Origin of the sequence: Devosia sp. 1635, from assembly GCF_013185955.1 — a bacterium.
Classification (GTDB): domain Bacteria; phylum Pseudomonadota; class Alphaproteobacteria; order Rhizobiales; family Devosiaceae; genus Devosia.
This window is the reverse complement of the sequence record NZ_JABAOM010000001.1, coordinates 1288446-1345839: the sequence shown is the minus strand read 5'-3', so window position 1 is coordinate 1345839 and position 57394 is coordinate 1288446. Positions and strand designations below refer to the sequence as shown.

Below are 57394 nucleotides of genomic sequence, written 5' to 3'. Positions count from 1 at the left end.
CCGTCGTGTGGCAGCCGGTTCATGATCGGGCGCGACCCGCAGGGGCATTGGGTCGTATGTGATGTGAAAGGGCTGGTTGGTGGCGTCTTCTTCGATCGCTCGGCGGCAATCCACTTTGCAGCATCAGAGAGCGACTACACCCCTGGCGCCGTCTGCTGCGCGCCAGAAGACGTGGTGCTAACGATGGACCCGCTGTTCAGGCCGGTGCCGCAGACCGAATGGCCCAAAGGCGTTCACGCTATCTAGGGCGTTATCCAGACAGTTTTGTCGATGGCTGCATCCATTGACAGATAGCCGAACCCGGCGTGCCGCTACCGGCGCGCCGGGCTTGTCGCGTTGAAAGGGCGCCTTACCCGCGCCAGTTATTATATGAGATTCCTATAAAAGAGCCGGCGGCCCAATCTGGCAATCCTATGCACTTCGGGTCCAACTTCGCCCGGTAATGGAGACGTTGCTTACCCTGCGAAAGGCCGGAGGAGTGGCGTCGTGGCACGTGACGCAAGCTAACCATCATGCTGGCCCGCCACTAACAACGAACCCGGAATCAATCATCATGGACTTTGTCGTTCTCGCAATAGGCGTCCTCTTTTTCGCACTGGTGCTCGCCTACACCAACGCCTGCGACAGACTTTAGCGGAGGCCCGAAATGCTTATCGATTACGTGCTCGGCGCAGGTGTGACGTTGTTCCTGCTCGCCTACCTTATCTACGCCCTCGTTCGTCCTGAGCGCTTCTGAGCGCTAACGGCACAGGCCTCGAAAGACCCAAACCATGACTCTGATCGGATGGACTCAGATTGCCGTTTTCTGCGGCATCATAATTTTGCTTGTCAAGCCGCTGGGCGCCTACATGACGTGCGTCTACAACGGCGACCGCACCTGGCTTTCGCCAATGCTAGGTCCGGTCGAGCGGCTGCTGTACCGGATTTCAGGAACAAGCGAGAAAGAAGAGCAACACTGGACCCACTATGCGGTCGCCATGGTGTTGTTCAACCTGGCCGGCTTCTTCCTGTTGTACGGGCTGCAGCGCTTCCAAACCCTGTTGCCGTTCAACCCTGCCGGCATGGGCGAGGTAGGCCCTGAACTTGCGTTCAATACCGCAACCAGCTTCGTAACGAACACCAATTGGCAGAGCTATGGCGGCGAGACCACCATGAGCTACCTAACGCAGATGGCGGGTCTGGCGGTACAGAATTTCGTGTCGGCCGCTACGGGCATGGCGATCGCCATTGCGGTGATCCGAGGCTTCTCGCGCAAATCTGTCAGCACGCTTGGCAATTTCTGGGTCGATATGACCCGCTCGACCTTCTACGTGCTGCTGCCGCTGTGCATCGTGTTGACCCTGGTCTACGTGGCGCTCGGCGTACCGCAGACGCTTGGCGCCTACGTCAATGCCACGACGCTGGAAGGCCAGCAGCAGACCCTCGCTATTGGACCGGTGGCATCGCAATTAGCGATCAAGATGCTGGGCACCAACGGCGGCGGCTTCTTCAATGCCAACTCCGCTCATCCGTTCGAAAACCCGGATGCGCTGTCGAACTTGATCCAGATGGTATCGATCTTTGCCATCGGCGCAGCACTGACCAATGTGTTCGGCCGCATGGTCGGCAATCAGCGGCAAGGCTGGGCGATATTTGCCACCATGGGCGCGCTGTTCCTCGTCGGCGTGGCGGTCTGCTACTGGGCGGAAGCGGCCGGCAACCCGCTGCTTCATGCACTGGGGCTCGAAGGCGGCAACATGGAGGGCAAGGAAGTCCGCTTCGGCATTCCCCTCTCGGCGCTGTTCGCGGTGATCACCACGGCGGCCTCATGTGGCGCAGTCAATGCCATGCATGACAGCTTCATGGCGCTGGGCGGCATGATACCGATGATCAACATGATGCTCGGCGAGATCATCATCGGGGGCGTCGGCGCGGGCTTTTACGGCATCATCCTGTTCGTGGTGCTCGCCATCTTCGTGGCTGGTCTGATGGTTGGCCGCACGCCAGAATATCTCGGCAAGAAGATCGAGGCCAAGGAAGTCAAGATGGCCATGCTCGCCGTCCTCTGCCTGCCGCTGGCCATGCTGGGGTTCACGGCCTTTGCCGCCGTGCTGCCCGCCGGTATCTCCTCGATCTGGAACCCGGGGCCGCGTGGCTTCTCGGAGATCCTCTACGCCTATACCTCCGCGACGGCCAATAATGGATCGGCATTCGGCGGGCTTTCGGCCAACACGCCCTGGTACAATATCACCCTGGGGATCGCGATGCTGATGGGCCGCTTTCTTGTCATCATCCCTGCTCTGGCCATTGCCGGTTCGCTGGTGACCAAGAATGCCGCGCCACCTTCAAGCGGCACGCTGCCGACTGACGGGAAGCTGTTCGTCGGGCTGTTGCTGGGCGTCATCGTCATCGTCGGCGGCCTGACCTTCCTTCCGGCGCTGGCGCTGGGACCGATTGCCGAGCACTTCGCGATGCTGGCAGGGCAGACCTTCTAGCCGATGTTCCCACCACGTGAGCTGAAGCGGCTCATCAATCCCCGCGCCATCTACCTGGCGCGGGGGAAAAGCGAACAGACCAAGCCCATTCAGATCGTGCTGTGCCTGGCCCTGAGCCTGGTCCTGATCGGGCTGTTCGCAGTTCTTCTGACCCAACTTTATGCGGCGATCATCTGATCAGACCGCAATCACCCATGCTGGAGTCTCACATGAGCCAGTCCAAAACCGCGAGTATCCTGGACGCTCGCATCCTCATACCCGCCTTGGGCGGGGCGTTCAGTAAACTGAACCCCCGCAGCCTGATCAAGAGCCCGGTGATGTTCGTCGTTGCCGTGGTCTCGACCTTTGCAACGGTTCTGCTGCTCAAGAGCCTTGTTACCGGCGGCGAGAACATCGGTTTCTCGCTGCAGCTGGTATTCTGGCTGTGGATCACCGTCCTGTTCGCCAACTTCGCTGAGGCGGTGGCGGAAGGGCGAGGCAAGGCGCAGGCCGAGTCGTTGCGCCGGACACGCACCGAAACCGAAGCCAAGCTGCTCGTCGGAGAAGACCGCAGCAAGTTCAAGCTGGTGCCTGGCAACCAACTCAAGGTCGGCGACGTCGTACTGGTGGAAGCCGGCGACATCATCCCCTCGGACGGTGAGGTGATCGAAGGCGTGGCATCGGTGAACGAGGCCGCCATTACCGGCGAGTCTGCTCCGGTGATCCGCGAGTCCGGTGGTGACCGCTCTGCTGTGACCGGCGGCACGCAGGTGCTGTCGGACTGGATCAGGGTGCGCATCACCGCTGCCGCTGGCTCCACCTTCATCGACCGCATGATTTCGCTGGTTGAAGGGGCCGAACGGCAGAAAACGCCGAACGAGATCGCGCTCAATATCCTCCTGGCTGGTCTCACACTGGTATTCGTGCTGGCGACCGTGACCATCCCATCATTTGCCACCTACGCGGGCGGTACCGTGCCGGTGATTGTCCTGGTGGCGCTGTTCGTGACGCTGATACCGACCACCATCGGAGCGCTGCTGTCAGCCATCGGTATCGCCGGCATGGACCGGCTGGTGCGCTTCAACGTGCTGGCTATGTCTGGCCGCGCCGTGGAAGCCGCTGGAGACGTCGATACGCTGCTGCTGGACAAGACTGGAACGATCACACTGGGCAACCGGCAGGCGAGCGAGTTCCGCCCGGTCAAGGGTGTGACCGAACAGGAACTGGCCGACGCCGCACAATTGGCGTCGCTGGCCGACGAAACGCCCGAGGGGCGTTCCATCGTCGTGCTGGCAAAGGAGAAGTACGGCATCCGCGAACGCGACATGGCGAGCTTGCAGGCGAGTTTCGTGCCCTTTACCGCCCAGACGCGGATGAGCGGTGTCGATCTTGACGGCTCCTCCATCCGTAAGGGAGCCGTCGACGCGGTCCTGGCTTACGTCAATTTGGCGACTGTTGCGGGTGCGAGCCCCAAGGCTACCAGCCAGACCATCGCCGACCTGCAGGCTATCGCCGACCAGGTTTCCAAGTCGGGCGGCACGCCCCTGGCAGTGGTGCGCGATGGCAGGCTGCTGGGCGTTGTTCACCTCAAGGACATCGTCAAGGGCGGCATCAAGGAGCGCTTCGCCGAGTTGCGCCGCATGGGTATCCGCACGGTGATGATCACCGGCGACAATCCCATGACCGCAGCAGCCATTGCTGCCGAAGCAGGGGTGGACGATTTCCTCGCCCAGGCAACGCCTGAAATGAAGCTGGCCCTGATCCGAGAAGAACAGGCCAAGGGTAAGCTCGTTGCAATGTGCGGTGACGGTACCAACGACGCGCCGGCCCTTGCGCAGTCTGATGTTGGCGTTGCGATGAACACCGGTACGGTCGCGGCGCGCGAGGCCGGCAACATGGTCGACCTGGACAGCGATCCGACCAAGCTCATCGAGATCGTCGGCATCGGCAAGCAGTTGCTGATGACGCGCGGTGCCCTGACGACATTCTCGATTGCCAACGACATCGCCAAATATTTCGCCATCATCCCGGCGATGTTCCTGGCGTTCTACCCGCAGCTCGGCGTGCTCAACATCATGGGGCTGGAGAGCCCCGAGAGCGCCATCCTGTCGGCGATCATCTTCAATGCCCTGATCATCGTGGCGCTGATCCCGCTATCGCTGCGCGGCGTGAAGTACCGCCCGGTTGGCGCTGCAGCCCTGTTGGGTCGGAACCTGCTGATCTACGGCCTGGGGGGCATTATCGTGCCGTTTATCGGCATCAAGGCCATCGACCTGGCGATCACCTCGCTGGGCCTCATTTAAGGATTGCTGGAAATGACAAAGCAAATCAGACCCGCGATCGTCATGATCGTGATCATGACGATCGTCCTTGGACTGCTCTATCCGCTGGGCATGACGAGCATCTCTCAAGCGGTGTTCCCACATCAGGCCAATGGCAGCCTCATCGAGCAGGACGGGCAGGTGATCGGCTCCGAACTGATCGGCCAGGCGTTCACACAGCCGCAATATTTCCACGGCCGCCCCTCGGCCGCCGGCGACGGCTACAATGCGGCCGGCTCCAGCGGCTCCAACCTCGGACCGACCAATCCCGTATTGATCGACCGGGTGGCCGCTGACACGGCGGCGCTCCGTGCCGAAAATCCAGATGCGGATATTCCGATGGACCTGGTGACCACCTCCGGAAGCGGTCTTGATCCCCATATTTCGCCTGACGCCGCCTATTTCCAGGTCGCTCGCGTCGCCCAGGCGCGTGGTGTCGATGAATCTGCTATCCGCTCGCTTGTTGACCAGCATGTAGAAGGTCGCACGCTGGGTTTCATGGGCGAGCCGGTGGTCAACGTGCTTGCACTGAATCTGGCTCTCAATAGCCAGAACGCCCAGTGACATGATGTGATCCGGGTCCCAACCAATGGGGCCCGGCAACAATTGCAGGACGACGCCCAATGGCCGACGACAACCGCGCTTCCTACGGCCGCCCCTCTCCCGACGCGCTCTTGGAAAGTGCCAAGCGGGAAGCGCGCGGACGGCTCAAGATATTCCTCGGCGCGGCGCCCGGGGTAGGGAAAACCTATGAGATGCTCATGGCCGGTCGGGCCAGGCTTGCAGATGGTCACGACACGATCATCGGCGTGGTGGAGACCCATGGCCGCCGCGAAACCGAAGCGCTGGTAACTGGCTTTGAAATCATCCCCCGGGCGCGGGTTGACTATCGCGGCCAGCAGCTCGAAGAGATGAACATCGATGCCATACTTGCCCGCCGGCCGGCGCTGGTTCTGGTGGATGAGCTGGCTCATTCCAATGCTCCGGCCAGCCGGCATCCCAAGCGCTATCTCGATGTTGAAGAAATTCTGGATGCGGGCATCGACGTCTATACCACGCTCAACATCCAGCACGTTGAAAGCCTCAACGACGTCGTCGCGCAGATTACCCGCATCAGGGTGCGCGAAACGGTGCCCGATTCCATCGTTGACCGGGCCGACGATATCGAGATCATCGACATCACGCCCCAGGATCTGATCAAGCGACTGCATGACGGCAAGGTTTACCTGCCCACGACCGCAAAGCGGGCGGTGGAGAACTACTTCTCTCCCGGCAACCTTACGGCCTTGCGCGAACTTGCGCTGCGACGCACGGCGCAGCGGGTGGACGATCAGCTGCTTTCGCATATGCGCTCGCACGCAATTTCGGGCCCGTGGGGCGCCGGTGAACGCGTCCTGGTGTGCATCGACGAACATCAGCGCGCGCCTTCGCTGGTGCGTTATGCGCGCCGCCAGGCGGAACGACTGCGGGCCCCGTGGATGGCGCTGCACATCGAGACGGCCCGCGTAGCCGCCCTGTCCGAAGAGGCCAAGGACCGTCTGGCCGCCACCCTGCGCCTCGCCGAGCAACTTGGCGGTGAAGCAATTACCCTGCCAGGGCAGGATGTTGCCGCAGAGATCATCCGCTATGCCAGTGCTAACAACGTAACGCACGTCATCATCGGCAAGCCCCGCAAGCCGCGCTGGCGGGAGTATTTCCAAGGTCCGGTCTCATACGAGCTCATCCGGCAAGCCGGCGATATCAGCGTGCACGTGATTGCCGGCAGTGAACAGGATGAAATCGTACAGCCCCGCGGCGTCGTGCATGTTCCGCCGCGGCGCTTTGCTCCTAAAGCCTATTTGTTTGCCACCCTCTATGTCGGGATCGCACTCGGTCTGGGGCTGCTGCTCAATCGTGGGCTGGACATCACCAATGTCGCGCTGTTGTTTCTCGTTCCAGTTCTGGCCTCTGCAGTCACCGCGGGGTTACGTCCGGCATTGGTCGCGTCGGTGCTCGGCGCGCTGGCATTTAACTTTTTCTTTCTGGCCCCGCTCTACACCCTTGACGTCAGTGATCCCGAAAGCGTCATCGCTCTGGGGGTGTTTTTCGGGGTTGCAGTGGTATCCAGCAATCTGGCGGCGCGCGTCCAGCGCCAGGCTGCCGCCGCCCGCAACCGCGCCCGGACCACCGAGGACCTTTATTTGTTCAGCAGGAAACTGGCTGGGACGGGTACGCTCGATGACGTCCTGTGGGCCACCGCGTTCCAGATTGCCTCCATGCTCAAGCTGCGTGTCGTCCTGTTGCTGCCCGAAGCCGGCGTGCTGACGGTAAAGGCCGGCTATCCGCCCGATGATACCCTGGTCGATGCTGATATCGCCGCTGCAAGATGGGCCTGGGACAATAATCATCCGGCGGGCAGGGGGGCCGATACGCTGCCGGGCGCCAGCCGTCTCTATCTTCCCCTCCGCACCGGGCGCACCGCTGTGGGGGTCTTGGGCCTCGACAACGATAAGCAAGGGCCGCTTCTCACGCCAGAACAGCAGCGGCTGGTTGATGCCTTGATTGATCAGGCAGCACTGGCCATCGAACGTATCCAGCTGGTAGCCGACGTGGATCAGGCAAAGCTCGCCGCCGAGGCCGATCGGCTGCGGTCCGCTTTGCTGACCTCGATTTCGCATGACCTCAAGACACCTCTGGCTGCTATCATGGGCGCCGCAGGGACGCTGCGCGAATATTCAAGTTCCATAACCGAAGTCGACCGATCAGACCTTCTGGCTTCGGTGATCGACGAGTCAGAGCGGCTCAATCGCTTTATTGCTAATTTGCTCGACATGACGAAGCTGGAGTCCGGCGCCACCAGACCTAACTTTTCCATGCATTATCTCGGTGACATCGTTGGGACCGCCCTGCGGCGTACCGCAAAGATCACCGCCAACCACAGGACCGAAGTCGAGCTGCAGCCAGATTTGCCCATGCTGCGTGTTGACCCGGTCCTGCTCGAGCAGGTCTTGTTCAACCTGCTCGACAATGCGGCCAAATATGCGCCGGCTGGTTCGACAATTCGCATCAGGGGGTGGGCGGAAGATGGAACTGCGGTGCTGCAAATCATCGACGAGGGAACCGGCATTCCCGACGATGATCTGGAACGCGTTTTCGACAGCTTCTACCGGGTGCGCAAGACCGACCACGTGCGGGCTGGGACGGGGCTGGGGCTATCAATTTGCCGGGGCTTCATTGAGGCAATGGGCGGCACAATCGCGGCTGCCAATCGCCCTGATCGGTCAGGCGCCATTCTCACGGTGCGCCTGCCTGCGCCGGCCGGCACACAAGCTCTGGAAGGTCTCGAATGAGTATCCCGTCAACAAAGATTCTGGTGGTGGATGACGAAACCCCCATCCGCAAGCTGCTCCGGGTCGGCCTGGAAACCGAAGGCTACACCATCCTGGAAGCCGGAAGCGGCCGGGAAGCGGCACAGATTCTGGCGCAGAACAGGCCCGATTTGATCCTGCTGGATCTTGGTCTCCCCGACGTGCAGGGGCATGATCTGCTCGCCAAATGGCGCAGTGAAGGTCTGGACCTGCCGATCCTGATCCTGTCGAGCCGTACGGACGAGGCCGGCATAGTTCGGGCGCTCGAACTGGGAGCTGACGATTATGTAACCAAGCCCTTCGGCACGCGGGAACTGGCCGCGCGTGTTCGGGTTGCCTTGCGCCACCGCCTGCAACAACAAGGCGAACGGGCGCTCTTCCAGACCGGGGATCTTTCGGTGGATCTGGTCAAGCGCATCGTCAAGGTGTCCGGCAAGGTGATCAAATTGTCGCCCAAGGAATACGACATCCTGCGCATATTGGTGCAGCATGCCGGTAAGGTGCTGACGCACCAGCACCTGCTCAATCAGGTCTGGAGCGGATCAACGGACGTGCAATACCTGCGCGTCTACGTTCGCCAACTTCGCCAAAAGATCGAACTGGCGCCTGACCAGCCTCAGTACATCATGACCGAAACCGGCGTTGGCTACAGGCTGCGGGAGGCTGATGAGCCTCAGCTGCCAACTGCCAGTGCCGGCGAATTGTGAGCCCACCTAGACCAATGAACATTACTGATTTTCTGAGCCCCGAGCACATCATCGTGGGATTGCAATCGCCAACCAAACGAGCGGTTCTACAGTCGCTTTCGAGCAAGGCTGCCGCTTCCTTGAGCCTCGATCCAGCCAGCGTGCTCATGGCACTTGAGGGAAGGGAGATGCTGGGTTCAACCGGGGTTGGACGGGGCATAGCCATTCCGCATACCGTAATTCCGGGTCTCAGCCGTCCGTTTGCGCTTCTTGCTGTTCTTGATCGTGCGGTAGCATACGAAGCCATTGACGATGAGCCGGTCGATATCGTGTTTCTCTTGCTCATGCCGCAAGAAGACAGGAGCGCTGGACTAAAGGCACTCGCCGCAGCTTCGAGACTTCTCCGGGTCAGCGCCTGCGCAACGCAGATCAGACGGGCTACTGATCCAAAGGTGCTCTACTCTCATATCGGGGCGTTCAAAGCACAGTGACACTGTGTGCTCCAAGCGTACGAGAGCTTTTCTAGCAAATGTCGAGATCGAAAACGCTTCACCGGCAGCGGAGACGCCGTTGACCCACCTAGGCCCGAACGGACGCTGTCCACCATGCAACGATAACGCGCGCGTTTGATCCTGCTGCGCGGTGCTATGCAGTTGGACCAGGCATATCCATGTAGTCCAATACCGGGACCTCATGTAGCCCGACAGCCGCAGTCGGATCTTCAGCACTGAGGCGCAAGGCTTGCGTGGCAAGCGGAGCTGAACGCTGGAAGGCCACCCCAAAGATGCCGGTCCGGAGCCGACCCCGATTGCGGAGGTTCGCGAAGAACGTCGCTCCTCCTGGAAGCTGCCGTCAAACCTCTCGGCGGCACTACACGACCAGTTGGTGCTCTGATCTCGCACCGGTTAGGTCCGCCTGTCGCTCGAGAGTAAGTACGGCGCGTGGACTATCTGAGCGGCGCCCTAATTTGCGTCTTAGCCAGAGAGGCCACTCTGCACCTGTCCCAAGGGTGGACTGAAGCCAGGGAAATACCGGAGAGCCCCGTTTCCGATGCCAGGGGAGCGGCCTGGAAGGGATGGTCAATCCCAAGGCGAAATTCTCCTTTGCAAGGCATACGGCCCCGCATCACTCGGGCTTGTATTGGCCCTCCGTGAAGGTATTTAGTGCGAAGGACTGACCTGACCCTACTAATTGTTAGCCTTGAGCAACGCCTAGGCAATGGTGAACCGGCAGTCTCCGCACGCTGACCAACGCGGCCGAGCCGGACGTGCTTGGAGGCCCTGCCTCAGTTGCACCACGCCGAGGACACGATCCCGTCAACTTCGAGGCTTCCCCCGTCGCCACTCCGGCACCGGTGAAATCGTCACGATCTTGACTTTGGTCAGCGCGGCAGTGGGTGAGGAAATTAGAATGATCTCAGGCTCCGAAGCGGGGCTTCCAAGGAGATCACGATGCGCCAAAACTCTGAGATTGAACCCCGGTACACTGACGGCATCCAGGCAGACGCTTTCCGCCATGCGATCCAGCAACGGGTAGTAAAGTCGGGACTTCTTGCAGCGCTTACCCTCCCCATGATTTTTGGAATGTCAGGGGCCGCTTTCGCCGCCAAGCTGGAGGTCGGCTCTCTGGCCTGCACGGCCGGAGAGAGCGGCGGCATCATCGTAATGACGGAGCAAGCGCTGGACTGCGTATTCCAGCCGTCCGCCGGCGGTGAACCTCAGCAATACGTTGGCGAGGTCCGTAAGTTCGGACTGGACGTTGGCGTGACGGGCGGGACCCAGATCCAGTGGCTTGTTCTCGCCGACGAGTCCGACTGGGATCCTTCGGCGCTTGGCGGTAACTACCTCGGTGTGTCAGCCGATGCGTCCCTCGGCATCGGCGCGGGCGTCAATGTCCTGCTCGGTGGCACCAACGGCTCCATCGTGCTGCAGCCGGTCAGCGTCCAGGAAGAAGTCGGCCTCGATATCGCCGTCGGCATCACCGACCTTCAGTTGACCCCCGTATAACTGTACCCGACGGCGCCAAAGGGCAGGCATTCTGGTTCCGCACCGCAATCGTCGGGCCATCAGAATGCGGGCGAGCCAAATGGCTCGCCAGACTTTTTCAGGCGCCCCACTGCTGTACCGAGTTGACGACCGTCCCGCACCTCCACTTTGGCACATCGATGCCGCCGGGGGGCGTCCACCCCATTACCTCCACCAGATCGCTACTAAGAGCAGCCGGAGTTGAACTCCGCTTTGTATAAGGAGTGTCACTCCGCTCATCAAGGACCTATCCCGATCCATGGCAGAAATCATTGAGACCCTTCGACGGAAAGCGCGCGCAGATGGTCAGCGCAATCGAGCTCTCCTGCTTGAAGCCGCTAAGCGTGTGCTGAACGAAAAGGGTGCCGCCGTCAGTCTGAACGAGATCGCCCAAGCGGCCGGGGTGGGGAACGGGACGCTCTATCGGCACTTCCCGACAAGAGCCGCCCTAGTGGCGGCAGTGTGTCAGGAGGACGCGCGCGAACTTATCAACGCCGCTACCCATCTGGCTGCCACACGCGCGCCGCTAGAGGCGCTTTCAGCGTGGATGAATGCCTTTATCGGGTGTATTGCGACCAAACAGATCGTTGCGGAAGCCACTACTGCGCTGCTCTCCACATCACTGGACAGCACAAACTCTTCCTGCGTCGATGTCGGCGCGGCCCTCACGATGCTCTTCGATCGCGCTGTCGCCGAAGGACAGATAAGGGGCGATGTTGACCCGTTGGACCTCGTGCGGGCTGTAACTGGCGTCGCGACGATCAACTCGCACCCTGACTGGAAGAACAACGCTAGGAGGCTGATTGGCGTGATTATAGCCGGGCTGAGGCAGAACTCATCCACTTGAGGCGGGCGCGTGAGACTCTCCGCGACCACCTACCATGTTCGCTTTGGTCATTCTGGTCCGCAGAAGCTACCTGACAGGAATCCACCCCGTGGCGGTCGGTCTGCAGCCGACCCAAGTCGGTCGTTCGCAGCGTCGTGCGATGGTCCCGATAGCTGCCATGGGCCCGCTCCTCGAATTCGTGCAGGGACGCCTTCAGCCTCAGCACTCCTGGCTCAAGCCGGATCGAACGCCTGGGATAATGTCGAAGGGTGAAGGTCCGTAAAACTGTGAAGTGTCGCTTGTCCCGAGCATTCGGCTGCGCTCTGGCTGACTTGTGCGGACTGAAGCACCGATCGGGCGCTCCACGTGCTCAGTTCCCGCAAAACCGGCACTAAGTCCAACTTCTGTGGGCCAAAACAAACCAAATCCAGTCAGGGCTTTAACCGCTCGACGGAGGCGATCAGGATCGAGACGACCCCGACACCAGCGTCAGAGGCGGTTTTGGGATGCTGGACAATTAATCGTCTTTGCATGGAATAAGCCTGCCCTCTGTAACGTATACCCCTTATGTCCACCGTACATTTGGCTGATGAACCGACCGCCGCAGCGTTGGCATGCGACCCGGGAGCGCTGCGTTGCAGACGTGTCCGCTTGGGCCCGTCACCTTATGAAAACGGGGCGTTGCATCGGTATCGCTGAACTCGAGCGTAAGATGAGCCGAGGACACCCGCTGTAATCTGACAGCGAGTTTTTCAGCCCGAGAACACTTATGCCTCCCTCAACCTCTGGCGGCCAACAGGCGCCAAACTCACCACGGACCTTATGACACTATCGGAAGTCTCAGTTTCTACACCAGCAGCGGCGGTGCTGTGGTGATCGAGCCCATCTTGATGCTTCTCGTCGGTGTGCTCGTGATCCTCGCGATCATTGCCGCGAACGGCTACTTCGTCGCGCAAGAATTCGCCTATATGTCGGTTGACCGCACCAGGCTGGCTGCGCGCGCTGCTGAAGGTGATGTGGCGGCCAGGAACGCTCTGGCGGTCACCAAACGCACGAGCTTCATGCTCTCGGGAGCGCAACTGGGGATCACCATCACCGGGCTTCTCGTAGGTTATGTCGCTGAGCCACTCGTCGGGGAAGCCTTGGGCGTGCTGCTCGGCGGCGTGGGCGTTCCGAGCGAAGTCGGCATCGCTGTTGGGACTGTGTCGGCTCTGGTGTTCGCGACCATTGTCCAAATGATCTTCGGGGAACTTTATCCCAAGAATCTTGCCATAGCCAATCCAGAGCCGCTAGCACGCGCCCTTGCCAGATCGACCGTCATCTACCTGTCGGTCTTTGGCTGGCTGATCGGCTTTTTCGACAAGGCCGCCAACCTGCTGCTCAAGGCGCTGCGCATCGACCCGGTGCATGACATAGACGTGAGCGCATCCGCCGAGGACCTCCCCCGCATCATCGCTGACTCGCGAGACAGCGGTGACCTTCCGGCCGAGCTTTCCCTCATGATGGATCGCATTCTCGACTTCCCGCAACGCGACGTAGAGCATGCGATGGTGCCTCGCTCGCAGGTCGATTGGGTACACCCCCAGACGACGCTTAGCGAAGTTCGCGAGCTGATGGCGCGAGCGCATACCCGCTATCCGGTTATTGACGATGAGGATGCCCCGGTCGGCGTCGTGCACCTCGCCGATGTGCTGGCGCGCCTGGAAGACGGCGGCGGGGAAGAGCCGGTGTCATTCGTGATGCGCCCGGCAACCGTAGTTCCCACGCTGATGCTGTTGCCCGATGCACTGACGCAGTTGATGGAGAGCGAGAACCAGCTCGCTTGCGTGATCGACGAATATGGCAGTTTCACCGGCGCTCTGACGCTCGAGGACCTCGCTATGGAAATTGTCGGGGAGATTACCGACGAGCACGATGTTGAGCCAGGTGAGGCGGTTGTGCCGGAAGGCGAAGACATCTGGGTGATGCATGGCGATGTTCATCTGGACGAGGTCCAGCGTGCCATCGGGCATGACCTGCCACGCGGAGACGTTGAGACCTTGGCGGGCTTGCTAATCGCCGAATCTGGCGCTTTGCCCAAGGCGGGTGACAGGGTCTTGGTGGATCTGCCGGTCGATCCTGCCGACCTCGTGGATGACAAGCCGCTGCGACGGCGGCTGGAGGTCGATGTCTTGCGCATCGAGCGCCATGTTCCCGCCGAGTTGCGGGTCCGCCTGGTCGAGATTGAGACAGCCGAGGACGAGCAATGAGCCCACTGATTGTCATCCTGGCGACGATAGCCCTGATTGGCTTGAGCGCGTTTTTCGTTATCATCGAGTTCGCCTTGCTTGGGGCGCGACGCCATCGCCTTGAGGAGCTCGCTCCCACCAGCTTGTCTGCCCGCGCCGCTCTGAAAGGCATGAACGATCTGACATTGATGCTGGCGGGCGCTCAGCTCGGCATCACCGTCTGCACCTTTGCGCTCGGCGCCATCACCAAACCCGCGGTAGATTACGCGCTTGGACCGGTTTTCCTGGCTTGGGGCCTGCCCGACTGGGCGGCTGGCGGCGCGGCCTTTGCTTTGTCTATGTTCTTCGTAACCTTCCTGCATCTGGTCGTTGGTGAAATGGCGCCCAAGTCCTGGGCGATAGCGCACCCGGAACGATCGGCGCTCACTATCGGCATCGTCGCGCGCGTGTTTATCTGGCCGCTGCGTCCGCTCCTGGTCTGGATCAACAGCATCGCCAACGCCTTGGTCAGGGCCAGCGGCGTGGAGCCGGTCGAGAGCGCTGCCGTTGGCGGTCAGGACGTTGCCACGATCCGGCAACTTGTCGAGCATTCCGCGAAGGTAGGCGTGCTTGAAACAAGCGTGCAGCAGCAGATTTCGGGGTTGATCGATCTTGGCACGCTTCCTGTCAGCGCCCTCGTGGCCGAGGGTGTCGAGCCAACCCATGTTCCGCCCTCCGCCACTATCGCTGATATACGGGCAGCCGCCATCCAGTCGGGGCATATGCGCATCCTCGTGTTGGGGGCTGGCAAGGGCGCACCATCGGTGGTGCATGTTCGCGATACGCTCCTGCTCGAAGACACTGAGCTTGCGGTCACAACTGCCCGGCCGGCCTTTGTTCTCGAGGCATCAACGCCCGTCTACGAGGCTCTCGCCAGCATGCGGGAATCGAGCGTTCAGTTTGCGGTGGTCGCTGAAAACGGCGGGGTGCGCGGGATTATCACGCTCGCCGACATCCTGCAGCGCGTGCTCCCCGCCACAAGGGCATTGCAGCTCACACCGACAAAGGCCGCCTTCGCATAGATGAACCTGCAGCAAACTATTGTGCCGGAGAAGGAATAAACCGGGTCCGCAGAACGCATACTTGATATGGCACAACGAGCGCCCCGAACCAACGTCATGAGCCAGCTTGCTGGATTGCGACGCTATGCCCTTTCCCTGACGCGGCATGAGGCCGATGCAGAGGACCTCGTGCATGACACGCTGCTGCAGGCCCATCAAAGCCGACGCAGCTTTCGTCCGGATGGAAATCTGCAGGCCTGGCTGATGGGCATCCTGCATAATCGGTTCATCGACAGGAAGCGCTCGGCGGCGGCGGCGGCCCGACGCGATGAAGCTGCGGGGCGGCTGCAGCCGACTTTTGCAGCACCCCAGCAAGAGGACAGCGTCCGACTTGCTCAAGTGCGCCGGGCATTCCTGGAGCTGCCCGAAGAGCAGCGCTCAGTGCTGCATCTGGTCGCGATCGAGGAGCTGTCCTACCAGGAAACGGCCGATGTCCTCGGTGTACCCATAGGCACCGTGATGTCGCGCGTAGCCCGCGCCCGCGAGCGTTTGCGGGAGATCGAGGCCAGCCCCAAGAAGGGGGCTGTTGCTTTCAAGATAGTCGGAGGACGTGATGACGCATATTGATCCGATCTCTGAAGAGGACCTGCACGCCTATATCGACGAGCAGCTCGACGTCGTCAGGCGTGTCGAGGTGGAAGCCTTTCTGGCAGAACGTCCTGAGGCCGCAGCACGCGTCATGGCCGATCTTCGCGCCCGCGATGAATTGCGCCTGGCTCTCGCCCCAATGGCGAGCCTCGTGCGGCCCTCGACCGGGGACGCGGCAAGGCGCATCGATGCAGCGCTTTCGCGCCAGGCCATGGTGCACCGGTTCCGGCCCGCGATGGCGGCAGTTGTGCTCGTTGCAGCCGGCTGGCTGGCTCATGGTGTCTACAGTCCTGGCACTCTTGGAGCCAATGCGGTTCCCGGCTATGTCGAGGCGGCACTGAGCGCCCGGCAGACTAGCCTCTTGCGCGCGGCGATGTTCTCCCAGCCGGAAGCACCTGATTATGACCGCGCCGAACTGCTGTCGGCGACGGCGATTGTCACGCCCGAATTGCCGGCCGATTGGACGGTCACCGATGTACAGGTTTTCCCTTCCCAGTTCGGGCCCAGCATCGAAATGACGATTGATGCCGTGGGCTATGGCACGCTGTCCTTGTTCGCCGCCCGCCCGGGTGGTTTTGCCGTATCCCCTGTCAGCACCCTCGAAATGGACGACTTGTCCGGCGCTCATTGGCAACTGGGCGAGGTTGCCTATGCCTTGCTGGGTGAGAGACGGCCTGAAGGGCTGGGGCAGCCAGCTGTGACTCTAGCCGAAACCTTATATTGAACCTGGAGACGTTCCGATGAGAGCCCCCAATTCCCAGTTCCGCTGGGCCAATCCTTCCAGCACGCTCAGCAACGCCCAGTTTGACGAGGGCCTGCGCAGCCATATGCTGCGGATCTACAACTACATGGCCCTTGGCCTCGTGGTCACCGGTGTGGTGTCCTTTGTCGTGGGCAATACGCCCGCGCTCTATGTCCCCATATTCTCGTCGCCACTTAAATGGGTGGTGATGCTGGCTCCCCTGGCGTTCGTGCTATTCTTTTCGTTCAAGATCAACTCGATCTCGGCTGCGACTGCGCAGGCGCTGTTCTGGGCATTCAGCGCCGTCATGGGGCTGTCGCTGGCCTCCATTTTCCTGGTCTTCACCGACACCAGCATCGTGCGCACGTTCTTTGCTGCTGCCGCGATGTTCGGGGCCACCAGCCTTTATGGCTACACCACCAAGCGCGACCTGACGCAATTCGGCTCATTGCTGATCATGGGTTTGATTGGGGTGATCGTCGCCTCCATCATCAACATCTTTCTGGGCTGGGACACGCTCCAGTTCGCCATCTCGATCATCGGCATCATCGTCTTTGTCGGCCTGACGGCCTGGGACACCCAGTCAATCAAGGAACAATATGCCGAGCATGCCGGTGCCGAGGCCAACCAGAAGCTAGCGGTGATGGGTGCGCTTTCTCTCTACCTGAACTTCATCAACATATTCCAGCTGCTGCTGCAGTTGACCGGCCAACGCGAAGAATAGGATCCTCAGACATGCTCGCACCTGAAGACCGCAAGGCCGTTGAAGGCCTGTTCGAGCGCCTCCAAACCGTAGCCGACCAGAACCCGGATCGTGATCCGGACGCGGTCGCTCTCATCGAGCAGCGTCTGTCCCACGCACCTGCAGCACCCTACTACATGGCCCAGACAGTGCTGGTACAAGAACACGCACTCTCTGTTGCTCAGGATCGGATCGCCGAGCTGGAGCGCGAGTTGGCTCAACGCCCCGCAGGGGGTGGGCTGTTTGGGGGCCTTTTCGGTGGCGGTCAACCGCCGTCGCGCCGTGCGCCTGCAAGGCTCGCTCCAGGCGCCCAAGGAGCGCCAGCAGCAGGCCAGCAGGGTGGCGGCTTTCTCGCGGGCGCTGCCCAGACGGCGCTGGGTGTAACCGGTGGCGTGCTGCTGGGCAGCGCCATTGCCGGCATGTTGTCACCCGGACAGGCGATGGCGGAAGAAGAGCCGACCCCTGAAGAGGATCACGCCGCTGGCGAGAACGACTTCGGGGGGTTGGATGACATGGAGTTCTAAGTCTCCATGGCGGAGTTTAGGCAACCCATAGTCCATGAAGGGAAGGCAGCGCCTGATGATGCCGACCATTGCCTATCGGCAACCCTGTTGCGCATCGCGGCCGAACCCGGCCGCGAGCGCATTTACATTCGCGACTTGCTCGCGGAGCTGAACCACCGCGCCATCGCAGCCATGCTGTTCATTTTTGCGGTGCCCAACACCATTCCTGTGCCCCCCGGAGTGTCCGGTATACTGGGTGCGCCGCTGATCTTTTTAGCTGCGCAACTGATGCTGGGCAGGCCACCCTGGTTACCGCGCTTCATTGCCGATCGATCCTTCCCGAGAGGCGACTTCGCAAAGGTCGTTGGCAGGATCGGCCCGTGGCTGCAAAAGGCGGAAAAGCTGATGCGGCCGCGCCTCGGCCGGCTGGCCAGCCGGCCCGCCGAATATGGGATCGGTGCTCTTGCACTGCTGCTTGCTCTCGTACTGTTCCTGCCTATTCCCCTTGGCAATATGTTGCCCGCCATGGCCATATGCATCCTGGCTTTGGGCCTGATCGAGCGTGACGGGCTCTGGGTGCTGATCGGAACTGCGGTGTCGATCGCCTCCCTCGTTATCGTTTCCGGGGTTGTCGCGGCATTCGCCTTTGCCACTTGGCTTGCTGTCAGCACGGTGTTCATTTGAGCCTGCGGTCTCAGCACCGATAGTCACATGAGCGTCTGCTTACACATGGGTACACTAAACAAGAAGGCCGCCTTTCCACCCCCCTGGCGAAATGGGGCAGGGGCAGCTCTCGACCCCATTCCAGCCGATAAATGGACTTATGCAAATTCCGAAAAGCAGACATGTCTGACAACAGATGTAGCTACGCGGCCGGCCGACGGTGGAAGTTAGTTCACTATCGAATCCAGATTTGAGGTCGCCTGGGGTCCCGCCACGGCGCGGAGCCCAAACTGGGCCGCCGCCTTCCTTGATGTGTCGTGTTTCTTGGTTATATTGAATACACGCCAAGCATGAGGAGCCTTCCATGTCCCGCACTACGACCACGACGACTATGACCGTACGTCTGAGCGGTGCGCTCAGCGATTTCGTCGCGGCCAATGTCGGCGAGAACGGCTCCTACGAGAACATCAGCGAATATGTCCGTGACCTGATCCGGCGAGACAAGGAGCGGGCCGAGCAGGAGGCTTTCGACCGGCTGAAGGCCGAGCTGACCCGCGCATTCGCCGCGCCCGAGACCAGCTACGGGCAGCTGACAGCGGCCGAAGTCATCGCTCGCAACCGGGCCTGACCGGATGGCGATCCGGGTTCAGGAGGCGGCATCACTCCGCCTCGATGACATCTACCGCTATACGCGCGACCGATGGGGCGAGGTTCAGGCCGATCGCTACATTACCGGCATGTTCCAAGCGTTCGAACGGATCGAGGCGCATGGCGTCGCCTCAAAGCCCATCCCGGCAGAGTTCGGCGTCGATGGGTTCTTCTTCCGGTACGAGCACCACTTCGTTTATTGGCGCCGACTGTCCGACGGCGATATCGGTATCGTCGCGATTCTGCATGAGCGCATGCACCAGATCGACAGGTTCAAGGAAGATTTTCGCGACTGAGACGGCAGGCGCCCACGCCCACAGTGCTTGCACGGGCCGTCGGCGGCTTCCGCTGGTGGAGAAGGTTCGACGGTAGGCCCATCCCCTCCGCCACTTTTCATAAGTGGTCGTTGAGAGGTCCGCCTGCCGTCCGGGGCCACGTCCCGTGGAGAATGCCACCTGGTTGTAGATCTTAGGGATGAGCAAGGAAGCGGCCACTCCACACGTAACGATTGACCACGCAGCTCCGAGACCCACATGTTGTTTGGTCGGCAGTCGCTTATCTCGACCATGAAATTTCGCCATTGGCATCCGAAGATGACAGAGGCTTGGCTCTGGAGTGGCTTAGGTTCAACGGCTTGGATAGCGACTATCCGAGTGCCAAGCGATGGGTAGCCAGCTCCTGGTGCTTTGCGCACGACGATCCCGCAGTGCGATCGTGGTGCCGGAGGGTGTTGTCCGCTTAGTCTGAGCATTCCCCATTTGCAGACCGTCCGAAAACCACCCCAAAACGAAGTGGGGTAGGGCGCTGCTAACGACCCCATTCAGACCTTCGATATGACATAGCTAAATCCCAAAAACTGCCGCTCGGCAATTTGACCGTCAAGATCGCTGACGGGGGAATAACGTAAGCGATATCTCAGCAGCGGCATGCTATCGATGAAGCGGAAATGCTGTAGGCTGTGAACATCAATGGCCACTGAACAAGGGCGCGGATGACTGAGAGTTACACCATGCTCTTAGCCTCTACGGGAAGAACGATGTCGTCGACAGAATCGAATTTGACGGATGCCGAAGCCGAGGCAGCGCGCTTAGCCGCCGTGAGGCGCTACGACATACTCGACACGCCGCCGGACGGCTCGTTCGACAGGATCACCGCGCTTGCAGCTAGCCTGTTTAACGTGCCGATCTCGATCATCAGCCTAGTCGATACGGATCGGGTCTGGTTCAAGTCCCATCACGGGCTTGATGGTGTCAAGCAGATCGGCAAAGAGCCGGGACTATGCGCATCGGCGATCGTACAGGATCAGGTCTGGGTTCTCCAGAACGCGGCGACAGACGTTCGTTCCCTGGCCAATCCACTGGTCGCCGGAGAGTTCGGTCTGAGGTTCTACGCAGGCGTTCCGCTAACCACGGCAGATGGATTCAAACTTGGCACGCTCTGCGTAATCGATCGCGAGCCACGCCCGGTCACCGAAGAACAGATCAAGCAACTTCGTCATCTTGCTTCGGTTGTCATGGACCAGATGGAACTGCGCCTGGCTGCACGAAAAGCGGTTGCAGAGCTTTCCGACGCACTCGAGACAGCTCGCATGCTCGGGCAGGAAATCGACCATCGCGTGATGAACAGCCTGCAGCTGGTTTCATCCATGCTGCAGCTCCAGGCAAGGCAGGTAGAGGGCTCGCATGCCGCCGAACAGCTTCGCGTGGCGGCTCTGAGAGTTGCGTCGGTGGCCCGGGTACACCAGCATATCTTCAAGAACCAGAGTGCCGGTTCGGTGAATGCGAAGGGTTACATTGAAAATCTCATGGCAGAGCTGCAAGGTACGTTGAACGCGGATGTGCCCATTCTGGTCGATGTACAGCCTGCCTCATTGGCGGCGGACCTGCTCGTACCTCTGGGCCTGGTCCTGAACGAGCTGGTCATCAATGCGACCAAACACGGGGGCGGTCAGATCAAGGTAAGCTTCGAGGAGCCGTCACCCGGAAGGCATAGGCTTTCGGTTGCCAACTCGGGTGACCGCCTGTCCGCGGACTTCAATCCGGCGAATACGAGTGGGCTGGGCATGAAGGTCGTCGTGGCATTGGCCCGTCAACTAGGCGGGACTCTTCAGTTCGGAACTCGGGAAGACGGAGCCGGTGCCAAGTTCTGGATCGACTTTCCAGGGCTGAAAGACACCGTTCACTGACAGGTGGAACGAGATGGCGGAGTGTAGGTAAGCATCGCTTCCTTAATCCATGCATTGTCCTAAAACGCCTTGCTGGAGCACGTTATGTCAGACGACTACACGCCATTTGCCTTGGTTTCGGATGACAACGTGCTCATCCGTATGGATGCGGCGCGAATTCTCGAAGACGCCGGCTTCCGGGTCTACGAGGCGGGGGAAGTTGGGGAGGCCCTGGCGATCCTCGAGGAGTCCCACGCCAGCATCCAGTTGCTGTTCACCGATGTGGAGATGCCGCCGGGTGAACTTAACGGTTTCGACCTCGCCCGCACCTGCGCGAAGAATTGGCCGGATATCGCCATCGTGGTTTCGTCAGGTCATCTAAAACCGCAGCCCGGGGACATGCCGGACGGCGCCGTCTTCATCGGGAAGCCCTTCTCGGCAGATGTCGTCTACGACCATCTCCAGGAGATTATGCCGGACGACATCATGCCGGAGCAGCTCAAGAAGGCCGCGAAGCGCGAAAGCTGAACGGCGAGGGTGAAAGAGAAAGCCGCCCGCGGTGGGGACACACCGCCTGCGGCTTTCTTAAACCGCGCTGGAGGGGTATCGCGCGCCGTTTGGCCTGATAATGAGCGACCCCGAATTCGGTTCCTAGAGCGCGTTCAAAAGAGGCTTCTTGGTATCCGCACCCTCGTGCCGGCTATTGTTCACCTCGCGGCCGACCCGGAAGAACTCAAGCTGGCTGTCAAGATGGTTGTCGAGCAGGATCGCCTTGGCATCGTCTCCCTTGGCATCGCCCGACAACGAGGCATCGTAGGCGTTCTCCTCGAGGATGACCGGCATGCGGCCATGGATATCGGCGATATGCTCGACCGCCGGCGCCGTGATGATGGTGCAACTGGTGCCATCGGTAGAGAACGGTTTGGCCAACACCGGCGCATTACCGCATTGCGCCAATACGTCGGCAGCGTTGTAGCCCGTGGTGAAAACCACCGGAATCTTTCGTTCTTGGCAGGCGGCCGCGACCTGGAGGCTGGTCGTCAAACCAAGATTGGTATCGAGAAGCGCAAGTGTGGTCGGTTAGCGTCGAGAAAGGTCAGCGCGTCAGCTTCGGAATAGAGGATCCCGTCCACAACCCAGCCGAGGTCGGCCGCCATTTCCTCGATCATCATTGCAATCAAGGGCTGGTCTTCAACAATCATCAGTCCAGCCGTGGCCGTCATTGGTGATCTCCTCAGTGAACCAGCTTAGTTAACCCCGATAAACCGGCGTCTGGATTTTGGTCTTCTACCGTACGCTTGAACGGCCGTGTGAGCGCGCGCTGTGGCTGCTGATATTCCAGCGCGAGGCGGTAACGGGAGCTTTGCCCAGGATGGGAGCACGCTCCTCGACTTCCTGCCTGAACATGGCGCTGCGCCGGGCCAGCCGCGGGAGCCTTCGTCTTCAATGGTACCGGTAGTTCAGCGGTGCACCCGGAACCTCTCCGGACGTGCCGAGGCTTCGCGGTCTCCAGAACGCCATCCCTTGTTTTCACGCGACAGCGGGCGGAATCCAGGCGACCCATGTCAATCATGCTAACTTGAGCTGGAGGATATCGAACGTTACCGCTCGAGTGGAACGCGCCTTTGGGTCAGGGGGCCCTTGAGCGCCAGACCAACGGCCTCGAGAGCGATGAACAACTAACTTGTGAGCCGAAAGGGTAACCTCGACTCACACGGTGCATTTGGGTCTTGCACGTGCCGCTACACGATCAACTCTGCTGCCGGTCACTTCCGACTGCGGGGCCAACAGGGAGGGTCAGGTGAAAATCTGTATTATCGGCGGGGGCTTTGGATCCCCAGAGCCTCAAGGATTATCTGGACGTCATTTTGCGCCATGCACCCCATAGCGACGGCTTAGCGCTGCTGCATGCGCATCGGGCGTGCGGGCGATTACGTGCACGGTCTTCCCGCCCGTTATCAACATCCGCACCGCAGCGGAACGGACCTGCTGCTCCTAGAAAACTGCCAAAGCCCAGCATCCCTTCCTCAACGCTGCGCCAGGCGGATTGGGGGAGCGGCGATCAGGAGCGGACCACAAACAGCCCCACCAGCACGGCTGCCCAGTGCGTCGCGGCCGCTGCCACGACATGGCCGTGCCAGATGGCTTTGGCGAACTGCAGGCGCTTGTTGGTGTAGAAAAAAACACCAGCTGAATAGAGTAGCCCGCCAAATGCCAGGAGCCACAGCACCACCGCGGAGGTTATCTCGGCAAGGGGGACTGCTGCGATGGCGCCGATCCACGCCAGGCCCAGGTAGATAGGCACCCAGACCCTCTGGCTGATCGGCGGCAGGAAGATCTTGCCGGCAATTCCCAAGCCGGCCAGCACCCACAGGCTGGTCGTCAGCGACCAGGCCCAGGCCCCGGACAGCAGATACGCGGTGAACGGCGTATAAGTGGCTGCGATCATCAGGAAGATGCCGACATGGTCGAGCCGGCGCAGCACGGGCTTCCATTCAGCCGGCGCGAAGTTGTACGCGGTGGAGAACCCGAACATGCATACCGCGCCAAGCGAGTAGATCGCGATGACCGCAAGCCTGCCAGGGGCTGGATCCTGGATGCCCATCCAAAGCAGGATGGCGCCGCCAAGGAGGGCCAGGCCGAGACCCAGCAAATGTACAAACAGATCCGCGGCGCGCGCCTGAACGCTGGGATAATGCGGGCGGGCTTCCACAAGGCCTCGGTTCGGGCTTTCCATTTGCCGTATATAGGAAGCGGGGCACGCGGGTGCTACAGAGTGTGTAGCAAAACGATCGCACTTTTTCATCAACTAACCGACGCGGGAAAACACACGTGCTGGTGCCCGTACCTTCTCTAGCCATGCCGCGCTGATTAAGGGGGATGAACGACAACGGCTACAGGGGCAAACGTCACGTCGTGCGTTTCCCATCGTCACATTGCATGCACTGACGCACCAAATGTCCGCTTGCACAACCTTGAAGCTCAAAAGCTGCCGGTCTGAAAACCACCCCCCCCCATCGGCCTTTATCGCGCTGCCCCGCGATGAACGTTTCCGGTGCAGGGCGCAAATAGGCCGGGGGTCTTCCTTAGCCCAGCCATCGCTCCAGCGCACCCAACGTCTGCAGCCCATATTCGACTGCACCGAAGGCCACCACCGCCTGCCGCCGCTCGCGACTAGGATGCAGCTGACGCATCCTCAGCACGGTCTTACCGTCGGCCTGCTCGTCGAACGTGACCACCATGTGGAAGCCGTTTGGGTCGCTGTTCTCCGCGCCATAGTCGATGACAATCCGTTCATTAGGGACGATCTGGATGAACCGCATCAGGTTGGGAAAGCGCTGCTGCTTGCCCTCGAATACCCCCACCATGTCGAAGCGCCAGAACCCGCCCTCGCGCATATCGGCCTCATGGCTCTCGATGCTTAGCCCGTCCGGGCCGTACCATTGACTAAGCGCCGTCGGGTCCATCCACGCCGCAAACACCTTGGGGCGCGGGTGCTTCAGCACTTTCACCAAGACGATCTCGCGGTCCATAGACCAGGTATCGAGCAGGTTCTCGAACAGCATCGTCATCGGGGTTCCCTTCACGTCCGGTCGAGATAGCGTTCAAGCCGATCTAGCCGCTCGGCCGCACGATGGCGCTCTATTTCCATCCAGTCTGCCGCCTCGTCGAACCGCTCCGGCACAAGCCGGCACCAGCGGCTGCGTCCACGCTTCTCACTGATGATCAGGCCGCACTCTTCCAGCACTTTGAGGTGCTGCGAAAACGAGGGCAACGCCATGTCGAACGGCGCGGCCAGCGCACTGACCGGCATTTCTCCCTCGCGCAATCGCGACACCACAGCGCGCCGTGTTGGGTCGCTCAGAGCATGGAAGGCCAGGTCCAGTGGGGTCGAGTGATAAGGCATGTCCAAGGCCTAGCGTGGACCTTCCATCTGGTCAATCTTAAAGAGGCACTTGCCTTACTGTCAGAGTCTTAATAAGAAGGTACCTGCCTTACTGACATTGCACACCTGGAGTTCGCTATGGCTGTACGTGTCGACTTAATGATTTCGCTCGATGGCTTCGCCACCACTACAGATACTACTCCCGAAAAGCCCTTCGGTGAAGATTGGGGGCGCTTGACCGCTTCCTACGTCGCCACGCGCACCTTCCGTGAGCGTGTCTTTCACGACAACTCAGGTGCCGGCACCACTGGTGTAGATGACGCCTACGCCCGCGCCTATTTTGAGAACACGGGTGCTGAAATCATGGGTGCTGAAATCATGGGTGCCGGCAAATTTGGCCTCCATAACTTCCCCGACGATCCGAACTGGAAAGGCTGGTGGGGCGATGAGCCGCCGTTCCACTGCCCTGTCTTCGTCCTCACTCATACTTCGCGTCCCACGCTCACGGTGTCAGACACCACCTTCCACTTTATCGACACCAGCATTGAGGACGCACTCGCACGCGCTACCGCCGCTGCCGCCGGCAAGGATGTCCGCATCGGCGGTGGTCCCACCCTCGTGCGCGCCTACCTTGAGGCCGATCTGGTCGATTACCTCCATGTCGCTATCGCGCCCATTGTCCTCGGCAGCGGCGTTCGCCTGTGGGACAACCAGCGCCGTCTCGAAGCCCGCCTGCCATCGGTCACATCCGAGACCGCCGAAAGCGGCACCATTCACCTGACCTTCGCCCGTTAAGGTCACGGGCCGGCGAGAGCCTCCACATCGACCGGTATGATCATTTAAAACTGCCGGCAGCAGGCAAAATGCCTTGGCTTGGAGCGGAGCTGGAACGTCCGCTTCCATGTCCGGGTGAAGCAATAGCAGACTGTCTGCAACCCACCCCATTTCTGACGGGCGGCCAAGAAAGTTGAAGGGCAGGGTAGGGGCCCGGGAGCGGTGGTCGGAGTTTAGCGGCATCAGCCGGTAAGCTGCCGTTCCGACTGCGTTGATGCCGCGGGCCGGTATGGGGGCCGACAAGTGACCGGCAGCTTATGACCGACCAAACCCGCCGTTCGCATGGCGACGTGGGGCTCGCTTCTGTTGAGTGCTGTTCCTGTTATCCTCATTTATACAGCTGACGTGGCTGGGAGCTGATCTGCAAGCGCAGTGTCACCGTCTCGGAACGAAACAGCCGGAGAGCCAAGTGCCAAGAGAGCGGCAGGCGCCGGCCAAGCCGTTAGGAAAATGTATGAGCAAGCGCGTCGAGCACGATTCGATTGGGGAACTGCCCCTTCCAGCCGATTCCCTATATGGAATCCACACGGCGCGGGCGCTGACCAACTTTCCCATCACGGGCGTCAGGCTGTCGCACTTCCCTGAGCTACCGCGCGCACTGGCCATGGTGAAGAAGGCGGCGGCGCTGGCAAACGCCCAGGTGGGAGCGCTGGCACCCGAGCTCGCCGAAATCATCGCCGCTGTCTGCGACGAGATCATCGACGGGAAGCACCACGAGCACTTCGTCGTCGATATGATCCAGGGCGGGGCCGGTACGTCGACCAACATGAATGCCAATGAGGTGATCGCCAATCTTGGGCTTGACCGGCTCGGACGGCCGCGTGGTGACTATCGGCATCTGCATCCTAATGACCACGTCAACTGTTCGCAGTCGACTAACGACGTTTACCCGACCGCCGCACGGCTTGCCATTCTGCTCGCCTCCCGAGCGCTAATGGGCGTGCAGCGCCACCTCAGCGAGGCTTTCGCCGAGCGGGGCCGTGCCTTCGCCGGGATAGTGAAGGTTGGCCGCACCCAGTTGATGGATGCGGTTCCCATGACTTTGGGAATGGAGTTCTCCGCTTTCGCGGCAACAATCAATGAGGACATCGAGCGCCTGGGTCAGGTTTCGGACCTACTGCGCGAAACCAACCTTGGCGGCACTGCAGTGGGAACTGGCATCAATGCTCCGGCGGGCTACCGGGAGGCCGCAGTGTCTCAACTATCCGCCATATTTGGCATGCCGCTGATTCCGGCAACCGACTTGGTGGAGGCCTCTTCGGACCTCGGTGCTTTCGTTACCTTCTCGGGGGTGCTGAAGCGCATTGCGGTCAAGCTTTCGAAGATCTGCAACGACCTGCGGCTGCTCGGCAGCGGACCTCGAGCCGGGATCGGCGAGATCATCCTCCCGGCAGTGCAGGCCGGATCATCCATCATGCCCGGCAAAGTCAACCCGGTGATCCCCGAGGTCGTGAACCAGACAGCTTACCAGGTGATCGGAAATGACCTCACGGTGACCCTCGCCGCTGAAGCAGGGCAGCTTCAGCTCAACGTGATGGAGCCGGTTGTCATCTTCAACATCCTCCAGTCGATCCGTATGCTGGAAGCCGCCATGACGGTGCTGACAGAGCGATGCGTCACCGGGATCGTCGCCGACGAGACGCGAATTGCGAGCCTCTTGAGCAACAGTCTCGTTGCTGTAACAGCTTTAGTGCCTCGTATCGGCTACGAGAACGCGGTCGCCGTTGCGAAGGCGGCGCAGGGGAGCGGACATTCCGTCGAGGCGACGGTGGTCGCTCTAGGTTTTCTAACGCATGAGGAGTTCGCCGCCCTAATGCAGCTCGAACCTCTCACAGAGTCCGCGGCCAGAGCCGACAACAAGCGAAAGGAGGAGAAAAGCTAGACGGTGTGGTGTTGGGGTTAGTGGCGAGCTTTGTCAGGCAGCCCCGCTCCGAGTGGCACTTTGGGGGCCGGCAGCGGACTGGCTGTTTTCAGAATTTACAGATTGGATAGCTGCCGTTCAGCAGCAGGTTGGTCGATGGCAGCTCCGACCCCTTATCGGCCGTGAGCGTCAGCGCCTCCATTTCCCGGAAGCCGCCGCTCCTTCACGCAGCGGCAACCGTCACAGTGGCAGGCAGGAAGCAGCTCATTATGCAAATGACCTTGATGAGGCGATGCGGAAGTCGGTTTTCGCATGGCCAGCATTCGGTCGACGCATCGGGTCACCCGAACGGCTTGGCGCCTGCCGTGTACAATCAGCGAGCTATCGCGAACCAGCTTACAGGGCGTAGGCTGTCAGGCCATCGACCAAGGCGTCGAAGACGAGACGCACCCGCCGCACCTGCTGCAGGTCCTCATGCGTGACCACCCATGTCTCAAACTCCATCCTGAACGCGTCCGGCAACACCCGGACCAGCTCGGGGTTGCGTTCGCCCAGCCCGACGTGACAAACGCCGATCCCAACGCCCGCGCGGATCGCCGCTAGTTGGGCAAGGTCGCTGTCGGTGCGGAAGATGAAATCCTCGGGCCCGAATGAAAGGCCGCGCTGACGCAAGGTGCGGATGCCAGCCGTCTCGCTTTCAAAGCCGATCAGTCCGGCGGATCTGACCTCTTCAAACGAGGTGGGCGTGCCATGGGCGGCCAGATAGCTGTGGCAGGCGTAAAGACCGAGCCGTATAGCGCCAATGCGCTTGGCCACCAGCGCGTCCTGCACCGGACGCACCATGCGAATGGCAATATCGGCCTCGCGATCGAGCAGATTCTCGGTGCGATTGTTGAGCCCCAATTCGATCACCAGTCCCGGATGCCGGGCCCGCAGCGCCGCCAGCATTGGCGGCAGAACTTCGACCCCCACGACCTCGCTGGCGGTGATCCGCACCGCACCGGCGGGCGACCCGGCCTCGGCAGAGGCGGCACGCGCAAAGGACCGGGCGGCGCTCGACATGGCTTCGACATGCGCGGTCAGCTCATGGGCAATGGCGGTCGGCAGCAGTCCAGTGGGCGACCGGGTGAACAGCACGATGCCGTGCTCGCTCTCCAGATCCTCGATGCGACGCCGAACGGTGGGTTGGGCGACATTGAGGACCCGGGCCGCAGCCGACAGACTGCCCTCGCGCATCACGGCCATGAAGGCCCGCTGCCGCTCCCAGTCGATGCTCGCATTCCGGGCATTTATGCTCATACATTTTATACTAACGGCCTGAATGCTCTTGTCAATTTGCTTGATGGCTGTCCGCATTCATATTGGTGGGACACAACAGGAGCTCACGATGATCCTTCTTACAGGTGCCACCGGGCAGGTCGGCCTTGAACTGGCAAAACAGCTTTCCGCCCAGGGTCTAGCGGCCAGGGCCATGACACGCTCCGCTGCCGCCGCCGACAAGCTCAAAGGCCTTGCGGGGATCACGCCGGTCACTGGTGACTTCGACGACCTGGCCTCGCTTGGGGCGGCTTTGCAGGGCGTTGATCGGGCCTTCCTGCTCACCAATTCCACCGAGCGGGCCGAGCAGCAGCAACTAACCTTTGTCGCTGCGGCCCAGCGGGCGGGGGTCAAGCATATCACCAAGCTGTCGCAACTGCATGCCGCAGCCAGTTCCCCGGTGCGCTTCCTGCGCTATCACGCGGCGGTGGAGCAGGCGATCCGCGACAGCGGCATGACCTTTACCTTCCTGCGGCCCAATCTGTTCATGCAGGGATTTGTGGGTTTCGGCGGCGCCATCGCCGCCACGGGCAAGCTGTTTGCGCCCATCGGCAACGCGAGGGTCAGCCTGATCGATAGCCGTGACATTGCCGCCGTCGCCCTCGCCGTGCTGACCACCTCCGGTCACGAGGGCCAAGTCTATGATCTCACCGGTCCGCAGGCGCTGACCCATGAGGATATGGCAAGGCAGATCGGCATGGCCATAGGCCAAGCCGTCACCTTTGTCGAGATCTCGCCCGATATCATGCGCGATGCCGCGCTCACGGCGGGCTTCCCCCAATGGCAAGCCGATGGCCTGATCGAGGATTACGCCCACTACGCCCGCCATGAGGCCGACGGGGTTGGCCCGGCAGTGTCAGCGGTGACGGGGCGTGAGGCCCGCTCATTCGCGGCTTTCCTCGCCGACTACAAGACTGCTTTCACCATCAAGCCAGGAGCTGAACAATGAAAGGACGTACGATGATGAGTGCCAGCTCTCTTAGAAAAATGCATCGCCGCACCGGTGCTTGATCCTTGACCAGGGATAGGCTGGGCAATGCCTCGGAAGCGCTATGCTCAAGCGCAATTGCGAAATCACATCAGATCGGCGCCTCATCCGGCTCGTTTGCCCAGACGTTCGGTTCGGACTCGACCAGAGGCCGCAGCTTCTGACGATTGTATAACCAAACCTTCATCTCATCCGGCTCGAAAGCTGGGGTAATTCGATGGCGTGAGAGTACCGATTGGACCTGCTTGAAATGCAGGCCGGTGGATTTGACCAAGCCGCCAAGGCAGACATACCGTCGGTTGAAATCGTCGACGCTCGTTCGGAGAACCACTGGAACCTTTCGACGCGCGTTCCGACTAAATTCCGTTGCCGTAATGAGGATGCCAGCAGCAACAAGCGGTTCGATCGCGAGGGGACTGAGACCGGGAATCAGGGAAGGGAGATCCGACCTAAGGCAATTTACAAGGACGGGTTCTGTTCTCACCCGTTCAATCAATTCATCTGCGTCAAGCAGCAAAGCGGAGTAGCCCGAGCGCCCGGCAAGTCGACCTTTCCAAGTCAGGGTGCCATCGAAAACCGAAGTCAACACAGTCTCAAGGCTGGCGCCGGCTACATGTCTGCAATCCATTACCGGCAACTGACGATCCGTTGGAGCGGCAACGTCCTCCGCACCGGCGAACATTCTTTCCAACATGCTGTCGACGTCATTAAGGGAAAACCGGTGTTTGGCGTGCGGCGTATTTTCGGACTGGGTAGCGGTGGGCAACGCACCAACTTTGCGCAAGGCATTAAGGTGAAGCCGCGGAATGGCGAAGCGTCTCGACACCTCCGGACCGCTGATGGCCCCCTTCAACTTATCAAGCATCGCTTTGACGTCGCCAGAGGATACCGTCACTCGATGGTTACGCAAATTATCGTCAAAGGCGGCTGGCGCGAGCCCCTTGCGGTCGAAAATGCGCCTGATGGTCCGATCGTGAACACCGGATTGTTTGGCAGCGGACCGGACAGTGACAACGCCGGGGTCAGCAATGGCTACACCCAGCACATCGGATCCAGGTTCGAGAGGCATGGTCCTGTTAGCAAAATTGCGAACAAGATCGCGGATCCGGCTAAAATCCTCGTCTTCGAGCGTGCGCATCAAAAACTTGTAGGCGTAGCCATATGTGTCGTGGACGCCCCAAAACCCCCGAGTCTCACGTTGCCCTTCGTTCAGGCGCGCGAGCAGTTCTTCAAGTGCCGGCGCTCCCTGAAATGCAATGTTGAAGCCAGCGTTGCCGGCTTCTGCCCAATCGCGTTCGGTAAGTTGCGAGGTTCGCACCTTTGGCGAATGAAGCGCGGAGATACCAAGCGCCTCACACCATTCGGCGGCAACATAAAACGGAAACTGATCCAACCAGTTCGCGGGATCTTTCTGACCACCCAACCTGGCAGCCATCCAGGTCTGGAAAGGTGAAGGGGCCGCTCGTTCAGCGACAGATCGATAGTGCTCGATATCGCTGATAAAGGTCGCGATGGTTTCGCTGAAATCGAACGGTTCGAAGCGTCGCCGAACCGGCGTCGTGTTGGCGAGATACACTTCGTGGGTATCGCACGACCTGAAATGGCCGACAGTCCATTCCAGCCGCAACCATGGACGAGCTCCGACAGGGCCCGGGAAGGTCTTAATGTCCTCGGCAACACAATGAGGGCAGAAGCGGAAGAACGTACGGTTGACCCCGCGATAGCCGACAATCTCATCGCCGAGAGTGTGAAACCCTTTACGCTCCAGCGCTACGGGCGTGAAGCGAAGGAGTTCTGAAGGTTCTGCTCCTCCAAGCTGAGCAAGTTCGACGACTTGCTGACGTTCACCTCGATCAACAGATCTCGGAAGAATTCTCATATCCCGCAGGAAGGTATTCATCGGACGTCCGTTGACCGCAGCGAGGCGAGAGGCGAAACCTGCTGCAGGCTCACGGTTTTGTAGTGAGTGCCGTAGCCCTAGGGCGCTAATGGCCGTCACTTCGCTTTCCCGATCATCTTTTCCTTTTCGATGATGTAGTAACCGGGCCGAAGGCTGGCCCATCCATCCGAGAGGAACGGATTCATATCGTCACGCCCGCGGGCATGCGAATGGTAGAGGTATGCTTTTGCAAAGTGCTCGCGGATCAACTCGCTGGTTGCTGCCATCGCGCACTCCTGGATGCCCGACAGCGTGATCTCGACAGTTCGGCCGAACTGGTAGTTGGCGGCATGTGCGATGCGCTCCGGAACATCCGACGTGATCAGAGCCTCGCAGTTGAATTCAGCTTCTTTACAAAGCTGTCGTATGATCTTTTCAACTAGGAAGCGCTCTTGATTCATGTCGATTGCAGGTAGCTCGACGCTGAAGTTGCGCCTTTCGGCCTGCTCGTCACTCACCAGCAAGTCGTTGGTCTCTGGCATACCGGACAGAATGAAGCGCATGGGCCATTCTGGGTCGTTCATGAGACCCTTTAATGAGCTATCCAGCTTCTCCCTCTCAAATGCGCTCTTGAGCAGATGCTGCGTTTCGTCGATGTGGATAACAAAGATGCCACGCATCGCTAGCTCAGCAGGTAACATCGGCCAAACATCACTTTCGGCAATCTTTCGGCGCGCGGTATAGCCAGCTTTGTGCAGAATGTCGTTTCCCAGATTGGCTAGCGACGAACGACCATCAAGACTGACCGAGACGTAGGGGAGGAAGGTGCCCATTTCCATTTACGTCTTTGTCTGATGACATCCAGCGCAAGTGCTGATCAACCCGATCGTCATGTATATCTGGATAGAGAAGCCGTCGGCGGACGGCTGCGGCGCTCAGATCACGCCACAGCTCCATCGCTTAGCAAAACCACACTGTTAGGTGTGAGCTGGCTGCCGCCGTCGATACTCAGAATGCCCAGAGAGACCATGTGCAGCACCGCCGAGAAGGGCTCCGGATGTTGAATGGCGCATGCACAATCCATGAGCGAACTCTGTCCACCTGCTTCGATCATGTGAACAAGGATTGTCATCCTGTCTTCAATGCTCACTTCGACCCCGAATGCTTCTTCGATTGCGCGAGCTACGCTGAGGCGAGGTTGCCGTTGTATTGCGGCTTCTGGAACGAGGAAACAACTCCTGCCCGCAGCGTTTGCCATCTCCTTGAGCTCGACCAACTCAGATTTCCGGGTGTGCCAAACATGAGACGGAGGGCACACCATTGTGTGTCTCCTGTTTCCGACGGAAATACGAAGGATTGCAAGATCATCCGGCGAAAAGCCCTTCGCGCGAGCGAAGCTTTCGGTCAGATCATCATCGCCCAGGTATTCTGCGCGTGGATGGACCGATACAAGAGTTGCAGCGTTCCGACGCAATCGCCGGACGGTGATGCTGCGATCAACGGACTTGTCAGATGGGCAGACGTGCAGGCCTAGCCCACGGGTGACCGCAAGTGACATTACGAATACTCCTGGTGGGGCGAGCTGTCGCTCGCATTGGCAATGGGTGGTCAAGTCGCACCGGCGGGTCATCGCCCGTCGATACCATTTGCTCCCGGGAGTCTTGGACCCGTCCCCCTGGCGAAGTCGCCGTAAGCTCGCAGTATTACTATGGCACAATTCAACCAAAATTGCAACCACTTTGCCGCTTTTCGGCAAAGTATGGTTAATGGCGACGATTATGAATTCCTTGACCGAATCTGTCGCCCACCAGACAATTGTTTGGTCTAGGAAATATTGCATTGATCACCAGCAGCCAGTGTAGGGCTGCGCGGGCCTTTTTGGATTGGTCTCAAGACGAGCTCGCGCGAAAAGCCAGTGTGACTGTCCGCACCATTCGTTCATTCGAGAGGGGCTCGGCGCCGTATGTCAGCACGCTGGAGGCGATTCATGACGCTCTTGTTAGGGCGGGGATTGCATTTACCAACGACGACACCGGTGTCGGTGTGACCATGCGTCACCCTGAGCCATGAGAGTGCCAGAGTTCGCTATTGAATAGCCCCTAGATTTGTAGACGCCTTCTTCCCTAATTTTGAGGCAAGGAGGCCTGCATGGGCAAAAGCAATTTCACTGACGAGTTCAGGCGCGATGCGGTGCGTCAGATCACCGAGCGGGGCTATCCGGTTTCGGAGGTTTCGAAGCGTTTGGGGGTGAGTGCCCACTCGCTTTATGAGTGGCGCAAGAAGTATGGCGGGGCGATCGACAAGGGCGATGAACAGTCCGAAGAGATCCGGCGGCTCAAGCGCGAACTGGTGCAGGTCACCGAGGAGCGCGACATCCTAAAAAAAGCGGCCGCGTACTTCGCCAGGGATGCAAAGTGAGGTACGCGTTCGTTGCGGAGCATCGTCAGCAGTTCTCGGTGCGCACCATGTGTCGGTGCCTGCGCATCCACCCCAGCGGCTTTTATGCGTGGATCAAAACGCCATTGAGCAAACGGGCCCAGGAAGACATCCGTCAGACCCGGCTGATCGTGGACGCCTGGAGCCAGAGCGGCAAAGTCTATGGCTACCGCAAGCTGCATGACGACCTGCTTGATCAGGGCGAGACCAGTTGTGCCAACCGCATCGCCCGCCTGGCCAGACTGGCTGGGGTCAAGGCCCAGATCGGTTATCGGCGCCGAGCTGGCACCTATGGCGGCAAACCATCGGTGGTGATCGACAACACCCTGAACCGGCAGTTCGACGTCGCTGCACCCGATACCGCCTGGGTGACCGACATCACCTATATCAGGACCACGGAGGGCTTTGCCTATCTGGCCGTGGTCATCGATCTGTTCTCGCGCCGCGTCATCGGTTGGTCATTGCAAAGCCGGCAGACCAGCGAGGTCGTCTTGCAGGCTCTTCACATGGCGGTCTGGCGCCGCAAGCCACACAACACGGTGCTGGTCCATTCTGACCAGGGCTCCCAGTTCACCAGCATGGACTGGGCCAGCTTCCTGCGGCACCACAATCTGGTTCACTCAATGAGCCGGCGCGGAAACTGCCACGACAATGCTGTAGCTGAGAGCTTCTTCAATCTGCTCAAGCGCGAGAGGATCAGGCGCCGCACCTATCGAACGCGGCACGAAGCCCGCCAGGATGTGTTCGATTACATCGAGATGTTCTACAATCCGACCCGTAAGCATGTCCGCAACGGCATGCTATCGCCCGTCGAGTTCGAGAAACGGCACCAAATCTAACCCCGAAGGTGTCTACAGGACGTGGGGCTATTCAGTCTCTAATCGTCCGCTGGTCAGCATGGCCACCCGGTTGGCAGGCCCACCTCCCCATGGCTACGATAGATCTTTCGAGGCGTGAGTTAGAAACAGGCGTTCTGACTTGTCGCGGAAGGTACGAGGCTTATCTTCGAACTGAATGCGAAGGTCTGGATCCTCAAGCTTGCTGAAAACCACCTCACTCAACCGGACATTGCCCAAGATCATTCCCTCGACACAGGTCCGGGCCTGCTCGTAGCGTGATGCCGAGTTCACCGTTTCGCCAAGCAGAGTGTAGGCAATACGATCCTTTCCTCCGAAGTCACCAATGACCACGGGTCCCAAGTGCAGGCCGATCCGGATATCAAGAGACAAGCCTTCTTGAAGAACGATGGCCTTGATGCGCTCGACGGATGCCAATGCTGCTCTGACGGCCCGGGGAACACGGTCCTGGGTACGGTGTTCATCAGGAATGCGCCAGAACGCCATCAACCCGTCACCCATGAACTTGTCGATTTCACCGTCAGCCCCGTGGATTTCTTCCACCTGGATTTCCATGAAACGTCGGATTTGCTCTGCTGCATCGGACGGCTTCAATTCTCGGGAGAAAGTCGAGAAGCCGGCAAGGTCACTGAACCACAGAAGCGCTGTGGTCATGTCAGGCTCGATATGTTGGCTTTCGAATGCTCCATTAACGGCCATCAGACCGTCTTCGCAGACGAAGCGCTTCAGCACCTGATCAAGAGAGACGTTCTCTTTGAGCAGCAAGGCCCGCTGCTCCGTGGCCTCAATCAGTTTGTCCGACAGAACTGCGGCCACAGCCTCAAGCCACAGAACGCGATGCTCCGGCTGCATTTGATCGATCTTTGACCGATCGATCTGCCAAAGCTTTGCGGTCATGTCGGCCTTAATTCCGGTCGAGCGTCGAGCTTCGCCCGGACGATGAAAAGCAATCTCACCAACAACATCGCCTTTGTGACGACGTGTGATCTTACTTCCTTCGCCAATCACCACAGTTCCCTCGTCCACAATCCAAAGACACTCCGCCACCTCATCTGCGTGGCAAATCACGTCTCCATCGTTGTACCGGCGGAGATGCTTGACGGTGCCAATCGCTTCAAGGAGCTTCAGAGGATCCTCTGCGTACTTTGCAGCGAACATCTCAAGACCGGTGGCAGTGTTCATTTTCGTTGTGCCTCAAGCCGTCTGGCTGCACGCAAAGGGCAGCTGATCATTGTTCCGCAGCAAGCCATTTGCTCGTTCGTGCGGACGTTTTCCCAAAACCTGTCCAGGGAGATAGCTCGCAAGCGCTCATTCTGGAGAAGTTCGAGCAAACTGTTTTTAGCGCAGCACTCACCCCGAAGAATGTGCCTGCCTGCGCGGGTGCATCCTACCGGACAAGGAGCTCTGCCATTGATGACATGCATCCCATCGCCACTCAGAAGGCTGGTCGTCCATGAAGGCTTTCCAAGCAGCGCAAGCTCATATTCTTCTGACACGCCAAGCTTGGCAGCAGCGTCCAAAGCACGACGATGGTAGTGCCCCGCCTGTCCATGATCGAGTTCCATCGTTCGCGGCCAGCGCCCGGTTGATGAAGCTACTCCCTGCAGGCGAAGAAACTGAGAAAGGTTACTCCACCAGTCCCGAGCACCCTTGACATCCTTCACAAGGTGACCGGCGCTCAAGCCCAGACAGAAATAACCGTTCGGCATGATGTGCCGATTGTAGCAGACTTTCGGCAGCTTTTCCCCGAGGCGTGTTTCCCTGGCGTAAACTGCCTCACCGATCTGTTCTATGGTGACAGAATATTCCTTGTCCTTGGCCGCGGTCTCGTCGACAACTACACAAACGCCATCAACAGATCCGTTTCCGCGGCCGCTTACGCTGTACCAGTTCGGTGCGTGATCCATCAGAAGCGAGAGGCAGGACACTCAAAGCTCCATGTGGCCGCGAAATTCAGGACGATCCTCTTGTGCTGCAGCTTTGGCGACCATTGGAGCGCTCATCAGCAACACCGAGGCGGCGGCATAGTCCAACCCCGATTGACGTCCGTTGCGATCGAACAGCTTTTTCACACGGTAAGACGCCGTGGCCAGCGCTCGAGAGCCGAGCGCAGTCTCATCCCCATCGAGCTCCGACTGCAAACGTTCGGACTCCGAAACCGCTTTGCTGGTGGCACAACGAACTGAAAGATCGCCACGGGTGCCCAGACGACTTACCGGCGTATTGCCGTACTCCAAGCCGATAGCCAGTCCAAGATTGCTGATGCCAGGGAGCTTGGACTGGCATAGCACGAAACTGGACCGCATGGCGCCGGCGCAAAGAACTGCCGCCTGGACGGTCGCTGCAGGATCCGTCTCTTTCAAACTGCCCTCAGCAATCAACCCATGGAGGCAGTCCCCAATGAAGCGTACTTTCCGGCCTTTGAAATCATCCTTGAGGACTGCCGCCAACTCCTTGCGGATCACATGCAGGTTGGAGACCAACTCCTTCACCTTGCCCGTTTCGATGCAGCGTTGAACATACGCTGTGAACCCGTCGATATCGGCGAAGAGCGACAGCATTTCCATGTAGATGGTGTTGCTCGGCATCAGCTCCGAATACTTGATCGTGGATAGTGGCGGTTGATGACGATGAAAGCGGAACTCGGCAGCACGCACTTGAGGCTCGACAGACATCCTGACGTTCTCGGCCATCGCTTCAATCTGCCGATCTGGCATTGAGCGTGTCACGAGATGCGTCGCTGCACTGTCCTGCAAGAAGGCGAAACGCTTCTGAGCCGCAAGGTCACCCAAGCGAGACATTCCAACAACGGTACGAACCCGATCGCTCGGGTAGATACCTGCTTCTTCACCATCAGCGAGCTTGGCAGCATAGTTCGCCGGATTACCAAGGAACAAGGGTTCTGGCTCATCGCCTCGACCAGAATTCACCGCAACTGCCATACCTGTGTCGATGCCAATGCGAACACGGGTTTTGAACTCACCCCCTAGCACCTTATCGCCCGTCACCTCGATCATGCGCTTCATGGCCAAAGCGAAGTCCAAGGCTCGCTTGATGCGATCCAGCTCATTCACCTTGCCTGGCGGTGTAGCAATAACCGCATGGAGCCGTGGACCATGATAGTCGACACGCTGTGCCTGGTAGTTCGCCACGACCTGATCGGAAGCTGAGTAATGGGTATGCAGGAACTGTAGAGCACGCATATAGCGCTCTTCGCGCTCGCGTTGCGTATCGGTCAGCACGGAGTGGTAGTCCAGCAGTTGGACGTACACATGCACGCCGTCGACCAAGACAGCCTGGCTGGGCGGGATGCGGACGATCGGAGAGTAGTTGCCGATAGACTGCCCCTTCATCACCCGAGACTGAACTTCGCGCTCATAGGCTTTCAAAGGTGTCGACGCTAACTGCACTCTCAGGGACGGTGCCCAGAAAATCATCGATGCGCTTCTCGGCGCGACTTCTGTTCCAAGTCATAATTCACTCCAAACTTGTAAAGGCACACGACCGTGGGTTCGCCATTTGTTCCTTGTGTCACTTAGCGGCGAGACCGTTCTCGCCGCTAAGTAGGATTTCTTTAGCCCCCTGCGTGTTACCGCGATTTCTCGGCCGACCCGCTCGGGGGAAGAACTATCGGCCAGAGAGGGAAAGACACTGGCTGATAGAGGAAAAACTATGAGTCACGTCACAATTGGCTCCTCGACCACAACTTAGCTTATTCACCAACAATGCCTTGTGGATCGTTCGACAGGGCAGAACATTGGTTCAAAGGGCAGAATTTTGCGAAGTTCACCAGCGGCCGACTAACCCTCAGCTACAACCAGTCGTCGTACCGCAGGTATCACACTTCAAACATGTGCCGTTTCGGACCATCGTGAAGTTGTGGCACTCGGTGCATTGGTCGCCGGTATAGCCTTTCATCTGGGCTTCGGCGCGGAGCACGCCCGTGTCCTTGGACGGGGGCGGGGTTGGGATGGGGTGGAGCTCGGCGGCGTTGAGGGCAGTCGGGGTCGGGTCGATCTTGAGGGCCGTGGCCGAGCGCAGCGTGGTCACCGTCGAGGCGGAGGCTGCCGGCGCCGCGTAGTGCGCGGCCTGGGCGGTGGGGACCAGCATCAGCGAGGCGTTCTGCGTGCGGCCACGGGTCATGCCGCGGGACACGAACTTTTCGGCTGGAACCGGTGCCGGGCTGGCGGAAGCCGAGGGGCGCGCATGGTGTTCCTCATCAACGCCACCGGAAAGCGAGGTGGGGCTGTCGGGGTTCACATGGGCCAGGTCGTCGCGGTCGAGATAGGAAACGGCGAGTTCGCGGAACACGTAATCGAGGATCGACGTCGCGTTCTTGATCCGGTCATTGCCCATGACCATGCCAGCGGGCTCGAAGCGGGTGAAGGTGAAGGCCTCCACATATTCGTCCAGCGGTACGCCATATTGCAGGCCCAGCGAAATGGCGATGGCGAAGTTGTTCATCATGGCACGGAAGGCGGCGCCTTCCTTGTGCATGTCGATGAAGATTTCGCCCAGGCGACCATCGTCATATTCGCCGGTGCGCACATAAACCTTGTGGCCACCGACCACGGCCTTCTGGGTGTAGCCCTTGCGGCGATCGGGCATCTTTTCGCGCGAGCGCACTTCCACTTCGCGCTCGATGATGCGCTCGACGATCTTTTCGGCGATCGCGGGGACGCGGGCATCGGCGTTCATGGCGACAAGGTTCTCGACGTGATCCTCGTCCTCATCCTCGTCGGCTGCGGCGAGCACGGAGGAGTTGAGCGGCTGGGAGAGCTTGGAGCCATCGCGATAGAGCGCATTTGCCTTGAGCGCCAGGCGCCAGGACAGCATATAGGCCTGCTTGGCGTCCTCCACGGTCGCGTCATTGGGCATGTTGATGGTCTTGGAAATGGCGCCCGAGATAAAGGGCTGGGCCGCCGCCATCATCAGGATATGCGAGTCAACCGACAGGTAGCGCTTGCCGATCTTGCCGCAGGGGGTGGCGCAATCGAACACGGGCAGATGCTGGTCCTTGAGGTGCGGCGCGCCTTCGAGGGTCATGGCGCCGCAAACATGGATATTGGCGGCCTCGATGTCCTTTTTGGAAAAACCAAGGAAGGGCAGCAGCTCGAACGAGAAGTCGTTCATCTGCTCTTCGGTGACGCCGAGCGACTTGAGGAAATCGACACCCAGGGTCCACTGGTTGAAGATGAACTTGATGTCGAAGGCGGATGCGGTCGCAGCGTTGAGCGCGGCGATCTTGTCATCGGTGAAACCCTTGGCGCGCAGCGTCGATGGGTTGACGCCCGGTGCCTGGTTCAGGTTGCCGTGGCCCACGGCATAGGCTTCCATTTCGGCAATCTGGGATTCCGAATAGCCGAGGGTGCGCAGGGCCGGGGGCACGGCACGGTTGATGATCTTGAAGTAGCCGCCGCCAGCGAGCTTCTTGAACTTCACCAGGGCGAAATCGGGCTCGATGCCGGTGGTGTCGCAATCCATGACAAGGCCGATCGTACCGGTGGGGGCGATCACGGAAACCTGGGCGTTGCGATAGCCATGGGCTTGGCCGAGTGCGAGGGCATTGTCCCAGGCGAGCTTGGCGCGCTCGCTGAGGTTGGCGTCAATCAGCGAGGCATGATCGAGCGGCACGGGGGTGATGGAGAGACCCTCATAGCCCTCGGCATTGCCATGGGCGGCGTTGCGATGGTTGCGGATGACGCGCAGCATATGGGGGGCGTTGCGCTTGTAGTCCTTGAAGGGGCCGAGCTCCTTGGCCATCTCGGCCGAGGTGGCGTAGGCGACGCCGGTCAGGATGGCGGTGACGGCACCGGCAATGGCACGGCCTTCGGCGGAGTCATAGGGAATGCCCGAGGTCATCAGGAAGCCACCGATATTGGCGTAGCCGATGCCCAGCGTGCGGTATTCGAACGAGCGTTCCGCAATGGAGCGCGAGGGGAACTGCGCCATCATCACCGAGATTTCGAGCACAATGGTCCAAAGGCGGACGGTGTGCTCATAGGCCGAGGTGTTGAACGAGCTATCGGGGTTGCGATAGGGCAGCAGGTTCACCGAAGCGAGATTGCACGCGGTGTCGTCGAGGAACATGTATTCCGAGCACGGATTGGACGCGTTGATCGGGCCGGCCGCGGGCGAGGTGTGCCACTCATTGATGGTGGTGTGGTACTGGATGCCAGGATCGGCCGAAGCCCAGGCGGCATAGCCGACCTGTTCCCACAGATCGCGCGCCTTGAGGGTCTTGGTGACCTTGCCATCCTTGCGAGCGGTCAGGTTCCAGTCGCCATCGGTTTCGACCGCCTTGAGGAAGTCGTCGGTGACGCGCACGGAATTGTTGGAGTTCTGGCCCGACACGGTCAGGTAAGCCTCGGAATCCCAATCGGTGTCGTAGATGGGGAATTCGAGATCGGTATAGCCCTGCTTGGCGAACTGGATGACGCGGTAGATGTAGTTCTCGGGCACCAGCGCCTTTTTGGCGGCGCGCACTTCGCGCTTGAGGGCGGGGTTGAGGGTCACGTCAAAGCAATCGTCACCATTGCCTTCGCAATTGACGCAGGCCTTCATGATGGCCTTGAGGTGCTTGGAGACGGTCTTGGAGCCGGTCACGAGCGCCGCGACCTTCTGTTCTTCCTTGACCTTCCAGTTGATATATTCCTCGATATCGGGGTGATCGATATCGATCACCACCATCTTGGCGGCGCGACGGGTGGTGCCGCCCGACTTGATGGCGCCGGCAGCACGGTCACCGATCTTGAGGAAGCTCATCAGGCCAGAAGAACGGCCGCCGCCGGAAAGCTTTTCGCCACCGCCACGGAGCTTGGAGAAGTTGGTGCCGGTGCCCGAGCCATATTTGAAGAGGCGCGCTTCACGCACCCAAAGATCCATGATGCCGTTGTCATTGACGAGGTCGTCGTTGACCGACTGGATAAAACAGGCATGCGGCTGGGGATGTTCGTAGGAGCTCCTGGACTGCACGAGCTTGTGGGTGAAGGGATCAACATAGAAGTGGCCCTGGCCGGGACCATCGATGCCATAGGCCCAGTGCAGGCCGGTGTTGAACCATTGCGGCGAGTTGGGGGCGACGCGCTGGGTGGCGAGCATGTAGCAGAGCTCGTCAAAAAAGGCGCGGGCATCGTCCTCGCTGTCGAAATAGCCGCCCTTCCAGCCCCAATAGGTCCAGGTGCCGGCAAGGCGATCAAAGACTTGGCGCGAGTCCATTTCCGAGCCGAAGCGTTCGGCTTCCGGCAGCTTGGCGAGCGCGGCTTCGTCAGGGACGGAGCGCCACAGCCAGGACGGAACGGAGTTTTCCTCAACCTTCTTGAGCGCACGGGCTACGCCGGCCTTGCGGAAGTACTTCTGCGCAATAATGTCGGCAGCGACCTGGCTCCAGGTTGCGGGAATCGCGATGTTCTCGAGCTTGAAAACGACCGAGCCATCCGGGTTGCGAATCTCGCTCGTGGCGGAGCGGAATTCGATTGACGCGTAGCGGTCCTCGGCGGCGGCAGTGAAACGGCGATCGATCTTCATGGTGGCCTCGATTGATGCGGTTTGAGACTGGCGAGCTTAGTGGCCAGACTCCGGTGTTGGGTCATCGATACCATCTCCCGCGAAGCTGTCGACGGGAGAAAATTCGCTAGAGCTTGTGCGTGAGCTGCTGGCACTGATCTATATATAGTACCAGCCTGTGAAAAACGAGGAAAACCGGGGGTTCGCGAAACCGTTATCAAATCGTTAATGGATGATGATAAGGACGCCGCGTTCGGGCTCGATTGAGCGAATAGTCAGGAGTCCTAAGGGCTTACCGAAATGCCGGCTGGCTGCGACTCTGGACCGCACGGGAGTCAATGGCAAAAAATCGAGCTGTGCGGAGCAGGGGGGGCCTTGTGTTTGCCGAGCGTTCTTGTTCCCCGCACGAAACCCTAGTGTCGCCATATGCAGCATGGTAAAGGCACTGCAGCCCCAACGCGGGCACAAGACTGATGTGGAACGCCCGATGAAAGACTTTCTCCTTGAGATTTTCCGTTGGTGGCACGGCCAGACCTGGGGCACCAGGCTGTGGCTGAAGCGGCACGGCGAGTTCGTGGGAACGGACCAGTTCGGCAACCGCTACTACAAGGACAAGAAGAGCAATCGGCGCTACGTGACCTATAACGGGCCAGCCGATGCCTCGAACATTCCCCCAGGCTGGTATGGCTGGATGCACGGGCGCACGGACCTGCCGCCCACCCAAGACACCTACACCCCCCATGCCTGGGAAAAGCCGCACCAGCGCAACATGACCGGCACGGCCGAGGCTTACCGTCCCGATGGCAGCCTGCTCAAATCGGGCGAGCGTCCCCGGGTGACGGGTGACTATGAAGCCTGGTCGCCTGAATAGGCCGAGACTTTGCGCTTCACTGATTTAGAGCCACTGCGCCTTTGGCGCCGAATCGCCGTGCTCGGCACCATTCTGGTGCTCGCCGTGCCAGGGTCGGCCGTCGCCCAGCCCATCGCCAATCCGGTCGCGACCTTTGCCGGGCTCGACAAGATCACCGGGCGCATCACGCGCTTTGACGTTTATGTCGACGAAACCGTGCTGTTCGGCGCGCTCGAGATCACGCCGCGCGTTTGCTACAACCGGGCGCCAACCGAAACCCAGCAACGCACCTCCGCATTCTTGGAAGTGGAGCAGCGCAGCCTGCAGGGCGTGAGCAAGCGCATTTTCACCGGCTGGATGTTTGCAGACAGCCCGGCGCTCAACGCCGTGGACCATGCGGTTTATGATGTTTGGCTGGTGGAGTGCAAAACCTCCACCGATGTACCGCCGCCGGACGCGCGCTAAGATAAAATTCCCCTGGGCTGCAATTCTTGTGGCGGGCCTGTCGGCTTGGCAGGTCCACGCGCGTCCTGTTCCTGATCAAACCAGGAGAACACGATGCTGAGCTTGCCCCAGATCGTTGAACGGCCTGAACAGGCCTATGCCTATCTACCGTTCCGGGTCCGAATGGATGAGATGAAACTCCCGGCCGACCAGGGATTTCCGAAGCTGTTCGGTTTTCTAGGCGAACAGGGCATCGCCCCCAGCTCTGCGCCCTTTTACAATTATCGCCGCATCAACATGGCCGAGACCCTCGATGTCGAGGCTGGCGTGCCCGTGGCGCAGCCCGGGCAGGAGGCAGATGGCGTAAGGTTCGGCGTGTTGCCGGCGGGGCGCTATGTGACCCTGGACTGGCACGGCCACTACGATGCACTCGAGCAGGTAACGGCCATGCTGATCGGCTGGACGAGGTTGGTGGGCCTCGAGTTCGACATGGTCGAGAAAGCCGAAGGGGATCATTTCGCCTGTCGGCTAGAGATCTACGAGACCGATCCGAGCGAGGTCCCCAACCCGGAGGATTGGGTGACCACGCTGGCGTTTAAGCTCAAGCCCTGACAGTAGTTTCGATGCTGCTGTGGCGGGCAGTCAGCAGGGGGATCACGATCTCCATTACGCCGATCAGCACATGGGGCCACCAGATCCGATCGGCGAAGCCGAACAACCATGGCGAAGCTGCCAGCAGCAGACCGCTGGCAATGTCGAGGCCCAGATGCACCGGCATGGGGATGAGCTTGGCAATACTCAGCTCGTAGCGGGTGAGCAGGCTGTAGATGAGCGCGGTAACGCCCAAGATCATCGGCACCCATTGGGCCGCCGTTCCATCGGCAAAGCCGAGAATATAGGGCGCGAGGATCAGAACAATAGCGACGATATAGTCGATGACGCCATGGACGCGAGTTGGAATCATGGTCAGTTCTCCGGTTGTTTGGCGTCAACTGGAGCGGGGGACCTAAGTTCCGCAAGCAGCGCAGCGCTTAGACCATGTTATGGCAGCTGTGCTTGTTGCTTGCCGCTAGAACAGGTTGTCGAGCGCATTGTAGTAGCGGTAGCGGACCTCGTCCCATTCGGCGCCATAGCTGGCGAGGAATTGGGCGACACGTTCCTCGCCAATATTGTACTGGATGCTGCGGCAGGCTAGCGCCAGGTCCTGCCAAAGATCGGCCACGCCCAACCGAGCGCAATCAACCATGCCAGAAAAGCGCCCATCAGACGCAAGAATGTTGGGCGCGCAAGCATCGCCGTGAGTGACGATGCTGTCGCGGCTGGTGGGCCTGTTGCGGTGCAACCAGTCGAGCACAGCCCCTGCGCTCCACCCCTGCTGGTCGGGCCCGAAGTCGGTTTCGTCGACAAGGCCGGCCGCAACCTGGGCCTGTGCGGCGGCGAGGCGCTGATCGAGGCTATGGTCGAATGGGCAGGTGCGGGGATCCAGGGCGTGCAGCCGCCGCAAGCCTTGAGCGTAGATGCGGACAAACTCGGCTTTGTCCACCATCCAATGGGTAAGATCCTGGCCGGGCACCGCAGTCATGAGCAGCCATAGTCCGCCCTGGGTCTCATCCGTGTCGACGATGCGCGGCGCCTTGAAGCCCATGCGGGTGAGCCAGCCAAGGCGGTCGATCTCCCCAGGCAGTTCCGCCAGCGGATGGTTGGCTTCGCTTTTGAGGAAAACCGCGTTGCCATCGCTGAGGGCGATGCGCCAGACCCGCGCACCGGACTTGCCGATGGTGATCGGTGTCCAGTCGCGTGCGGCCAGATCAGCGAATTTCGGGGGAAGGTCCGCAGGTATGGTCATTGGCGGTCAATCGCGTGCCAGTCGCCTTGCAGGAGAAGCGCATTGCCCAAGCGCTCCTCGTAATCTGCCCGCGCAATTTCGATGCCGCCGAGCGATGCCAGGTGATCGGTGACAAACTGGGTGTCGAGCAGTGTGAAGCCGCCTGCATTGAGCCGATCCACCAGATGGGCGAGGGCCATCTTGCTGGCATTGGTGGCGCGGTGAAACATGGATTCGCCAAAGAATGCGCCACCGATAGCGAGGCCATAAAGGCCGCCCACCAGGTCCGGCCCATCCCACACTTCCACAGTGTGGGCAATGCCGCGACGGAACAGTTCGCCATAAACCGAGCGGATGGTGGCGTTGATCCAGGTGCTGCGCCGATCCTTACCCACGGTGGCACAGCCTTCGATGATGGCGGGAAAATCGGTATCAACGCGGATGGTGAAGGGGGATTTGCGGATCGCTTTGCGCAGGCTGGCGGAAAGATGAAAACCATCCAGCGGAATAATGCCGCGCATTTCCGGGCTGACCCAGAACACGTCCTTGTCGGCGGCGTCCTCCGCCATGGGAAATATGCCCGCGCGATAAGCCCGGATGATCAACTCCGGGGTGATCTCGATGCTGAACGGGTCAGGACGGCGCGGCATTTGTGTGGCTGCAACTCCTGGAGCGGTGTGCCCGCCCCGTGGTTCGAGGCTCGTGAAGAACTCGCACCAGACCATAGCCCCTATAACAGGGCGGTAGAAAAGCCCCCATGGTCAATGCGCCACCCAGCGCCGGACCACGAGGGCTTGAAGTCTAGACCTTGTTGGCGGCGAGGTATTTTTCGAGCCAGTGGATGTCGTAGTCGCCAGCCAGGATTTCCGGCTCCTTGATCAAGCGCTGGAACAAGGGCAGGGTGGTCTTGACCCCATCGATGACGAATTCATCGACGGCGCGGCGCAAGCGCTGCAGGCATTCCTCGCGGGTGCGGCCGTAGACAATGAGCTTGCCGATTAGCGAGTCGTAATAGGGCGGGATCTTGTAGCCCTGGTAAACGGCAGAATCGACGCGCACGCCCACGCCACCGGCCGGGTGGTAGAAGGTGATTGTGCCGGGCGAGGGAGCAAAGGTCTGCGGGTCCTCGGCATTGATCCGCACTTCGATGGCGTGGCCATAGAAGTTGATCTTGTCCTGCGTCATCGAGAGCGCCTCGCCCGAGGCGACGCGAATCTGCTCATAGACGATGTCGATGCCGGTGATGCGCTCGGTGACGGGGTGTTCCACCTGAAGGCGGGTGTTCATTTCGATGAAATAGAACTCGCCATTCTCGTAGAGGAACTCGACCGTGCCTGCGCCGGAGTATTTGAGCTTGCGCATGGCTGCGGCGCAAATCTCGCCGATCCGGTCGCGTTCCTCAGGCAGGATGGTCGGGCCGCCCGCTTCTTCCCAGACCTTCTGGTGGCGGCGCTGCAGCGAGCAGTCGCGCACGCCCAGATGAACGGCGTTGCCCTGACCATCGCCCAGCACCTGCACTTCGATGTGGCGCGGCTTGCCCAGGTATTTTTCCATGTAAACGGAATCATTGCCAAAAGCGGCCTTGGCTTCCGAGCGGGCCGTGGACCAAGCCACCAGCAGTTCGGCTTCGCTATGGGCGACCTTCATGCCGCGCCCGCCGCCACCGGCGGTGGCCTTGATCAGCACGGGATAGCCGATTTCGGCCGCCGTGGAGATGGCGTCCTCATCGTTCTCGACGGCGCCGGCGGAACCCGGCACAACGGGAATGCCCAGCTCAACGGCGGTCTTTTTGGCCGTGATCTTGTCGCCCATGATCTCGATATGGTGCGCGGAAGGGCCAATGAAGGTGACGTTGTGCTCGGTCAAAATTTGAGCGAAGCGAGCGTTCTCGGACAAGAAGCCATAGCCGGGATGCACTGCATCGGCGCCGGTGATCTCGCAGGCGGCCATGATCGAGGGGATGTTGAGATAGCTGTCCTTGGCGGCGGGGGGGCCAATGCAGACGCTTTCATCGGCGAGGCGCACATGCATGGCATTGGCATCGGCGGTGGAGTGAACCGCAACGGTCTGGATGCCCAGCTCCTTGCAGGCGCGCAGGATGCGCAGCGCGATCTCGCCGCGATTGGCGATCAGAACCTTCTGGAACACGGGGCCGCCTCCTATTCGATGACGACGAGCGGCTCGCCGTATTCCACCGGCTGCGCGTCCTGCACCAGGATGCGGACAACAGTGCCGGAGCGATGGGCGGGGATCTGGTTCATGGTTTTCATGGCTTCGATGATCAAAAGGGTCTGACCCTCGGTGACCTTGGAGCCAACTTCGGCAAAGGCGGGCTTGCCGGGTTCGGGCGAGCGGTAAGCGGTGCCGACCATGGGCGAAGTCAAGGTGCCGGGATTGGAGGCGAGGTCCTCAATCGCGGCGGGCGCAGCAGCCGGCACGGAGCCGGCAGGGGCCAGCGGAATGGCCACTGCTGGCGCAGGCGCGTATTGCGGCGGGGCTGCGTAGGTGACCGTCTCGCTGGCGTAGGACCGGGTGACGCGGACGCGGAAATCTTCTTGTTCAATCTCGATCTCGGCGAGATTTTCCTTGTTGAGGAGTTCGGCGATGGCGCGGACCAGATCCTGATCCACTTGCGATGACTTGCTCATTCTTGTTGGTCTCCCGCGCTTGCGCGTCGATCGTTGTTTACAGTTTTTCAGCCAGTGCCTGGAGCGCCAGCTTATAGCCGAGCGCCCCAAAGCCGCAAAGCACACCCACAGCAACGGCTGAGACAAAGGAATGGTGCCGGAATGGCTCACGCTGGTGAATATTGGAAAGGTGGACTTCGGCTACCGGCAAGCCGACGGCCTTGAGGGCATCGGCAATGGCCAGGCTCGTGTGCGAATAGGCGGCCGGGTTGATCAGGATGGCATCGGCCGTGGCGCGCGCGTCCTGAATCCAGGTGACCAGCTCGCCTTCATGATTGGACTGCCGGAAATCGACGCTGAGGCCGAGTTCGGTCGCCGTATCCCGGCACAGGTTCTCAATATCCTTGAGGGTATTGGAGCCGTAGATGCCGGGCTCGCGGATGCCCAGAAGATTGAGATTGGGTCCGTTGAGTACGAGTACGCGCTTAGCCATGAAGGTCGCCTTTGCACCGGCGGTTGAGGGCCGGAAGTTCGTCGGTTACACGACTCGGCGGCAAAAGGCAAAAGGCGGCGTCAGCCTTCACACTGGCTTTCACCACAAGCGCGCATGTTGCGGATGCGGCTGCGCAGCTCGTCAATGCCGATGGCGCCCGGAATGACCTCATTGCCGATGATGTAGGTGGGCGTGCCGGTGATGTTGAGCGCCTGGGCGATTTCGTAGGAGGTCTTGATCGTCTGGGCGACCGTTTCCTCGTTCATCTGCAGCTCAAGGTTGACCGGGCTGAGGCCAAGATCAGCGGCCGCAGCGAGGGCTGCGGTTTTGTCCACCTGGCCGCGCGTGGTGAAGAGGGCCTCGTGGAAGCGCCAATAATCCACATCCTCCCGGCCCACCAGAACGGCGATCCGGGCGGCATCCATCGATTCGTTGGACAGGATCGGGAATTCCTTGAGCACGACGCGCAGATTGGGATCTTCCGCCAGAAGCGTGGCGAGGTCGGGCAGGGCACTGCGGCAATAACCGCAGTTGTAGTCGAAGAGCTCGACCAGGGTGACGTCGCCCTCCGGATTGCCGAGTACGACCTGGCCGGGATCGTTGAAGATGGCTTCGCGCATGCTGGCGATGGCCGTGGTGGCTTGTTCGCGCTCGGCGGTGCGCAGCTTGGTGTCGAGAGCGGTCGAGAGGCGCTGCAGGATCGTCGGGTCGCTCATCAGGTAGTTTTCAATGAGCGGGTTGAGCTGGGCAGGATCAAGCTCAGCCAGAGCGGGAGCAGCGGCAGGGACCGGTGGTGGAGTTGCGGCCTCGCGCTCGGCCAGGGCCGTTTCGACAATGGCGCGAACCGCGGCTGCATCGGTTTGTGGAGCCGGGCGGCTCCACATGGAGTAGCCCAAAGCGCCAGCCAGGACGCCGACCAGGGCAACAAGAGCAAGGGTGAGGCGAGGCATGGACGACTCCGAAGCAGGACGCTGCGCCTTTTAGCAGACACCAAGCAATATTACAGCGGCGCGTAAACGGCCCGTGGCTGGCGCATCACTTGGTTGAGAGCGCGGCCAGAACAGGATAGGCCAAACCCACAGCAGGAGCTCATTCATGTCCGACCCAGCACCAGACGGCTTGATGCCGTTCCAAGCCATGGAAATTCTCAAGCGCGCCAAAGCCATGGAGGCGACGGGCCGGACGGTTTGTCACCTCGAATTGGGCGAGCCGGGCTCGCCGCCGGCGCCGAAGGTGATCGAAGCCGTCACCAAGGCCTTGCCGCGGGCGCAGGGCTATACCAATGCTAAAGGGTTGGCGGAACTGCGCGAGGGACTGTCGGCCTATTACTCGGCCCAGCATGGCGTATCCGTAGATCCGGACCTGATTCTCGCGAGCATGGGGTCATCGGCCGGGTTCATTCTGGCGTTTCACGCTGCTTTTCGGCCGGGGGCTCGCATTGCCATTACCCGGCCGGGCTATCCGGCCTATGTGAACACGCTGCTGGGGCTGGGGTTCGGGGTGGCTGAAATTCCGCTCACCGCTGCCAATGGCTGGCGCCTAACTGGTGCGGAGATTGCCGCCACCCATGCCGCGTCGCCCTTTGAGGGACTGCTGTTTGCGAGCCCAGCCAATCCGACAGGGGCAACGGTGGACCGGGAAGGGCTGCGCGACATCGTTGACACCTGCGCCCGGCTCGGCGTGCGGCTGATCTCGGACGAAATCTATCATGGGCTTGATTATCGCGGACCTTCGGTCAGCGCGCTGGAGCTGACGCGCGATGCTGTCGTGATCAACAGCTTTTCCAAATATTACTGCATGACCGGTTGGCGGATTGGCTGGATGGTGATGCCGGAGGACCTGATCCGACGTACCGAAATCCTGCAGCAGAACCTGTTTATTTCGGCCCCGACGCTGAGTCAGATCGCCGCTACCGTCGCCTTGGGTGAGCGGGAGTATTCGGAAGAGCAGAAAGCGGGCTACGCGGCCAATCGCGGACTGCTGCATGACGGCCTGAGCACGCTGGGCTTTGCCCTGGGCGAGCCCTCGGACGGGGCGTTCTATGCCTATGCAGGGATCGCCAAGTTCTCCAATGACTCCCTGGAGTTCTGCGAGCGGATGCTGGAAGAGGCCGGGGTGGCGATCACGCCGGGCATCGATTTCGACCGCGTCGGCGGACAGGGCTATGTGCGTCTGAGCTATGCCGGTAAACGCGAAAGCATCGAACTGGCGCTCGAGCGCATGGCCAAGGCACTCCGATGAGCGCTGAAAACGCGGTATTTTGTCAGCCCTAGATGTGAAAAAGGCGGCCCGAGGGCCGCCTTTGTAGTTTCTAGCCAAGGCCGAGGCGGCGCTGCCACCAACCGGCTTTCTTCTTTTCAGGCTGCTTGTCCGGCTCACCCTCAGGACGAGGGGTGCTCGAGGAGACTACGACGCCTTCCTCAGGCAGCTCCTTGCGCGTCCGGCGGGTGCGGGCGGGCTCGGCTGAAGCCGAAGCGTCGGGCGCTGCCTCAGCGGCGGGCTCCGGCAGTGGCTCCGCCGGGGCGGCAAGCTCGACTTCGGCCGGGGCCTCGGTCGGTGCGTCTGTTTCCGCAACGGCGACCGGCTCAAGGCCTGGCGCTTCCGATGCCGGTACAGATGGCGCTTCCGCTGCAGCTTCGGAAGCCGGCTCGGTGGCGACAACGGGAGCCGCTTCTTGCACCGTTTCGGGCTCAGCTGCTGCAGCTTCGGCCTTGGGCTTGCGGGCGCGAGGCTTGCGCTTGGGCTTTTCGGGCGCAGCCGCAGCTTCTCCGGTCGCGACGGCAGCAGGTTCAGCGCTTGCGTCGGCTTCGGCCGGCACCGGATCGCTTTCCTCGGTCTCGATGACCTTCTTGCGACGGCCGCGCTTAGGCTTTTCGGCAGGGATTTCTGCCGCCGCTTCCGCTGTTGGCTCCACCGGCACTTCAACTGGAGTTTCAGTCAGGGTCGGCTCGCCCGTCGCGATCTCTTCCTGGGCCAGGAGGACGTCGGCGACTTCCGCAACCGCTTCCATGCTCAGTTCGGCCTCACCAGCTGGCACAGCTTCCGTGACACCGGCTTCGGCTTCCAGTTCACGCCGATTGCGGCGACCACCACGGCGGCCACGACGGCGACGCTTGCGGCGCTCTTCCTCGCTGCCCTCATCGGCAGCGAAGCCGACGGCTTCACGCACGCTCTCAGGCTCCGCCCCGGCTTCCTCGGCTTCGCTGCTTGCGGCGGAAGCGTCTTCAAGCTCGGCTTCGTCAATGGGCGCAGCCAAACGGGTCTGAGCGGGGCGACCACCATTATCGTCGCCACGTTCACCACCGCGGCGGCGGCGACGGCGGCGCTTGCGCGAGGGCTCGCCTTCGCCAACTTCGCCAGCCGACACGGGCTGGTCTTCGGCCTCGTCAGCCTCGTCCTCGATGATCTCGTCATCGGCATCGTCGATGGTGGCGGTATCGACCCGCACATGCTCGACAGCACGGGTTTCAGCATAGGCGGAAACGCGGGCTTCACCCTTCTCGATGGCGAACTGCTGGCCGGTCATCTTGCCATCGGCGGTGATGGTGATGGAGAGGTTATTGCGCTGCTCCAGCGCGGTCAGGGTTTCACGCTTGAAGTTGAGGATGTAGAGCGCGACCTCGATGGGCAGCCGGACATTGATGGACTGGCCCTGCTTGCGCATCACATGGTCTTCGATGTGGCGCATGATCATCAGCGCCATGGATTCGGTGGAGCGCACCAGACCCGTGCCGTCGCAGATCGGGCATTTGTGGGTGGAGCTTTCCACCACGCCAAAGCGGATGCGCTGGCGGCTCATTTCCATGAGACCGAAATGGGAGATGCGGCCAACTTGGATACGGGCGCGATCGTCCTTGAGGCAGTCCTTGAGCTTGCGCTCGACAGCCCGGTTGGAGCGGTTCTCCATCATGTCGATGAAGTCGATGACAATGAGGCCGGCAAGGTCGCGCAGGCGGAGCTGGCGGGCCACTTCTTCGGCTGCTTCCAGATTGGTCTGGAGCGCGGTGTCCTCGATATTGTGCTCCTTGGTGGAGCGCCCCGAGTTGACGTCGATGGAAACCAGCGCCTCGGTCGGGTTGATGACGAGGTAGCCGCCCGACGGCAGGGTCACGGTTGGCGAGAACATGGAATCGAGCTGCGCTTCGATGCCGTATTTAGAGAAAAGCGGCTGATCTTCCTTGTAGAGCACGACGTTCTTGGCGTGGCTCGGCATGATCATGCGCATGAAGTCGCGCGCTTCGATGAAGGCGTCCTCGCCAGCGACGAACACTTCGTCGATGTCCTTGTTGTAGAGGTCGCGAATGGTGCGCTTGATCAGCGAACCTTCTTCATAAACGAGGCAGGGAGCCTGCGACTTGAGGGTGAGCGAGCGCACCGATTCCCAAAGGCGCATCAGATATTCAAAGTCGCGCTTGACCTCGGCCTTGGTGCGCGAAGCACCGGCCGTGCGCAGGATCACGCCCATGCCCTGCGGCACTTCCAGGTCGGAGGTGATTTCCTTGAGGCGCTTACGATCCGCCGCATTGGTGATCTTGCGCGAGATGCCGCCACCGCGAGCAGTGTTTGGCATCAAAACGGAATAGCGGCCGGCGAGCGACAGATAGGTGGTCAGAGCCGCGCCTTTGTTGCCGCGCTCTTCCTTGACCACCTGCACCAGCATGACCTGGCGGCGCTTGATCACTTCCTGGATCTTGTAGTGGCGGCGGTTATTGCTCGATGAGCGGCGGCGCTCCGGCACTTCCTCAAGCGCATCGGCACCGCCGACGCTTTCCACCGGCTCGTTATTGGCCGGCGCCTGCTCGATATGGCTGTCGTCGCCCTCGGCAGCGTCGGATGTTTCAGATGTTTCGCCCGCTTCTTCAGCGGGTTCGCTGACGGACTCGGGGGCTGCGCCTTCATCGGCGGCCGCCTCGTCGGAAACTTCTTCCTCCTGCTCTTCGGCGAGGAGGGCTTCGCGATCGGCAACGGGGATCTGGTAGTAATCGGGATGGATTTCGCTGAAGGCGAGGAAACCGTGACGGTTGCCGCCATATTCGACAAAGGCTGCCTGGAGCGAAGGCTCCACGCGGGTGACCTTGGCGAGATAGATATTGCCGCGCAACTGGCGGCGGGTTGCCGATTCGAAATCGAACTCTTCGATGCGGTTACCCGCAGTGACGACGATCCGCGTTTCTTCCGGGTGGATGGCATCCACCAGCATTCTCTTTGTAGCCATTATGAGCTCCGCGCACTCGCGCGCCGACAAGAGGCTGCCCAACAGGTGGCAATCTCCGAGTGGCGCAATGCGAGGCGAGTGGTTTAAGGGGGGTGGCGCGCGGGACCAGGCTGGTCGGGGCGCCGGCAGTGCAGGTCATGGCCGAAAATGGCAGCAAAGCAAAACGGCGACCGGTTTCGTCGATCACACCACGTTCTGTTCGCCTGCGGGCCATATGACCTCTTCCTTTTGGACTGAGTGGGGCAGAGCGCCGGTCCCAGCCGTCCGGTTCATCAGAACCGAAATTCATAGAGAAGCGCTGGATTTGCCGCATCTGATCGGGGTGTCAGGCGTATTCTGCGCCTGTGTCCCGAGCCCTTCCGGCTTACGTTTGCAGTGCCTTAGGGCACCGGAACCGTCATGCAGGAAGCTTGCACTTCACCTCATAGCGTGTAGGGCCGTTGCGTCCGATTAGCAACAGGAAAGTCCCAAACTGCCGAGCGGCTGATCAGCCACCTCGGACGAGCTGTTCTTGGCCATTGGGCCGAAACAGCGCATAAAGGAAATGCCGCAGAATCGCTTCAAAGCGATGGCATCTGCGCGCCTAAATTATAGATAAGGCCTGTCCGCATTTGTTTAAACCCCTCCGTGCGCTCGCGCTGTTCTGCATTCTTTTGGGAGCGTTGGGCGTAGCGCCAATTGCCAGCTTGGCGCAGGAGCCGCCGGCGACGGCAACTCCGGCCGCACCAGCAGCGCTACCCAATGTGATGGAGGTGCGCGTCAGCTCGACGCCCGAACGCGCGCGGCTCGTGGTTGACCTCGCGGGCCGGACCGACTTCGCCCTGGTCTCGCTGGGCGATCCTAACCGGCTGGCGATCGATGTGCGGGCGGCGACCTTTTCGCTCGCCGAGCCATCCGGCACGCCTGCGGGGGAAGGGCTGGTGTCGGGCTATCTTGTGGAGCAGGCGGCAGCTGACCGGGTTCGTACCACCCTGACGCTGGCTGCTCCGGCCCAAGTCCAGCAAGCCTATGTGCTCGATGCCTTCGAGGACCAGCCGGCTCGGCTGGTGGTGGACATCATTCCCGCCACGCCCGAAGAGTTCGCGGCAAATGCGGCGCGTGACATCACCGGCACCACGGAAGCGGCCCCGGCGGCGTCCACGCCTCCAGGGGGCACTGAGCTGCCGGTGGTGACGCGGCCGCTGGTGGTGATCGACCCGGGCCATGGTGGGATCGATAGCGGGGCGGAAACTCCCAACGGGGTCAAAGAAAAGGACATCGTCCTTTCTTTTGCTCTGCGGCTGCAGGAATTGCTGGTGGAATCGGGCCGGTTCGACGTGGCGCTGACGCGCGAGGACGATACTTTCCTGCGGCTGGAAGAACGCGTCGCGCTGGCGCGCACCAACAAGGCAGATCTCTTTCTTTCCATTCACGCCGACAGTTTCCAGCAGCCCGAAATCCGTGGCGCCAGCGTTTATACACGCGACGAGAATGCCACGGACGTGCTCGATAAGGTCCTAGCCGATACCGAGAACAAGACCGATGTGATCGCCGGCTTTGCGCCCCCGCAAATGGCACCAGAGGTCGTGGATATCCTGGTTGACCTGATGCGCCGGGAAATGCGGGTGCAGTCCTATATGGCTGGGCAGGCCATCGTGCACCAGCTCGAGCCAAGCGTGGCGTTGCGGAAATTTCCGCTGCGGCAGGCTGACTTTTTCGTGCTGCAGGCGCCTGATGTTCCCTCGGTGTTGATCGAGCTAGGCTTTTTGAGCAATGCCACTGACATCGCCAATCTGATGGAGTCGGACTGGCAGGATCGGACCGCCACGGCTCTAGCGCGCGGGATTTCGACATATTTTGACAGCATAGCGCCGCCGCAATGATGTGACTTTGAGGTGACGGCTGCGCGTCCCAATGCGGGGTTTGCGCGGTCGTGATCCCCAACACAGCTTACGTCTGCTATGATTCCTGACACATCGGGCCGCAAGCCCTGGAGACTTTTTGTATATGCTGCGCTTGCTTGGCTGGCTGTTTAGTTTTGGAATGTTCGCGGTGCTGGGGGTGCTGGCGCTCGCGGCAGTCTATCTGACCATGGTTACGGCCCAGCTGCCCGATTACACCGTGCTGAAGGACTACCAGCCGCCCGTGACAACGCGCGTTCATGCCGCCGATGGCACGCTCTTGGCTGAATATGCGCGCGAGCGCCGGCTGTTCCAGCCGATCGAGACCGTGCCGCCGCTGCTGGTGAACGCGTTCCTGTCGGCCGAGGACAAGGATTTCTACCGTCATGGCGGCATCGCGATCGATGGCGTGGTGCGCGCCGTGCGTGATAACCTGCTGCAAAAGCTGGATGGCGGCAGTGGCCCGATGGTGGGCGCCTCGACCATTACCCAGCAGGTGGCCAAGAATTTCCTGCTGAGCTCGGAGCAGACCTGGGACCGCAAGATCCAGGAAGCGCTGCTGGCCGTGCGCATCGAATCGACGTTCTCCAAAGATCGGATCCTCGAACTCTATCTCAACGAGATTTTCCTCGGGCTGAACTCCTATGGCGTGGCTGCAGCGGCGCTGAACTATTTCGACAAGGCGCTCTACCAACTCACGCTCAGCGAAGCGGCCTATATCGCTGCCCTCCCAAAGGGCCCGAATAATTACCACCCATTCCGGCGACCCGAGGCGGCCGTACAGCGCCGGAACTGGGTAATCGATCGCATGGTCGAGAACGGCTATGTGACGCCCGAAGAAGCGACCGCTGCGAAGGCGGAGCCACTCAACGTCATTCCACGGGCCTCGGGCAGCCAGTTGTACTCGGCGGAATATTTCACCGAGGAAGTGCGTCGCGAGCTGGCCAAGCTTTATGGCGAGGACCAGCTTTATGGCGGCGGCTTGTCCGTGCGCACGACGCTTGAGCCCAAGCTGCAGGAATATGCCCGCCGGGCACTGATGGACGGGCTGATCGCGTTTGATCATTCCAAGGGATTCCGCGAGCCGGTTGCCAGCATCGAGATCGGCGAGGACTGGGGCCTGGATGTTGCCAAGATCCAGCCGCTCCGCGACGTGCCGGAGTGGCGGCTTGCCGTGGTGCTCGAGATGAATGGCAACCAGGCCCGGATCGGGCTGCGACCCGCCGATGACGTCGACGGCGCCATTTCGGACGAGCGGACGGAAGCTGTGCTGTCCGGACCCGAGATCAAGTGGGTGTCCAAGCCGCTGTCGAGCATCCTCAAGGTTGGGGATGTGGTTTATGTTTCCCCGGTCGCGGGCAAGGACGGGATTTACACGCTCGAGCAACTGCCCGAGATCGAGGGCGCATTGGTGGCGATGGACCCGCGCACCGGCCGGGTGCTCGCCATGGTGGGCGGTTT

54 protein-coding genes (1 of these 54 running past the window's edge) are annotated in these 57394 nt (G+C 60.6%); 33 read left to right on the top strand and 21 right to left on the bottom strand.

The annotated features are described in order from the left end of the window. The first annotated feature begins 21 nt into the window (after nt 1-21). The 22 genes from HRU92_RS06800 to HRU92_RS06695 all read left to right on the top strand — a co-directional run bounded on the left by HRU92_RS06800 (nt 22) and on the right by HRU92_RS06695 (nt 21563). Nucleotides 22-246: a hypothetical protein gene (locus HRU92_RS06800; protein WP_248306971.1), complete on the top strand. Its 225-nt coding sequence runs from the start codon at nt 22-24 to the stop codon at nt 244-246. Nucleotides 247-646: 400 nt separating this feature from the next. Then, entirely contained in the window at nt 647-736 is a 90-nt protein-coding gene (gene kdpF, locus HRU92_RS06795; RefSeq protein ID WP_173087873.1) for a K(+)-transporting ATPase subunit F, read from the top strand. A gap of 34 nt (nt 737-770) precedes the next feature. Next, complete coding sequence (gene kdpA / locus HRU92_RS06790) at nt 771-2474, top strand: potassium-transporting ATPase subunit KdpA (protein WP_173087871.1); 1704 nt, start codon at nt 771-773, stop codon at nt 2472-2474. 3 nt (nt 2475-2477) lie between these two features. Continuing rightward, a complete protein-coding gene (locus HRU92_RS06785) occupies nt 2478-2651 on the top strand; it encodes a hypothetical protein (protein ID WP_173087869.1) in 174 nt (57 codons plus the stop codon). Nucleotides 2652-2683: 32 nt separating this feature from the next. Further along, complete coding sequence (gene kdpB, locus HRU92_RS06780) at nt 2684-4756, top strand: potassium-transporting ATPase subunit KdpB (protein ID WP_173087867.1); 2073 nt, start codon at nt 2684-2686, stop codon at nt 4754-4756. 12 nt (nt 4757-4768) lie between these two features. Next, nucleotides 4769-5338 carry a potassium-transporting ATPase subunit KdpC gene (gene kdpC, locus HRU92_RS06775; RefSeq protein WP_173087865.1) on the top strand — a complete coding sequence of 190 codons (570 nt, stop codon included), beginning with the start codon at nt 4769-4771 and terminating at the stop codon, nt 5336-5338. A 59-nt stretch (nt 5339-5397) separates the two neighbouring features. Then, nucleotides 5398-8103: a sensor histidine kinase KdpD gene (locus HRU92_RS06770; RefSeq protein WP_173087863.1), complete on the top strand. Its 2706-nt coding sequence runs from the start codon at nt 5398-5400 to the stop codon at nt 8101-8103. After that, the gene (locus tag HRU92_RS06765; protein ID WP_173087861.1) at nt 8100-8828 is read left to right on the top strand and encodes a response regulator transcription factor; all 729 of its coding nucleotides are present in this window, start codon (nt 8100-8102) and stop codon (nt 8826-8828) included. Before HRU92_RS06770 ends, HRU92_RS06765 begins: the two co-directional genes overlap by 4 nt. Nucleotides 8829-8842: 14 nt before the next feature. Beyond that, on the top strand, nt 8843-9298 hold the full coding sequence (locus HRU92_RS06760) for a PTS sugar transporter subunit IIA (protein ID WP_173087859.1): 456 nt from the start codon (nt 8843-8845) through the stop codon (nt 9296-9298). A gap of 960 nt (nt 9299-10258) precedes the next feature. Next, the gene (locus HRU92_RS06755; RefSeq protein ID WP_173087857.1) at nt 10259-10813 is read left to right on the top strand and encodes a DUF992 domain-containing protein; all 555 of its coding nucleotides are present in this window, start codon (nt 10259-10261) and stop codon (nt 10811-10813) included. Between the two features lie 277 nt (nt 10814-11090). Further along, nucleotides 11091-11678, top strand: a complete 588-nt coding sequence (locus tag HRU92_RS06750; protein ID WP_173087855.1) for a TetR/AcrR family transcriptional regulator — start codon at nt 11091-11093, stop codon at nt 11676-11678. Between the two features lie 869 nt (nt 11679-12547). Beyond that, nucleotides 12548-13906, top strand: coding sequence for a hemolysin family protein (locus tag HRU92_RS06745; protein ID WP_248307045.1), 1359 nt, complete (start codon nt 12548-12550; stop codon nt 13904-13906). Then, nucleotides 13903-14946: a hemolysin family protein gene (locus HRU92_RS06740; RefSeq protein WP_173087851.1), complete on the top strand. Its 1044-nt coding sequence runs from the start codon at nt 13903-13905 to the stop codon at nt 14944-14946. The genes HRU92_RS06745 and HRU92_RS06740 overlap by 4 nt, the downstream gene beginning before the upstream one ends. Nucleotides 14947-15042: 96 nt before the next feature. Further along, entirely contained in the window at nt 15043-15552 is a 510-nt protein-coding gene (locus HRU92_RS06735) for a sigma-70 family RNA polymerase sigma factor (RefSeq protein WP_248306970.1), read from the top strand. After that, complete coding sequence (locus tag HRU92_RS06730) at nt 15539-16297, top strand: anti-sigma factor (protein ID WP_210259491.1); 759 nt, start codon at nt 15539-15541, stop codon at nt 16295-16297. Before HRU92_RS06735 ends, HRU92_RS06730 begins: the two co-directional genes overlap by 14 nt. Nucleotides 16298-16313: 16 nt before the next feature. Continuing rightward, nucleotides 16314-17039 carry a Bax inhibitor-1/YccA family protein gene (locus HRU92_RS06725; protein WP_173087845.1) on the top strand — a complete coding sequence of 242 codons (726 nt, stop codon included), beginning with the start codon at nt 16314-16316 and terminating at the stop codon, nt 17037-17039. An 11-nt stretch (nt 17040-17050) separates the two neighbouring features. Next, the gene (locus HRU92_RS06720) at nt 17051-17581 is read left to right on the top strand and encodes a DUF2076 domain-containing protein (RefSeq protein WP_173087843.1); all 531 of its coding nucleotides are present in this window, start codon (nt 17051-17053) and stop codon (nt 17579-17581) included. A gap of 6 nt (nt 17582-17587) precedes the next feature. Then, the gene (locus tag HRU92_RS06715) at nt 17588-18244 is read left to right on the top strand and encodes an exopolysaccharide biosynthesis protein (RefSeq protein ID WP_173087841.1); all 657 of its coding nucleotides are present in this window, start codon (nt 17588-17590) and stop codon (nt 18242-18244) included. Between the two features lie 343 nt (nt 18245-18587). Next, entirely contained in the window at nt 18588-18851 is a 264-nt protein-coding gene (locus HRU92_RS06710) for an addiction module antitoxin (protein WP_127753252.1), read from the top strand. Between the two features lie 4 nt (nt 18852-18855). Then, the gene (locus HRU92_RS06705) at nt 18856-19167 is read left to right on the top strand and encodes a type II toxin-antitoxin system RelE/ParE family toxin (protein WP_173087839.1); all 312 of its coding nucleotides are present in this window, start codon (nt 18856-18858) and stop codon (nt 19165-19167) included. Nucleotides 19168-19907: 740 nt separating this feature from the next. Continuing rightward, nucleotides 19908-21056 carry a histidine kinase dimerization/phosphoacceptor domain -containing protein gene (locus tag HRU92_RS06700; protein WP_173087837.1) on the top strand — a complete coding sequence of 383 codons (1149 nt, stop codon included), beginning with the start codon at nt 19908-19910 and terminating at the stop codon, nt 21054-21056. 84 nt (nt 21057-21140) lie between these two features. Further along, entirely contained in the window at nt 21141-21563 is a 423-nt protein-coding gene (locus tag HRU92_RS06695; protein WP_127753243.1) for a response regulator, read from the top strand. Between the two features lie 123 nt (nt 21564-21686). Here the strand turns inward: HRU92_RS06695 and HRU92_RS06690 are convergent, their stop codons facing one another. The 5 genes from HRU92_RS06690 to HRU92_RS06670 form a co-directional block, all read right to left on the bottom strand. Beyond that, nucleotides 21687-22079, bottom strand: coding sequence for an SOS response-associated peptidase family protein (locus HRU92_RS06690; protein ID WP_173087835.1), 393 nt, complete (start codon nt 22077-22079; stop codon nt 21687-21689). Then, the gene (locus HRU92_RS06685) at nt 22076-22258 is read right to left on the bottom strand and encodes a hypothetical protein (RefSeq protein WP_173087833.1); all 183 of its coding nucleotides are present in this window, start codon (nt 22256-22258) and stop codon (nt 22076-22078) included. Before HRU92_RS06685 ends, HRU92_RS06690 begins: the two co-directional genes overlap by 4 nt. A gap of 839 nt (nt 22259-23097) precedes the next feature. Then, nucleotides 23098-23748 carry a hemolysin III family protein gene (locus tag HRU92_RS06680; protein WP_206524664.1) on the bottom strand — a complete coding sequence of 217 codons (651 nt, stop codon included), beginning with the start codon at nt 23746-23748 and terminating at the stop codon, nt 23098-23100. Between the two features lie 373 nt (nt 23749-24121). Beyond that, nucleotides 24122-24601 (bottom strand): SRPBCC family protein, encoded by a 480-nt coding sequence (locus tag HRU92_RS06675; protein WP_210259502.1) that lies wholly within the window; start codon nt 24599-24601, stop codon nt 24122-24124. Between the two features lie 17 nt (nt 24602-24618). Next, a complete protein-coding gene (locus HRU92_RS06670) occupies nt 24619-24942 on the bottom strand; it encodes a metalloregulator ArsR/SmtB family transcription factor (protein WP_127755372.1) in 324 nt (107 codons plus the stop codon). Nucleotides 24943-25059: 117 nt separating this feature from the next. Between HRU92_RS06670 and HRU92_RS06665 the strand changes: the two genes are divergently transcribed. Both HRU92_RS06665 and HRU92_RS06660 read left to right on the top strand, forming a co-directional pair. Beyond that, nucleotides 25060-25716 carry a dihydrofolate reductase family protein gene (locus HRU92_RS06665; RefSeq protein ID WP_173087830.1) on the top strand — a complete coding sequence of 219 codons (657 nt, stop codon included), beginning with the start codon at nt 25060-25062 and terminating at the stop codon, nt 25714-25716. A gap of 493 nt (nt 25717-26209) precedes the next feature. Continuing rightward, a complete protein-coding gene (locus HRU92_RS06660; RefSeq protein WP_173087828.1) occupies nt 26210-27637 on the top strand; it encodes an aspartate ammonia-lyase in 1428 nt (475 codons plus the stop codon). A gap of 375 nt (nt 27638-28012) precedes the next feature. On the opposite strand, the gene HRU92_RS06655 is transcribed toward HRU92_RS06660, so the two are convergent. Beyond that, complete coding sequence (locus HRU92_RS06655) at nt 28013-28915, bottom strand: LysR family transcriptional regulator (RefSeq protein WP_173087826.1); 903 nt, start codon at nt 28913-28915, stop codon at nt 28013-28015. Between the two features lie 88 nt (nt 28916-29003). On the opposite strand from HRU92_RS06655, the gene HRU92_RS06650 reads away from it, so the two are divergent. Continuing rightward, the gene (locus tag HRU92_RS06650; protein WP_173087824.1) at nt 29004-29882 is read left to right on the top strand and encodes an SDR family oxidoreductase; all 879 of its coding nucleotides are present in this window, start codon (nt 29004-29006) and stop codon (nt 29880-29882) included. Between the two features lie 130 nt (nt 29883-30012). On the opposite strand, the gene HRU92_RS06645 is transcribed toward HRU92_RS06650, so the two are convergent. From HRU92_RS06645 to HRU92_RS06635, 3 genes are all read right to left on the bottom strand, one after another. After that, a complete protein-coding gene (locus HRU92_RS06645) occupies nt 30013-31983 on the bottom strand; it encodes a TniQ family protein (protein ID WP_248306969.1) in 1971 nt (656 codons plus the stop codon). Beyond that, nucleotides 31917-32639 (bottom strand): TniB family NTP-binding protein, encoded by a 723-nt coding sequence (locus tag HRU92_RS06640; RefSeq protein ID WP_173087820.1) that lies wholly within the window; start codon nt 32637-32639, stop codon nt 31917-31919. The genes HRU92_RS06645 and HRU92_RS06640 overlap by 67 nt, the downstream gene beginning before the upstream one ends. Before the next feature lie 101 nt (nt 32640-32740). Continuing rightward, nucleotides 32741-33358, bottom strand: a complete 618-nt coding sequence (locus tag HRU92_RS06635; protein WP_173087818.1) for a hypothetical protein — start codon at nt 33356-33358, stop codon at nt 32741-32743. A 257-nt stretch (nt 33359-33615) separates the two neighbouring features. Here HRU92_RS06635 and HRU92_RS06630 point away from each other — a divergent pair, with 257 nt between their 5' ends. Both HRU92_RS06630 and HRU92_RS06625 read left to right on the top strand, forming a co-directional pair. Continuing rightward, a complete protein-coding gene (locus HRU92_RS06630; protein WP_349236862.1) occupies nt 33616-33870 on the top strand; it encodes a helix-turn-helix transcriptional regulator in 255 nt (84 codons plus the stop codon). 78 nt (nt 33871-33948) lie between these two features. Further along, nucleotides 33949-35075 (top strand): IS3 family transposase gene (locus HRU92_RS06625; RefSeq protein WP_248306968.1). Its coding sequence is split into 2 segments (ribosomal slippage): nt 33949-34192 and nt 34192-35075, totalling 1128 coding nucleotides; the frame shifts between segments, so codons are not numbered across the junction. A 93-nt stretch (nt 35076-35168) separates the two neighbouring features. On the opposite strand, the gene HRU92_RS06620 is transcribed toward HRU92_RS06625, so the two are convergent. The 4 genes from HRU92_RS06620 to HRU92_RS06605 form a co-directional block, all read right to left on the bottom strand. Then, nucleotides 35169-36275, bottom strand: coding sequence for an adenylate/guanylate cyclase domain-containing protein (locus HRU92_RS06620; RefSeq protein WP_173087814.1), 1107 nt, complete (start codon nt 36273-36275; stop codon nt 35169-35171). Beyond that, a complete protein-coding gene (locus HRU92_RS06615) occupies nt 36272-37021 on the bottom strand; it encodes an E2 domain-containing protein (RefSeq protein WP_173087812.1) in 750 nt (249 codons plus the stop codon). Before HRU92_RS06615 ends, HRU92_RS06620 begins: the two co-directional genes overlap by 4 nt. After that, nucleotides 37022-38530, bottom strand: coding sequence for an adenylate/guanylate cyclase domain-containing protein (locus tag HRU92_RS06610; RefSeq protein ID WP_173087810.1), 1509 nt, complete (start codon nt 38528-38530; stop codon nt 37022-37024). A gap of 370 nt (nt 38531-38900) precedes the next feature. Further along, nucleotides 38901-42620 (bottom strand): vitamin B12-dependent ribonucleotide reductase, encoded by a 3720-nt coding sequence (locus tag HRU92_RS06605; protein ID WP_172123429.1) that lies wholly within the window; start codon nt 42618-42620, stop codon nt 38901-38903. A 466-nt stretch (nt 42621-43086) separates the two neighbouring features. Between HRU92_RS06605 and HRU92_RS06600 the strand changes: the two genes are divergently transcribed. The 3 genes from HRU92_RS06600 to HRU92_RS06590 all read left to right on the top strand — a co-directional run bounded on the left by HRU92_RS06600 (nt 43087) and on the right by HRU92_RS06590 (nt 44505). Further along, the gene (locus HRU92_RS06600) at nt 43087-43470 is read left to right on the top strand and encodes an NADH:ubiquinone oxidoreductase subunit NDUFA12 (protein ID WP_172123428.1); all 384 of its coding nucleotides are present in this window, start codon (nt 43087-43089) and stop codon (nt 43468-43470) included. A 33-nt stretch (nt 43471-43503) separates the two neighbouring features. Continuing rightward, nucleotides 43504-43914 carry a DUF2155 domain-containing protein gene (locus HRU92_RS06595; RefSeq protein ID WP_210259501.1) on the top strand — a complete coding sequence of 137 codons (411 nt, stop codon included), beginning with the start codon at nt 43504-43506 and terminating at the stop codon, nt 43912-43914. 93 nt (nt 43915-44007) lie between these two features. After that, entirely contained in the window at nt 44008-44505 is a 498-nt protein-coding gene (locus HRU92_RS06590) for a GyrI-like domain-containing protein (protein WP_164854814.1), read from the top strand. On the opposite strand, the gene HRU92_RS06585 is transcribed toward HRU92_RS06590, so the two are convergent. From HRU92_RS06585 to HRU92_RS06555, 7 genes are all read right to left on the bottom strand, one after another. Continuing rightward, the gene (locus HRU92_RS06585; RefSeq protein WP_172123426.1) at nt 44495-44857 is read right to left on the bottom strand and encodes an SPW repeat protein; all 363 of its coding nucleotides are present in this window, start codon (nt 44855-44857) and stop codon (nt 44495-44497) included. The two genes, HRU92_RS06590 and HRU92_RS06585, sit on opposite strands and share 11 nt — an antisense overlap. Before the next feature lie 105 nt (nt 44858-44962). Then, entirely contained in the window at nt 44963-45739 is a 777-nt protein-coding gene (locus HRU92_RS06580; protein WP_172123425.1) for an APH(3') family aminoglycoside O-phosphotransferase, read from the bottom strand. Further along, nucleotides 45736-46368: a leucyl/phenylalanyl-tRNA--protein transferase gene (gene aat, locus HRU92_RS06575; protein WP_172123424.1), complete on the bottom strand. Its 633-nt coding sequence runs from the start codon at nt 46366-46368 to the stop codon at nt 45736-45738. Before aat ends, HRU92_RS06580 begins: the two co-directional genes overlap by 4 nt. 151 nt (nt 46369-46519) lie before the next feature. Then, a complete protein-coding gene (accC, locus tag HRU92_RS06570) occupies nt 46520-47866 on the bottom strand; it encodes an acetyl-CoA carboxylase biotin carboxylase subunit (protein ID WP_127753207.1) in 1347 nt (448 codons plus the stop codon). A gap of 11 nt (nt 47867-47877) precedes the next feature. Continuing rightward, nucleotides 47878-48366 (bottom strand): acetyl-CoA carboxylase biotin carboxyl carrier protein, encoded by a 489-nt coding sequence (gene accB, locus HRU92_RS06565; protein ID WP_172123423.1) that lies wholly within the window; start codon nt 48364-48366, stop codon nt 47878-47880. A 37-nt stretch (nt 48367-48403) separates the two neighbouring features. Continuing rightward, complete coding sequence (gene aroQ, locus HRU92_RS06560; RefSeq protein WP_127753205.1) at nt 48404-48838, bottom strand: type II 3-dehydroquinate dehydratase; 435 nt, start codon at nt 48836-48838, stop codon at nt 48404-48406. A gap of 80 nt (nt 48839-48918) precedes the next feature. Then, on the bottom strand, nt 48919-49788 hold the full coding sequence (locus HRU92_RS06555) for a DsbA family protein (protein ID WP_172123422.1): 870 nt from the start codon (nt 49786-49788) through the stop codon (nt 48919-48921). Nucleotides 49789-49933: 145 nt separating this feature from the next. Between HRU92_RS06555 and HRU92_RS06550 the strand changes: the two genes are divergently transcribed. After that, the gene (locus HRU92_RS06550) at nt 49934-51079 is read left to right on the top strand and encodes an aminotransferase class I/II-fold pyridoxal phosphate-dependent enzyme (RefSeq protein ID WP_210258545.1); all 1146 of its coding nucleotides are present in this window, start codon (nt 49934-49936) and stop codon (nt 51077-51079) included. A 70-nt stretch (nt 51080-51149) separates the two neighbouring features. Here the strand turns inward: HRU92_RS06550 and HRU92_RS06545 are convergent, their stop codons facing one another. Beyond that, nucleotides 51150-54053 carry a ribonuclease E/G gene (locus HRU92_RS06545; protein ID WP_172123421.1) on the bottom strand — a complete coding sequence of 968 codons (2904 nt, stop codon included), beginning with the start codon at nt 54051-54053 and terminating at the stop codon, nt 51150-51152. A 611-nt stretch (nt 54054-54664) separates the two neighbouring features. Between HRU92_RS06545 and HRU92_RS06540 the strand changes: the two genes are divergently transcribed. Together HRU92_RS06540 and HRU92_RS06535 are read left to right on the top strand one after the other, a co-directional pair. After that, nucleotides 54665-55915 (top strand): N-acetylmuramoyl-L-alanine amidase, encoded by a 1251-nt coding sequence (locus tag HRU92_RS06540; protein ID WP_172123420.1) that lies wholly within the window; start codon nt 54665-54667, stop codon nt 55913-55915. 124 nt (nt 55916-56039) lie between these two features. Then, a protein-coding gene (locus HRU92_RS06535; protein ID WP_172123419.1) for a penicillin-binding protein 1A crosses the window boundary here: on the top strand, nt 56040-57394 show its 5' portion. Its footprint extends 1147 nt past the window's final position; only the first 1355 of its 2502 coding nucleotides appear in the window; its start codon is at nt 56040-56042; its stop codon lies off the right edge, out of view.

Excerpts from the sequence above, each read along its gene's own strand:
- HRU92_RS06800 (WP_248306971.1), top strand. The coding sequence starts at position 22 with ATGATCGGGCGCGACCCGCAGGGGCATTGGGTCGTATGTGATGTGAAA.
- kdpF (WP_173087873.1), top strand. The coding sequence starts at position 647 with ATGCTTATCGATTACGTGCTCGGCGCAGGTGTGACGTTGTTCCTGCTC.
- kdpA (WP_173087871.1), top strand. The coding sequence starts at position 771 with ATGACTCTGATCGGATGGACTCAGATTGCCGTTTTCTGCGGCATCATA.
- HRU92_RS06785 (WP_173087869.1), top strand. The coding sequence starts at position 2,478 with ATGTTCCCACCACGTGAGCTGAAGCGGCTCATCAATCCCCGCGCCATC.
- kdpB (WP_173087867.1), top strand. The coding sequence starts at position 2,684 with ATGAGCCAGTCCAAAACCGCGAGTATCCTGGACGCTCGCATCCTCATA.
- kdpC (WP_173087865.1), top strand. The coding sequence starts at position 4,769 with ATGACAAAGCAAATCAGACCCGCGATCGTCATGATCGTGATCATGACG.
- HRU92_RS06770 (WP_173087863.1), top strand. The coding sequence starts at position 5,398 with ATGGCCGACGACAACCGCGCTTCCTACGGCCGCCCCTCTCCCGACGCG.
- HRU92_RS06765 (WP_173087861.1), top strand. The coding sequence starts at position 8,100 with ATGAGTATCCCGTCAACAAAGATTCTGGTGGTGGATGACGAAACCCCC.
- HRU92_RS06760 (WP_173087859.1), top strand. The coding sequence starts at position 8,843 with ATGAACATTACTGATTTTCTGAGCCCCGAGCACATCATCGTGGGATTG.
- HRU92_RS06755 (WP_173087857.1), top strand. The coding sequence starts at position 10,259 with ATGCGCCAAAACTCTGAGATTGAACCCCGGTACACTGACGGCATCCAG.
- HRU92_RS06750 (WP_173087855.1), top strand. The coding sequence starts at position 11,091 with ATGGCAGAAATCATTGAGACCCTTCGACGGAAAGCGCGCGCAGATGGT.
- HRU92_RS06745 (WP_248307045.1), top strand. The coding sequence starts at position 12,548 with ATGCTTCTCGTCGGTGTGCTCGTGATCCTCGCGATCATTGCCGCGAAC.
- HRU92_RS06740 (WP_173087851.1), top strand. The coding sequence starts at position 13,903 with ATGAGCCCACTGATTGTCATCCTGGCGACGATAGCCCTGATTGGCTTG.
- HRU92_RS06735 (WP_248306970.1), top strand. The coding sequence starts at position 15,043 with ATGAGCCAGCTTGCTGGATTGCGACGCTATGCCCTTTCCCTGACGCGG.
- HRU92_RS06730 (WP_210259491.1), top strand. The coding sequence starts at position 15,539 with ATGACGCATATTGATCCGATCTCTGAAGAGGACCTGCACGCCTATATC.
- HRU92_RS06725 (WP_173087845.1), top strand. The coding sequence starts at position 16,314 with ATGAGAGCCCCCAATTCCCAGTTCCGCTGGGCCAATCCTTCCAGCACG.
- HRU92_RS06720 (WP_173087843.1), top strand. The coding sequence starts at position 17,051 with ATGCTCGCACCTGAAGACCGCAAGGCCGTTGAAGGCCTGTTCGAGCGC.
- HRU92_RS06715 (WP_173087841.1), top strand. The coding sequence starts at position 17,588 with ATGGCGGAGTTTAGGCAACCCATAGTCCATGAAGGGAAGGCAGCGCCT.
- HRU92_RS06710 (WP_127753252.1), top strand. The coding sequence starts at position 18,588 with ATGTCCCGCACTACGACCACGACGACTATGACCGTACGTCTGAGCGGT.
- HRU92_RS06705 (WP_173087839.1), top strand. The coding sequence starts at position 18,856 with ATGGCGATCCGGGTTCAGGAGGCGGCATCACTCCGCCTCGATGACATC.
- HRU92_RS06700 (WP_173087837.1), top strand. The coding sequence starts at position 19,908 with ATGTCGTCGACAGAATCGAATTTGACGGATGCCGAAGCCGAGGCAGCG.
- HRU92_RS06695 (WP_127753243.1), top strand. The coding sequence starts at position 21,141 with ATGTCAGACGACTACACGCCATTTGCCTTGGTTTCGGATGACAACGTG.
- HRU92_RS06685 (WP_173087833.1), bottom strand. The coding sequence starts at position 22,258 with ATGACGGCCACGGCTGGACTGATGATTGTTGAAGACCAGCCCTTGATT.
- HRU92_RS06675 (WP_210259502.1), bottom strand. The coding sequence starts at position 24,601 with ATGCTGTTCGAGAACCTGCTCGATACCTGGTCTATGGACCGCGAGATC.
- HRU92_RS06670 (WP_127755372.1), bottom strand. The coding sequence starts at position 24,942 with ATGCCTTATCACTCGACCCCACTGGACCTGGCCTTCCATGCTCTGAGC.
- HRU92_RS06665 (WP_173087830.1), top strand. The coding sequence starts at position 25,060 with ATGGCTGTACGTGTCGACTTAATGATTTCGCTCGATGGCTTCGCCACC.
- HRU92_RS06660 (WP_173087828.1), top strand. The coding sequence starts at position 26,210 with ATGAGCAAGCGCGTCGAGCACGATTCGATTGGGGAACTGCCCCTTCCA.
- HRU92_RS06655 (WP_173087826.1), bottom strand. The coding sequence starts at position 28,915 with ATGAGCATAAATGCCCGGAATGCGAGCATCGACTGGGAGCGGCAGCGG.
- HRU92_RS06650 (WP_173087824.1), top strand. The coding sequence starts at position 29,004 with ATGATCCTTCTTACAGGTGCCACCGGGCAGGTCGGCCTTGAACTGGCA.
- HRU92_RS06645 (WP_248306969.1), bottom strand. The coding sequence starts at position 31,983 with ATGGGCCAGCCTTCGGCCCGGTTACTACATCATCGAAAAGGAAAAGAT.
- HRU92_RS06640 (WP_173087820.1), bottom strand. The coding sequence starts at position 32,639 with ATGGAAATGGGCACCTTCCTCCCCTACGTCTCGGTCAGTCTTGATGGT.
- HRU92_RS06635 (WP_173087818.1), bottom strand. The coding sequence starts at position 33,358 with ATGTCACTTGCGGTCACCCGTGGGCTAGGCCTGCACGTCTGCCCATCT.
- HRU92_RS06620 (WP_173087814.1), bottom strand. The coding sequence starts at position 36,275 with ATGAACACTGCCACCGGTCTTGAGATGTTCGCTGCAAAGTACGCAGAG.
- HRU92_RS06610 (WP_173087810.1), bottom strand. The coding sequence starts at position 38,530 with ATGATTTTCTGGGCACCGTCCCTGAGAGTGCAGTTAGCGTCGACACCT.
- HRU92_RS06605 (WP_172123429.1), bottom strand. The coding sequence starts at position 42,620 with ATGAAGATCGATCGCCGTTTCACTGCCGCCGCCGAGGACCGCTACGCG.
- HRU92_RS06600 (WP_172123428.1), top strand. The coding sequence starts at position 43,087 with ATGAAAGACTTTCTCCTTGAGATTTTCCGTTGGTGGCACGGCCAGACC.
- HRU92_RS06590 (WP_164854814.1), top strand. The coding sequence starts at position 44,008 with ATGCTGAGCTTGCCCCAGATCGTTGAACGGCCTGAACAGGCCTATGCC.
- HRU92_RS06585 (WP_172123426.1), bottom strand. The coding sequence starts at position 44,857 with ATGATTCCAACTCGCGTCCATGGCGTCATCGACTATATCGTCGCTATT.
- HRU92_RS06580 (WP_172123425.1), bottom strand. The coding sequence starts at position 45,739 with ATGACCATACCTGCGGACCTTCCCCCGAAATTCGCTGATCTGGCCGCA.
- aat (WP_172123424.1), bottom strand. The coding sequence starts at position 46,368 with ATGCCGCGCCGTCCTGACCCGTTCAGCATCGAGATCACCCCGGAGTTG.
- accB (WP_172123423.1), bottom strand. The coding sequence starts at position 48,366 with ATGAGCAAGTCATCGCAAGTGGATCAGGATCTGGTCCGCGCCATCGCC.
- aroQ (WP_127753205.1), bottom strand. The coding sequence starts at position 48,838 with ATGGCTAAGCGCGTACTCGTACTCAACGGACCCAATCTCAATCTTCTG.
- HRU92_RS06555 (WP_172123422.1), bottom strand. The coding sequence starts at position 49,788 with ATGCCTCGCCTCACCCTTGCTCTTGTTGCCCTGGTCGGCGTCCTGGCT.
- HRU92_RS06550 (WP_210258545.1), top strand. The coding sequence starts at position 49,934 with ATGTCCGACCCAGCACCAGACGGCTTGATGCCGTTCCAAGCCATGGAA.
- HRU92_RS06545 (WP_172123421.1), bottom strand. The coding sequence starts at position 54,053 with ATGGCTACAAAGAGAATGCTGGTGGATGCCATCCACCCGGAAGAAACG.